The following is a 56,498-nucleotide window of genomic DNA, read 5'->3' as shown; positions in this document are numbered from 1 at the left end:
GGCCGCAAGACGGTGATGACGGGCGCGGTTCTGTTCTTCGGCATCTGGAGTCTCGGCTCGGCCTTCGCGAGCAACATCGGCGAACTCACGGTGCTGCGTTTTCTCACAGGTCTCGGTCTCGGCGCATCCATGCCCAACGCCGCCACGCTGATGGCCGAATACGCGCCGCAACGCTGCCGCGCGCTGATGGTGACGACGGTTTTCTGCGGCTTCACGCTCGGCGCGGCCGGCGGCGGGTTTGTGAGCGCATGGCTGATCGCGTCGCACGGCTGGCATTCGGTGCTCATCCTTGGTGGCGTGTTGCCGATTCTCTACGTGCCGCTGATGATCAAATGGTTGCCCGAATCCGCCCGCTTCCTCGCGCTCAAGGAAACGCGCCGCGCGCGGCTGGTGACGGTGATGAACCGCCTCGAACCCGGCAGCGCCAATCAGACCACGCGCTTCGTCGCGCATGAAACGCCGCAGCGCGAACGCAGCCCGGTCCGTTTGATCCTGTCGCGCGACTACGCATTCGGTACGGTGATGCTGTGGATCTGCTACTTCGCCGGCTTGCTGACCGTGTATCTGCTCGGCAGCTGGCTGCCGACGCTGATTCGCGGCGCGGGCTTCACGCTCGCCGAAGCGGCCGTGGTGGGCGCACTGTTTCAGGCGGGCGGCACGATCGGCTCGCTCGCGATCGGCTGGCAGATGGACCGCTTCAATCCGCATCGGGCGCTAGGCGCAACGGTGTTCATGGGCGGCGTGCTGGCCTGGTACATGGGCCTGCCTGGCCACGGCATCACCGCGATCAGCGTGCTGGCGTTCGGCATGGGTTACTGCATGAACGGCTCCAACACGGGATTCTGCGCGTTGGCGGCGGGTTCCTACCCGACCCGCATGCGCGCCACCGGGACGAGCTGGATGCTCGGCATCGGCCGCTTCGGCGGGATTGCGGGGGCGATGCTGGGCGCCGGCATGCTGCACGCGAATTGGGGCTTCGGCCAGGTGTTCACGTCGCTCGCGTTGCCGGCTGCGGTCGGCGCGGCAGCGGTGCTGCTCAAGGGCGCGCGTCATCGCGGACCGGTGCTGCAGGTCAGCGCGGGCATCGGACACTGAGTTCGGCGGAATTTCAACGGCGTCAGACGCGGCCGCCCTTGAGTTCCGATATGGAATCGTGTTCTCATTCGGTATCGAAATCGAATTGAGAGTGCAACATGGCGGGGAATCTGGAGCGGGCGCTGGCCATCATCGAATTGCTGGCGAAGCAGGGCGGCAGCATGCAGCTGGCCGCCATTGCCGATACGCTGAACATTCCGCGCAGCGGCACGCATCGCCTGCTGGCCGAGTTGAGCGAAGAGGGCTACGTGCGGCAGGACGAGCACGGCGAGTACGTGCTGGCGCTCAAACTGGTGTCGCTCGCGCTGATGTGGCTGTCCACCGGCGGCGTGCTGGATATTTCGCAGCCGGTGCTCGACCGGCTGGCGGCGGCGTCGGGCGAACTGGCGCGGCTGGGGGTGGTGGAGGACGATCACATCACCTTCGTCGGCAAGGCGCAGGGCGCCAAATCCGGCTTGCGCTACGACCCGGACATGGGCAGCCAGCCGCCGCTGCATTGCACCGCGAGCGGCCAGGCGTGGCTCGCCACCATGAGCGACGAGGAAGCGCTCGAACTCGTGTCGCGCCAGGGCGGTATCGGCAAGGCGGGGCCGCGCGGTCCGAAGGCACCGAAAACGATCCAGCAGTTCCTGCAGGACCTGGCGGGCGCGCGCAAGCGCGGCTACGGCGTCGCGAGCGAAACCTACGAGGCGGGCATGACCTCGATGGCGGCGGCGATCCGTCATCCGTTGACCGGGCTGGTGGTGGGGATCGTCAGTCTCGCGGGCCCGACCAGCCGCTTGCCGGAAGCGCGTCTGAAGGAGTTGGCGCCGGCCTTGCTCGAAGCCGCGTCGGACATGGGCGCGGCCACCATGAGTTCACCGTATTTCAAACGCAGTCTGCGCGTGGCGCCGGTGGCGGCCGTGGTGCAGCCGGTCGAGCCGAAGCGCAAAGGACGGCCGCGTGCCGCTTGAGCTTCGAGCGGCTCGCCACGGCGCGTGAGTCGGTGAAGGACCGTGGGCCCGGACACGTGCCCGCGCCGCGTCAAGTTGCACCGTGCCGTGCCGCCAAGCTGAATAACCGGCTCGCTTTTCTTCCATCACCTCCCTGAATACCTCGACGAATTCGTCGACCGCCACTCATGCACACTGCTGCCGGCAAAGCGGCCCCGCTGTCCCGCGCCGAACTCAGGCGTATCGTCGCCGCCATCGTGATCGGCAATGGTTTCGTCGCTTACGATTTCACCGTCTATAGCTTCTCCGCCGTCGTGATCGGCAATCTGTTCTTTCCGTTGCACGATCCGGCGTCGTCGCTGTTGCTGTCGCTCGCCACCTTCGGCGCGGGCTTCGTGATGCGTCCGCTCGGCGCGCTCATGATCGGCCACATTGCCGACAGCCGCGGCCGTAGAGCCGGACTTACCGTATCGCTCACATTGATGACGCTCGGCACATGGCTGATCGCATGCCTGCCAGGCTATGCGTCGATCGGTCCGGCGGCGCCCGTGCTGATGGTGCTCGCGCGCCTGATGCAAGGGCTCGCGGCGGGCGGTGAGATCGGCCCGGCGTCGGCGTCGCTGATGGAGTCGGCGGGCTACCGGCACCGCTGTTTCATGGTGAGCTGGCGCGGCGCCAGCCAGGGCGCGGCCGCTTTCGCCGCCGCGCTGGTCGGGGCGAGCACCACGGCGCTGCTGTCGCCCACCGCCATGCACGACTGGGGCTGGAGGATTCCGTTCGTGCTGGGCGGATTGATCGGCCCGGTCGGCTGGTACCTGCGCCGCCGCATGCCGGCGGCGGCGCCACAAGAGCGCATGCGGCTCAGCCCGCGGCGGCTATTCGCGGAGCACGCGCGCCCGCTCGTCTGCGGCATTCTGATGATGGCGGCGCCCTCGGTGAGCATCTACATCACCGTGTTCTACATGCCGGCCTATCTGGTGCGGACATTGCACCGGCCGCCGGCGATCAGCCTTTTGACGGCGTGCCTCTCGGGTGTCGTGATTCTCGTGGTGACGCCGCTGATCGCGCGCGCGGCCGACCGGCTCGCGAGCCGCAAGACGCTGCAATATGTATCGCTCATGGCGTCGCTGGCGGCGGCCTGGCCCGCTTTCTGGGCGTTGACCCACGGCGCGGGAGATCTCGCGGCGCTCGTCATCATCACGGCTTACGTGGCGCTTGCGGTGAACAACGCCGGTGCCGCTTCGGTGCTGATGATGGAAGCGTTTCCGGCGCACCGGCGCGCGGCCGGACTGTCGGTGATTTACAGCTTCGGCGTGGTCCTGTTCGGCGGATTTTCGCCGTTTCTGGTGACGTGGCTCATCAACCGGACGGGCGATCCGATGATCCCGGCGTGGTATCTGATGGGCGCCACCGCGCTCACGCTGATCGCGCTGAAGGCGTTCCCGGAAGCGGAACCGGAGGCGGGCGCTCGCACGGCAAGCGCGTCGCAGTCGGCTGCGTGAAGCGCTAGGCCGCGTTGCGCAACTGCCGCAGGTCGAAGGCGCGGGCGCGCATGTCCTGCGGGCTCATGTCGAAGGCGCGGCGAAACGCGCGGGTGAAGTCGGACGCGCTCTGAAAGCCGAGGCCAAAGGCGATTTCCGCCACCTGCAGATGCGGATAACGGGCTAGTTCGTCCGCCGCCTCGCGCAGACGGCGGTTGCGGATATAGGCGCCGAGACCGCCTTCGTGCTCGAACCAGCGATAGATCGTCGCGCGTTTCAGTTGCAGCGCCTGAACCACGCTGGACGGCGTGAGGTCGCACTGGTGCAGATTGGCTTCGATATAGCGGCGTACCCGGCCCATCACCGCGGCCTGCAGCGCGGCACGGCCCGCGCCGCTCAGGTGCGCCTCCTTGCGAAACGCGGCCACCAGCAGCTGCGCGCCCGCCTGCAGGGCATCGATGGCGCCGGCCGGATCGAGCCGCGCAATGTCGCGGGCGAGCGCCGTCATGTGATCCAGCACGACGCCGGTCAGCGGCGAGCCCTGCTGGACGATGCGGCCGTGAATCGCCGCGCCGTCGCGCAACGCCTCGTCCACCACCGCGGCCGGTACGAACAGGCTCAGAAGGCGGCTTTCGGGGCGCTCGGCGCGAAACGGCTGGTTCAGATCGAACGCGACGATGCCTGGCACCGAACCCGGCGCGCTACGTTTTTTGTGCATGCCGGTGACGTGGCCGACTTCCCCTTCCACGAACAGTTGAAACACGTAATCGCGCCGCGAGTCGGTGGATACGCGGGCCACCGAGCGCTCCAGCAGCATCGAATCGGTGCGGCAGTCCGTAAAAACCATGCCGCCGACCGCGTATAAATCGATTTCACCGCGAAATCCCCCAGCAACCTGCGCTTTCGACGGCGGCGCGTCGACCACATGGCCCACGCGCTGGCGCCAGGCGAGGAATTGTTCGGCGGGTGCCAGTCCGTGCGTGCTGAAGCGGCTCGTCGAAATGGCGGAGCGCGAATCGGCCGCGGCGGCCGCGGCCAGATGTTGCGGCAGGGTGCGCTGGTTCATCGGATCGGTTGTTGCAAGCGAGAAAGGCGTGTCGGCGAGGCCGCGGCGTGCATATGCGGGTATTTCACGCGCCGTCGTCCAATTTTGAGACGTACGGTCAAGCCTAACAAAAAAGCTGCATTAATGTCGCGTGATCAGATGCAGATCGTTTTCGCTGACGGCGCGGCAGGCAGTCGACCGCCGCCCTTATTGGAATCGCAACTGCGCGCAGAAACAGCGCCGATCCGTTACGCGCGGTGCAAGGGTGCGAGGTTCACGCTTTGCCGGCAGGCAATTCACGGGGTATCAAAGATGAGCGGCACGAACATGCAACCGACCGTGCAACGCGGCGCTCGGCGTCCGGCTAGTCTGGTAGACAGCCAGTTGCAACATCTCGAGAACGTGGTGGAACACCTGACGCGTGGGGACGCGTCCGGCGGGCTATATCCGCTCGACCACGAGTATTGGGAAAAACGGATCCGGGCGCTGGAAGAGACTTACGAACTGATTGCCAGCCAGCGGCACCGCCTGACGAGACTTCTCGACAGACTCGCGAGCGAAGCGCAGATGGCGCGCAATGCGCTGAAGCCGCGCACGGCCGCTTGAGTCTGTCGAGGCACAGGAACGCGAGGACCGAATTTAGTCGGGGAGAACCAGATCGATGCATGCCGGCATCGCTAATAAAAGCAGCAGAACCTGAGAGCAAGCGGCGATGGTGCGACGGGCCCGAAGAGGCCCGTCGCACATCCCCAATGCTCGAGTGTCAATGAACACCTGCGGCGCGAATCCGGGCCGCCGCGTCCACCGCCTCGTTCATGAGCCGGTCGATGACTTCCGCCACCGGCGCGCACCGCTCGACCAGCGCCGACGATTCCCCTGCGAACAACGCCATTTTTTCCAGATCGCCCACCGTGTCGCGTAGCGGCGAAATCGTGCTGAATTTGTAGATCGGCCCTTGATCGTCGTGCGCGATTTCTTCGCGCGGCAACACATGCGGATGATTGCCGAACAGATGATCGCCAGCCTCGCGCGTCACGCTGTTCGCCAGCACGCGCACCGGCGAGCCGGGTGGCCAGTTGATTGCGTAGATATCGGTGTGCACGGTGTCACCCGCTCGGGCATCGACGATCCGTTGCTTGTGATAGTCGTGCGCGAAAGACTCATGCGTAGCGACGAATAGCGTGCCGCAATGAATGCCCGCCGCGCCGAGCGCAAGCGCGGCAATCAGCCCGGCGCCGGTCGCGAAGCCGCCGGAGGCCACTACCGGCACGCGCAGACGCTGCGCGATTTCCGGCAGTAGCGCCATGATGCCGATGCGCCCACGCACGTGGCCGCCGGCTTCGACACCTTGCGCGATGACCGCGTCCGCGCCGGCCTGCTGCGCGGCGAGCGCCTCTTCGAGCGAGCCGACTTGCCAGAGGACCAGCGCGCCAGCATCTTTAGCCCGTTTTACCACGTCAGGCATGACGTCCCAGAAGAAGCACATGACCGGCACCTGCGCCGCGCGGCACACATCGAGTTGCGCATCGAGCAGCGCGGGCTCCGTCCGGAAAGGAATGAGATTGACGCCGAACGGCCGGTTCGTCGTCGCGCGCACGGCGGCGATCTCACACTCGATCACTTCCGGCGCTTCCCCAACCATGCCGAGCAGGCCAAATCCGCCGGCTTCAGACACGGCGACCGTCAACTCGGCGCGCGCCGGGCCGCCCATTCCGGCTGAAATCACGGGGTGCCGGCAACCGAGCAAACGGGTCAGCGCTGTATCGAACACCGGGGTGTCGTCGTGCATGGCAGTCCTCCCATCGTGTCGCGCGGCGCTCATGCACAGGATTGTGCGTCTCGCCGCATCGAACCTGCATCCACGGCAGTCTTTTTAGAGTAGATGCAGACGACTGCGGCGGCAGCGGGTATTTTTTTCGTCGGAGGATAGGCGAGCGCGGCGAGACGATATTCAGTAATTCTGACCGCTTTTAAATAGGGAGCGGTTAATAGTAGATATGTGGAATACGCAATGAATTTAGCGCTGATAAACTGTGCGCCGGAGCAGTCTGTTACCGCACTGCACACAGCGCTCGCTCCCCAAAATCCGGCGGCCCGAAAACGTCGGATAGACGGTAGAACTAGGCCTTTTCTGCGATTTGGAAGGCGCGGCGGCACGGCATATTGGCCGTGTGCACGTTGTTAAAAGGGACGTATGGTTGGGTGTCCTTTCTTCCGGTCATTGCATGGTGTCGCATCAGTCGATTCCCCTCCGCCAACCTCTGCCCATCTGAACTTTGACAAGTATCAGGGCTCGCTTTGGGCCCGTTTTTGGAAGTGACTCATGAAGCCGGGAAAAAACTCGCTTGGTAAAAGACGCACACGCAAGATCGCCATGTCGGTGGCGGCGGCGCTTATCGCAGTGTTGCTCGCATTTGGCGTGTGGCATTACCAGCAGCGCGCAGCGCAGGTCGCGCCGGCGCTGACCGGCGTCGCGAGCCAGATGCGTCACGATTCCTCGGCATGGACGCATGAGGAGAAAGACGCCTCGCAAATGTTGCGCGATATTCACGACGCCAAGGTTGCCGCGATCGGCGTGAGCCCCAACGCGATACTGATCTCGAAGCGCGACGGCACGAAATACTTCGTCACCGACCACAACGCGACGTTCTCGCATGCGCTGCTGCTCGGCGAACCCAAGGCCGACGAAGCCGCCACGTACCAGCTCGTCTGGCTTCCCGATGCGGATATTCAAACCGGCGGCTCGCGCTGGGTGCAGGTGTTCGACCAGGTGCGCGACGCCATCAGCGTGATGCTGCCGCTGTTGTTGATCGGCGGCATGGTGTGGTTCATGCGGCGCGAAATGCGCGGTGGCGCCACGCTGCTCGCCAAGGCGCCCGCCCTGCGTTTCGACGACGTGATCGGCGCGGGCGAAGCGAAGGCGGCGCTCGCGGACATTCGCGGCTATCTGTCCGACCCGAAGCAATTCACGTCGATGGGCGTGCGCGCGCCGTGCGGCATTCTGATGGTGGGCGGCCCCGGCGTCGGCAAGACGCGGCTTGCCCAGGCGCTGGCGGGCGAGTGCGGCGCGAACTTCATCTCGATCACGGGCAGCTATTTCAGCGCGAAGTACTACGGCGTCGGCATCCAGAAGGTCAAGCACCTGTTCGAACTGGCGCGCAAGAATGCGCCCACGGTGATTTTCATCGACGAAGCCGACGGGCTCGCCAAGCGCACGGATACGGGCAGCGGCCCGGTCGAAGCCGAGAGCAACCGCATCATCAATCAACTGCTGGCGGAAATGGATGGCTTCGCTTCGAACGAAGGCGTCATCATCGTCGCGGCGACCAATCATCCCGACAATCTGGACGAGGCGTTGCGCCGGCCGGGCCGATTCGACCGCACCGTGCAAGTCCGTTTGCCCGATCGCGAAGACCGCGCGAAGATTTTCCGTTTTTACGCGGAGAAGCTGAAATCGAAAGCCGCCGACATCGACTACGATCAGTTGGCGCGCCTAACCACGGGCCTGTCGCCGGCAACGGTCGCGATGGTAGTGAATCAGGCGGGGCTCGTCGCGCGCAAATCCGGCGACACCGAAATCACCTCAAAGCATTTCATGGAGGCGATCAAGATTGCGCGCATCGGCGACGTGAGCGGCGCCGAGCGCGCGCTGAGCGAGGACGAACGCACCCGTATCGCCGTGCACGAAGCGGGGCATGGTCTCGTCGCCGCGCTGCTGGGCACCGGCGTGCTCGAAGAGGTCACGATCCTGCCGCGCGGCGGCGCGCTGGGGGTTGCGCTCATCACGAAAGCGCAGGACAAGCATTTGTATCGCGAGACTGAGATTCGCAACGAAATCCAGGTTTTGCTCGGCGGCCGCAACGCGGAAATTCTCACGTTCTCCGAAGCGTCGAGCGGCGCCGCTTCGGATTTGCAGGAAGCGTCGCGCATCAGCCTCGATATGGTGTCGAAATTCGGCTTCAATAGCGATGGCAATTTGTTCAGCCTCGCGGCACTGCCGTCGCAGTACGCGGGTTTGCAAATGAAGAGCGCGATCGAGCATGCGAATGTGCTGCTCAAGGAGCTGAACGAGCTGTGCTACGGCTTGCTGCATGCGTACGAGCCGGTGCTGCGCGCGATTGCGGACGAACTGCTCGAGCAGGAGACCGTGCCCGGAGAAACCGTGTACCGGTTGATCAGGGAACACAAGAGCACACTGAAGATCGTTCACGAGGCGGAAGCGGCGTGAACCGATGATCGAGTGACTGCCTGGACGGCAATCGACGAGCGGCGCCAGTCACTGACGCCGCTTTTTTATCGCCCGGCGCTAATTACGCGAAATCGGACGGGCCGGGCTCCGGAACGCCCGGAGGCGTTTCGGTGTCGCCCAACGCCTCGCCATCGGCATCGGCGTTGTCAGCGGGCGGCGGCGTTTCGCCTTTCTTCGGCAGCGGTTGATCGAGACCCGGTTCGACCGGCGTGGGGATTGCATCGCCGATCGGCTTGGAAACCTTGGTGGGCGGGCCGCCGGGGTCTTCTTCGGGCTGGCGCTCGGGCTCGTGCTCTTGCTCGTTCGGTAAATTGGCCATGGTTGCCACGACGGGCTCTCCGGTTGATTAGAGTGACACCCGTTGAGCAGCAATGCGCGTACCACGGGCCGTTTCGCCTAAGCGCAAACGGTGCGAACCTTATAAAACCCCGGATTTCCAGATCATCTGCGCTGCGGCGGCCGCCACGAACACCAGCACCAGAATCCGGAATGCGGCGGGCGGCAAGCGGTCTCGCAAGGGCCGCACCAGCAGCATTCCCGCGATCACTGGCACACTCGCGCAGGCCGAGATGGCGAGGTCCGTCCAACTGGCATGCGCGCCGCCGCTGAATGTCGCGACGAGCGTGATGATCGACACCACCAGAATGATGGCGATCTGCTTCGTGAACGCTTTGCCCGTCGCGCCCGTGGCGATCAGATACATCGCGAGCAAGGGGCCCGGCACTGAAGCAATGCTCTCCATGAGCGCCGCGCCGAATCCCAACACGAACCCCGCGGGCTTGGCCCACGTTGGCGAGAGCGTTAGCCGTGGCGAAGCCAGCAACAGCAAGGCCGCAATCATCAGCAAGGCGCCGGCGGCCGCTTGCGCGCGATGCGGCGCAAGCGAAATCAATACCGTCACCCCGACGATATTGCCGATCACCGTGCCGATCAACGGCGCGGCGATGCGCCTGACCGTCGGCAAGAGTTCGCCGCCTTCCAACGCCTGCGGGATATTGCCGAGGATGATCGGCATCGACAGCAGAAGAACCGCTTCCTTGATCGGCAGGAAGTGGCTGAGGATCGGCATCGCCACCAGCGGCACGCCAATGCTGACCACGCCCTTGACCATTCCGCCCAGCAGGAGCGCGGCGACGATGCCAAGCAACGCGTAGAGGCTTAGCGCCTGCAGGCCTGCGCCTAGAACGCCGCCGGCGAAAGTGAAATGAGACATTGGTTGGAAAGCGCGTCTTGGAAACCGCGAGCCGGCCGCGCGGGCCGGATCGACCGGACAGCGCGCGGGCGGTGGCTTGTTGTTATGGTTCGGCCAGTTCGGTGCCCGCGTGTCACGCAGGATTGGAAGCAGCCGGCTAAGTGAGGCCGCATGATACCGTGCCCTCACTTGCGCCGCATGCAAGTGAAACGTAAGTCACACCTGGATTAGACCGCGTCGGACGCGGCGCTCTCATTCCTCGACGAATGCTCCGCTCGCTCACGACGCGAGGGCGACGCAGCCGGCGCACGCCGCGTCTTCAAGCGAAGGATCGGCTCTTCGATCAGCCGCCAGGACAGCATCGCCATCGCGAGCGAAATCACAAATGACCCGGCGATCCCCGCGACGTGCGCCCACACGGGCACCGTGCCGCCGAAGAGTGCTGCGGCGTGATGGTTGCGGGTCAGGTCGGGGATCAGGTTGTGATAGAGGTAGAAGCCATAGCTGATTCGCCCGAAGCTCACCAGCCAACTCGTTTCGAGCAGGCCGATCACGACGGTGTTGCGGCAGCAGGCAATCGAACACACCAGCGCCGCGATGCACACGCCGTACGAGGCACTGACCATGGTGAACAGCAGCGGGTTGTCCACCTCGCTCCAGATCGGTTCAGTGGCGCAAAAGCCCACGAGCCCGAGACTCAGCACGAAGAGCGTCGCGCCGTGCCCGAGCCGCGCCCGCAAGCGGCTCGCTTTCCCCACAATCATCAAGCCGCCGATGCCGCCCAACGCCAGCAGCCAGAAGTTCGTGAGCGGGTGGGTATAGATGGTGATCTCGGGCCAATGCGCCGCGCGCATGGCCAGCAGCGAACCGAGCCCGGCCGCGACGATCGCGAGACACACCGCGCGATGTCGACGCGCGGCAAGCAGCAACAGGAGCGGCGCGAACACGAGATAAAACTGTTCCTCGATCGCAAGGCTCCACAAATGCGAGTAGCGCCCCGGCCAATAGTGCAGCACGGAGCCGATCCAGATGTTCGACAGGTAGGCGAAATGAAACGGCATGCCGCTCGCCAGTTCGGGACTCGCCATGCCGAACGCCATCAGTACGCACATCACCACCAGCATCAGGTAGTAAATCGGAAAGATGCGCAGGGTCCGGCGAAACAGAAAGCGCTTCAATTCAGCGCCGAATCGACTGGCGCCGCTTTCAATGCGCGCGCGTTGCGCGGCGAGAATGCCGATGATCAGAAATCCGCTCAGCGCAAAGAAGATCCATACCCCGAGATGGCCGATCTCGCCGATGTCGCCGAACAGGCGGTGTTGAAAAAATACCATCAGGACTGCGATCGCGCGCAATCCGTCGAAGCCGGCAATTCTGTTGTTCATGTGGTCGTCTTCCAGGGCGAAGGTGGCGCGCGCAGCGCAGCCGTTCTGGGCGGTAATGGAAGGACCGGCGCGCATCGGTGACGCTCAGGTCGGCCGTGGCGTATGGAAAGGCGTCGCAAATGACGCTCGGCGTACCGGCCGATCGCGGATCGGCTGGCCGCGTGTCCGGTCCACATGAGTGGCCGCCGTCGAAGGTGGCATCGCGCGAAACGCGCGAGGGCCGACGGGCGTGCATGAAACCATCCTACGATGAAAAAAAGCGAAAAAAATCGCCCAGCGCTTTCGGCGATTTATTTTTCGCGCTGATTACCGGTTGCATTCTCGCCCGGCGAATTAAAGCCGCAAATCTTGCCGCGAACTGAACACGTAACGACTCAGTATTACCGCATGCCGACAACCGAATTTCAAATCACCACCACGTGATTTGAAATTAGAGGCAGGTTGTCAGCGCGCGCCGATGGACCGCGCAGCCTCGCTGGGAACGTTTTATTGTCATGGTGTTCCTACGAAAACGACGCGCGGCATGCGTGCGTCTATCCTGCGAGAACCTGAATGGAAACCCGTCGCGGCCGCCCCGGTGGAAGTCCCCTTGGAGGGCGCTCGATCGAAGTGGACTTCTTCCGCGGCGTCGTGCTGATCGTCATCGTGCTGGATCACATTCCCGGCAGCACGCTGTCGCATCTGATGCTGCACGCGTACGCCTTGTGCGATTCAGCGGAAGTGTTCGTGTTTCTCGGCGGCTATGCATCGGCGGCGGCGTACACGGCGGTGCTCGCGGGCCGCGGCGAGAACGCGGCGAAGATGCGCTTTGTCAGGCGCTGCTGGGAAATCTACCGCGCCTATCTGCTGACGGCGGTATTGACGCTGCTGTCCGGCGCCATCCTCGCGTCGCTGAATCTGAACCGGCCCATGGTCGACCTCACCGGCTGGCCGCCTTTCGCGGTTCAGCCGCTGCGCGAAGCCTTCGATATCATGCTGCTGCGGCGCCAGCCTTATCTGTCGAGCGTGTTGCCCATGTACGTGATCTTCGCGCTATGCGTGCCGTTCGCGGTGCCGCTGGCGCGGCGTTCGCCGCTCACGGCGCTCGGCTTGAGCTTGCTGATCTGGGCGCTGGCCCGGCCGCTGGCCGCATTATTCAGCATTGACGACGTGGCCGACTGGGCTTTTAATCCGTTTGCATGGCAACTGATGTTCGTACTCGGGATTCTCTGCCGGGTGCAGCCCATCAGCGAGCGCTTTCACGCAAGCCGTACCGCGCGCTGGTTCACGTGGGTCGCGGCGGTCGCGGTGCTGGCGTTCGCTATCGTCAGACTTTTCGTGCTGACGCAACCGTTGCCCGGCACGTTTAAACAGAATCTTTCTCCGGACCGCGTGATCAACTTCATCGTCATTGCCTGGCTCGCCGCGCAGTTCGTGCGCATGGGCAGCATCGCGTGGCTCGCGCGGCGGCTGCCTGTCGTGGTCACGGTCGGCCGCACGGGGCTCGTGTGTTTCGTTGCGGGCACACTGGTTTCGCTGATCGTCGATACGGCGACGCCGCATATGTTTCATGGCTTTCGCGGCGTGCTGATCGGACTGGGCGGCGACCTCGTCGCCATCGGCGCCGTGCTGATGATCGCGCGCGGCTGGCGCGGCTGGCGAGGGCAGCAGTCGGCCACGGCCGCCAATGGCGCGGGCTACGGATGAGGTCGCGTCGGCGCCGTGCGCGTGTCGCGCGGGACTCGCGCGCGGTCATCCACGTGGCAGGCGCCATGTTGTGGCTCGCCGCTCACCCGGCGCTCGCCGCTCTCAATGAAGCGCCGCTCGCCATGCGCTGTGCGGAATTGGCGGGCGCCGTTCTGCAGCCCGAACTCATTGCGTTGCCGACCGCCGGCGTGCAGATCGAAAGCGCGGCGATGGTGAGCGCCACCGCGCCCGGCAATCAGCAAGGCGGCGAATATTGCCGCATCACCGGCCGCATCAAAGGGTTCAAGGCCACTACACCTGATATCCGTTTCGATCTGAATTTGCCGCGCCGCTGGAACGGCCGCGCGCTGCAGATTGGCGGCGGCGGTTATAACGGCGTGGTGGTGAGCGGCACCGGCGTGATGCCGTTTTCGCCGAACCGCGCGCCGCTCGCGCAAGGCTACGCGACGTTCGGCGACGACTCGGGTCATGTTGGCGATTCATCGGTCGCGGTGTTCGGCCTCGTCGACGAGGCGGTCACGAACTTCGGCTTTGCGCATCTGAAAAAAACTCACGACGCCGCACTTGCCCTGATTGCACGCGCGTACGGCCGGCCGCCGCAACGGATGTATTTCGCCGGCGGCTCGACCGGCGGCCGTGAAGGCTACACCGTGATGCAGCGCTTTCCCGACGACTACGACGGCGTGATCGCCAATTCGCCCGCGCTCAATTTTTCGGGCGTGCGCCTGCTCGGCGTGAAACTCGGCCAGGCGGAATACAACACGCCCGGCGGCTTCATTCCGCCGTTGCTACTGGAACACGTTTATCAACGGACGCTTGCCACGTGCGACCGGCTCGACGGCGCGGCGGACGGCATTGTCAGCGACGTCGCCGCGTGCCACGACCACGAAACGGAGATCATCGACTCGTTGCGCTGCAGCGGGCGCACGCCTTCGCACGATGAATGCCTCACGAACACGCAACTCTCCACCTTGCTCGTGATGCGCGACGGGCTCTCCTTGCCTTATCGTCTGGCTTGGGACGTCGACGGCTATAGCGGCTACAACGTTTTTCAGGGCACGCATCTGACCGGCCTGCTCGGCCTCGCGCATCAACCGGAGCGCTTGCCGGTGCCGACGTTCTTCGCCAACGGCTACCTGTTCGCGCAAGGCGACGGCTATATCCGCTACTTCGTTACACGTGACGCCGGCTTCGACTCGCTCAGATTCGACCCGCAACATCCCGGCAAATATCTCGCGCAACTGGTCGCGCTGTCGCAGACGATCGGCGCGATGAACCCCGACCTCACGCGCTACATTGCGCGCGGCGGCAAGCTCATTACGCTGCAAGGCCTCGCCGACGAAGTCATCAGCCCGAACCAGACCATCGCCTATTACGACACGCTGGTCGACCGGTTCGGCATCGACCAGGTCAATAGTTTCATGCGCTTGTACATGGTGCCGGGATTCCAGCACGGCAGCGGCGCGTTCGTTCCATCGGTCGATCTGCTGGGCGCGCTCGATAACTGGGTGACGCGCGGGGCATCGCCCGAGACCTTGACGGCAACCGATATCGCGGCGGCGACCAATGGGCGCTCGCGTCCGTTGTGCCGCTATCCGCTGTTTCCGCGCTACATCGGCAAGGGCAATGTGAATTTCGCCAGCAGTTTTGTTTGTGCGGAGCCGTGAGCGGGTAGCTCTTGAAAAAAGTGCCTCGTAGGTGCAAGGACGCACATGTGCGATCAGCGGCCTCGCGAGCAAGCGCGCGATTTTCCGTTCCGGAAATAAAGGGCGGCGGCGCCTTGTATCGATGCCGCCGCCCCGGTTCGAACCGAGTGATTCAATGCACTGGTAGCCGTGCTTTACTGACCGTTTTGCATCGTGCCGCCGGTGCCGTTGTTCATGCCATTACCGGTGCCGCTACGCGTACCGTTGTTCATGCCTTTACCCATGCCACTGTTCGAACGGTTCATCGACGGGCTATTCGGTGTCGCGCCGGTGCCGGTGCCCAAACCGCCGCCGGTGCCGGTGACGCCCGGCGAGCCGTAGCCCGAATCGCTCGGGCTCTTCATCGATCCAGCGCCGACGCCCGGTGCTGCAGTCCCGCCCGCGCCGCCAGTCGTGCCGCCGCCCGCGCCCACGCCAGTGCCGCCGCCACCCGCACCGCCGCCGGCTCCTCCCGCGCCGCCGCCAGCCTGCGCATAAGCGCCGCCGGACAATGCCATCACGAGCGCCGAAGCAAAAATCGTCTTGGTAATGCGTTTCATGGTTCACCTCCATAGAGTCGGTTTGATGTCACGCAAGCGCTTGTCGCTCACATGCATGGACTGCCGCAAGCGGTGTGCCTCGTTCGTGTGTGCTGTTTGAACGACGCGGCCACGGCAGCATGCCAGGAATCGAGCATGGGGCGTTCCCGGTTTCGCGCGACCAAACCAATACGGAAACCGAACTATTTTGCACTGCAGCGAAACGGGCTGGCGCGCCGGTTATCCTGCGCCGTACGGCGTGCCTCTTTGCGCGGCCGGCCCTACGTATTCCCGATGCGCCGCGCGCGATGCGCTGCACGGTTTCGCACTTTCCATTACATTGCGGGTGCGGTGGCGCTTCAGCATCGCTCCCTCTAATCAAACAACGGTGTCTGCCATCGTCGATTCCATGCAGCCAATCGTCTCAGTCACGAACCTGTCGAAAACCTATGCCACCGGTTTTCATGCACTCAAAAACATCAATCTGGCGATCAACCGCGGGGAAATCTTCGCCTTGCTCGGCCCGAACGGCGCGGGCAAAACGACCCTCATCAGCATCATCTGCGGCATTGTCAACGCCAGCGTTGGCAGCGTGACCGTGGACGGACGCGACATCGCGACCGACTATCGCGGCGCGCGCTCGCTGATCGGCCTCGTGCCGCAGGAGTTGACCACCGACTCCTTCGAGACCGTCTGGGCGACCGTTTCGTTCAGCCGCGGACTGTTCGGCAAGCCGAAAAACCCGGCCTACGTCGAAAAGGTGTTGCGCGACCTGTCGCTGTGGGAAAAGCGCGATAGCAAGATCATCACGCTCTCGGGCGGCATGAAACGGCGCGTGCTGATCGCCAAGGCGCTCTCGCACGAACCGCGTGTGCTGTTCCTCGACGAACCGACCGCCGGCGTGGACGTGGAGTTGCGCCGCGACATGTGGAAGCTGGTGCGCTCGCTCGCCGAGAGCGGCGTGACGATCATCCTGACCACGCACTATATCGATGAAGCCGAGGAAATGGCCGACCGCATCGGCGTGATCAGCGCGGGTGAAATCATGCTGGTCGAAGAGAAAACGGAGCTGATGCGCAAGCTCGGCAAGAAGCAGTTGACGCTGCAACTGGAAAGCCCGCTCGCGCAAGTGCCGGCCTCGCTCGCCGGCTACGGACTCGACGTCGCGAAGGGCGGCAACGAGCTGATCTACACCTACGAAGGCGAGGGCGGGCGCACCGACATCATCGCGCTGCTCAAGGCGCTCGACGACGCCGGCATCCGCTTCAAGGACCTGCACACCACGCAAAGTTCGCTCGAAGACATCTTCGTCAGTCTGCTCCGAGGTGACCAATGAACATCTACGCAATTCGCGCGATCTACAAGTTCGAGATGGCGCGCACCTGGCGCACGCTGATGCAGAGCATCATCGCGCCGGTGATTTCGACATCGCTTTACTTCGTCGTGTTCGGCGCGGCGATCGGCTCGCGCATCAAGGAAGTGGACGGCATCAGTTACGGCGCGTTCATCGTGCCGGGTTTGATCATGCTGTCGCTGCTGTCGCAAAGCATTTCGAATGCGTCGTTCGGGATTTACTTTCCGCGCTTCACCGGCACGATCTATGAGTTGCTGTCGGCGCCGGTGTCGTATCTGGAAATCGTCGTGAGTTACGTGGGCGCGGCGGCCACCAAATCGATTCTGCTCGGGCTGATCATTCTCGCGACCGCGGGCTTGTTCGTGCCGCTGCAAGTGCAGCATCCGTTCTGGATGATCCTGTTTCTCGTGCTCACGGCGGTCACGTTCAGTCTGCTCGGTTTTATTATCGGCATCTGGGCCGATAGCTTCGAGAAGCTGCAGCTGGTGCCGCTCCTGATCATCACGCCGCTGACTTTTCTCGGCGGCAGTTTCTATGCGGTCAATATGCTGCCGCCGTTCTGGAAGGTCGTGACGCTGTTCAATCCGATCGTCTATCTGGTTAGCGGATTTCGCTGGAGCTTCTATGGTCTCGCCGATGTGAATGTCGAGGTCAGCCTCGGCATGACCGCGCTTTTTCTGGCGGTGTTCTTGCTGATCGTGGCGTGGATCTTCAAGACCGGTTACCGGCTCAAGACCTGATAGTCCGCGCGACATGCGAAACTCACGGACACCCCCCAATACGGAGCCGATAGCCATTATGTCCGTCGATCTGAGTCTGATTGAGCGAAGCGCGTGCGAAGTCGTCGATCTGTTGCGTGAGGAAGCGGTGAGTCCGCACGACCTGCTCGACACGCTCGCCGCGCAGGTGGCGCGCGTCGAACCGCAGGTCAATGCGCTGCCCACGCTCTGTTTCGAGCGTGCGCACGCGCATGCCGATGTGCTGCTGAAGAAGCCCGTGGCCGAGCGCGGCTTGCTATGCGGCCTGCCGGTGCCGATCAAGGATCTGACCGACGTGGCGGGCGTGCGCACCACGCGCGGTTCGCTGGTCTACCGCGACCGTGTGCCGGACACGTCGGATGCCGGCGTGACCTTGCTCGAAGCGCGCGGCGGCGTGGTCTACGCAAAATCCAACACGCCGGAGTTCGGCTCAGGCGGCCATACCTATAACAGCGTGTTTGGCGTGACGCGCAATCCGTGGGACCTGGCGCGTTCGGCGGGCGGGTCGTCCGGCGGCGCGGCGGCCGCGCTGGCGTCGGGCACCGCGTGGGTCGCGCAGGGCTCCGATCTGGCGGGATCGTTGCGCACGCCGTCGGCGTTCTGCGGCGTGGTCGGTCTGCGTCCGACGCCGGGCCGCGTCTCGTACGGCCCGGCCGCCAATCCCTACGACACGCTCGGCATTCACGGACCGATGGCGCGCAACGTGACCGACGCGGCGCTGCTGCTCGACGCGATGTGCGGCGAAGTCGACGGCGCGCCGTTGTCGTTGCGCGAGCCGGCGACCTCGTTTCTCGAGCATGCGCGCCGGCCGCAACGGCCAGCGCGTGTGGCATTCAGCGAAGGACTCGGCATCGCCACCGTCGAGCCCGAAATCCTGGCGATCTGCCGCAAGACAATGGACCGGCTCGCGGCGGCAGGCGTCAGTGTGGAGGAGAGCGATCTCGACCTGAGCGCGGCGACGCAGGCGTTTCACACGCTGCGCGGCATTGCTTACGCGACGAATTACGAAGACGTGCTGGCGCAGCACCGAGACGTGCTGAATCCCAACGTGATCTGGAACATCGAGTTCGGTCTGCAACTGGACAACCGCGCAGTGCGTTCGGCGCAGCGCACGCGGGCGGAACTCTTCTACAAGCTGAATGCGCTGCTGCAGCGCCATGACGTGCTGATCTGTCCGGCTTCGATCGTGCTGCCGTTCCCGGTTGAAGCACGCGATATCCGCGACGCGGCCGGCCGGCACTTCGAGACTTACATCGACTGGCTCGCGATTACTTATGCGCTGACGCTCACCGGCATGCCGGTCATGGCGATTCCTTGCGGGATGAGCGCGAGCGGCCTGCCTGTCGGTATTCAGATCGTCGGCAAGCCGCGCGGCGAGGCGGCGTTGCTCTCGGCGGCGCGCGCGATCGAAGAGATCATCGGCACGTGGGCCATGCGCAAGCCGCAAGTCTGCTGAACTCAGCTGCGCTGAACTGGCAGCCTCGATCCGGTGTGACGGCGCCCGCCGTCACACCGGCAATGCCTCATTCCCTCCGCAATCCCCCTTAGTCCGTCCGGACGATGCCCGCGCGCGCCGAATCACCGTCAATGGCGGTATGACCCGGCAAGCGGCGCAGCCTTGATCGTGGCGCTCGGTATTGCGGCAAGAGCGCCGCGCGGCTGGGTTCACGCCGCGAGCGTCGACAGGCACGGAGACAGGCATGAGGCAGGAGAGCGGCGAATGAAAGCGAGAATTCAGCGCGATGGACTGGTGGCCGGTTTGCTGGTGGCGATCGGCGTGATCGGCGTATCCGTGCGGCAACTGTATGCGTGCGCGTGGAGCGACGAGTTTCCGGGCATGGTGTGCACGGCGGGTTCATCGTTGTCGCTGTTTCTGGGGATCACCGGACTTGCCGCGCTGATGGGGCGAGTGTGGGCGCGCCGTTCGGGCGCCGACGAGCAATGCTTCACCTTCCTCGGCGCGGTGGGCGGCGCGGCGGTCGTGTTCGCGATGGTGGTGAGCGGTTTCTAGCCGGCGGCGTTTGGATTGACGTCAGGCGGAACGGAATAGGGCCCGACACGGCACCTGGATTGCCATATCGAGCCTTTCTGCAGGCGCGCTTCGCAGTGTATCAAGCGACGATAGCCGGATGCGCCTGCACCGGACCGCCCAATGCTTCGCGATGCGACAGTGGCCGCTTTCCGTCGAGGTCGGTGATGCCGTATTCGTGCGCGAGTTCCGCGCCGACCAGCACCATCCCGGACTTTCGCATCCGCTGCGGGTCGCGATGCAGCGCATCGATCAGACGTCCTGTGAATTGCGGCGTTTCCGCCTGTTCGCTGAACCCCGCATATTGCTCGGGATGCGCAGCGATCACGCGCGCGGTGCGCTCCGTTTGCAGCATACCCATCCAGATCGATACCGTGGCTACGCCAAACGGTTTCAGATCGACGGCCATGTCCTTGGCGAATTTATCGACGCCCGCTTTCTGCGCACCGTAGGCCGCGCCATGCATGTAGCAACTCGCGCCGAACGAAGAGGTGAACGCGATCAGACCGCTGCCTTGCGCGGCCATCATCCGCGCGGCGTGCCAGCTCGCCACGTACGCGGATCGCAAGCCGACGCCGAGAATGTCGACGAGTTCCAGCGGCTTCTCCCAGAACGGCGCGGGGCGGATCAATTCATCGTGCAACGTGGTGGCGTTGTTGACGAGAATATCCAGACGCCCACTGGCATGGCGAATGTGCTCGAAGACCTCCGCGACTTGCTGGTCGTCGGCGTGATCGCAGGTCAGGGCGATGCCTTTGCCGCCCAGTTTGTCGATTTCGATTGCCGTCGCGTGCACTGTGCCGGGTAGCGGCGCGTCGCCTTCACGTTGCGTGCGTCCCGTTACGTAGACGGTTGCGCCGGTTGCCGCAAGCGCGAGTGCGATGCCCTTGCCGGCGCCGCGCGAGGCGCCGGTGACGAGGGCGACATAGGGTTGTATACGTGCTGTCATGAAAGAATCAGCGGGAAGTAGTTTGGAGTTCGGACGAGGCGCTCCGAGCGCTTGCATGAATCGGCGCGAAAGCGTGACGCGCGCCGGCCTCGTGCGGCATGGATTCAAACGCATGCGGATTGTCGAGATCCGCTTCGCCGAGCGGAATGAACGCCATGATTTCCAGATCGTGACCGGAGAGCGCCGGCAGTCTGAATGGACTCGACAACACGTTCAATCTGCGCACGCCGAGATCGCGCAGAATCTGCGAACCGATGCCGGACAGGCGGCCGTCCTTGCGAGCGCTTGCGCCATGCGCAGCGCGGCTCGCGTCGCCCTGCATGTCGCAATCGAGCAGCACCGCCACGCCGCAGCCGGCCGCGTCGACCTTTTGCAATGCCGCGTGCAGCGGCCACGAATGCGCGGACGGCTCGGCATCGAGCAGATCGAGCAGCGAGAAACATTCATGCACGCGCGTCAGCACGGGCACTTCAGGCATGGGATTGCCGCGCACCAGCGCGAGATGCGTGGAAGCGCGCACGGTGTCGCGATACTGGATCGCGCGAAACGGTCCCCACGGCGTGTGCAACGGCCGCTCGCCGACACGTTCCACGAGTGATTCGTTGATGCTGCGATAGTGGATCAGATCGGCGATGGTGCCGATTTTCAGCCCGTGGCGTTCGGCGAATTCGATCAGTTGCGGCAGGCGCGCCATGGTGCCGTCGTCGTTCATGATTTCGCAAATGACCGCCGCGGGCGTCAGTCCGGCGAGCGCGGTGAGATCGCAACCGGCTTCGGTGTGTCCGGCACGCACCAGCACGCCGCCCGGACGCGCCGCGATCGGGAACACATGTCCCGGCTGCACCAGATGCTCGGCGCGCACGTCGGCGTGAGTCGCCGTGCGGATCGTATGCGCGCGGTCGGCCGCGGAGATGCCGGTGGTCACGCCTTGCGCGGCTTCGATGCTGATGGTGAATGCCGTACCGTACTGCGTGCCGTTGCGTTGCGCCATCGGCGCCAGCTTCAGGCGTGCGCAATGCTCGGCGCTCAGCGTCAGGCAGACGAGGCCGCGCCCGAAGCGCGCCATGAAATTGATCGCTTCGGGCGTGACGTGATCGGCGGCGATCAGCAGATCGCCTTCGTTCTCGCGATCTTCCTCGTCGACAAGGATGATCATGCGGCCGGCTTTCAGTTCGGCGACGATTTCGTCGGTAGTGGCCAGTTTCATCGGGGAAGTCCGTGCGGGGTGAGGGGAATGAACAGCGTCAACGCGCGCCGGAGCCGAAAACCGGCGCACGTTTGCCGAAAAACGCATCGATGCCTTCGCGGAAATCGTCTCCGGCCGCACAGTGCAGGAAGCTGCGTTGCTCCGCATACAGATGCTCGCCGAGGCTGCGCTGCGGCGCCTGCAGCAGCAAGTCCTTGGTCTGTGCGAACGCGTCCGGCGCGAGAGCGCCGATGCGTTTGAGCAGCGACCGCGTGGCCGCGGCGAGTTCATCATCCGGTACGACCCAGTTGACGAGGCCGGCACGCAGCGCTTCATCGGCGGTGTGCCGTTCGTCCAGATACAGCCATTGCGCGGCCTGCCTCGTGCCGAGCACGCGCGGCAAGGTATAGGTGGCGCCGCCGTCGGGTGAGGTGCCGATGCGTCCATAGGCCGACGTGAAGGTAGCGCGCTGCGCCGCGATCGCCAGATCGCAGGCTGCCACGAGACTCAGTCCGAAACCCGCCACCGCGCCGTTGATGCTGGCGATCACCGGCTTGCGCGAGCGCGTGACGCCTTCGATCACGGCTTGCGCGAGCCGCACGAGTTTGCCGATTGCGCGATCGCGGCCCACCGGTTTCGCGTCGATAGCGGCGCGCATGGCCTGCAAATCGCCGCCGGCCATGAAGGCGTCGCCCGCGCCGGTGAGCACGATGGCGCGGATTTCGTCGTGATGCGCGAGGCGCGTGAGCTTGGCGTGCAGTTCGGTTGCCATGGCTTCGTTCAGGGCATTCAACGCGTCGGGGCGGTCGAACGTGAGCGTCGCGATGCCGTCTTCGGCCGCGAGGCGGATCAATGCTGTCATGTCTGGTCGGATCAACGGAGTGCGGAAGGCTCGACGTGGAGCGTGTGATGCAGGGCGCGCGCGGCGGTCGTGAGTACCTGGTCGGCAGCGTCGAGCACGCCGAGCAGGCTGGCGAAGCCGTGCATCTGGCCTGGCCAGCGCAGATGCGTGGTCAACACGCCGGCTTGCGAGAGTCGCGCGGCGTAGTGTTCGGCCTCGTCGCGCAACGGGTCGTATTCGGCGCTGATGATCGTGGCGCTGGCCACGCCGCCGAGGTCGGCGGCGGCGAGCGGGCTGGCCAATGGATCCGCGCGATCGGCGCCGGCGTCGAAATACTGGTCCATGAACCAGCGCATCTGGTCCGCGCTCAGGAAGTAGCCGTGACCCATCGATTCATAAGACGAATGTTCCGTTGTGCAATCCACGACCGGATACAGCAGCAACTGATGCGCGATATTCACGCCGCCATGACGCAACTGTTGCGCGGCGACGGCGGCGAGATTGCCGCCCGCGCTATCGCCGGCGACAGCGAGTGCGCCGGGACGCACGCGCAGGTCGGCCGCGTTGGCGGCGGCCCAGCGCACGGCGTCGAGCGCATCGTGGGCGGCGGCCGGAAAGCGCGCTTCGGGGGCGAGCCGGTAATCGACCGAGAGCACCACGGTTTGCGCACGTTGCGCGAGGCAGCGGCACAGATTCGCATGCGTATCGAGTCCGCAGGCAACAAAACCACCGCCATGAAAGAACACCGTGAGCGGCAGCAATACGCTGGTATCGTCGCCGTCGGTCACGGGCCGATAAAGGCGCGCGGCAATCGCGCCGCTCGCCGTGGGAATCAGCAGATCTTCTTCCGCGGCGATTGCGTCGCCCGGTGCAAAACCACCGCCCGCGGCGATCATCGCGCGGTAAGCGGGCGCGGTGAGTTGCGTGAAGTCGAGCGCGGGCAGGCCGGCGAAAGCGGCGAGCATGGCCTGCGCCTGGGGATCGAGCGCCATCGGGTCTCCTGAGAAGGCTGTTATGGAAGCGGCTATACCGGGTATTGGAAGCGATCACGAGCCACGCGACGAGCGAACGGCCGCGCGTGCCAACACTGAATGCATTGAAGCGCGGCGCTCTGGTACGAGCATCGTCCGATTGGACGAGAGTTCATTCGCACGCACAGCGAAACTTCCTCCGGCTAAGTAGTTCCACCGATGCCAGCCGCCGGAGCGCCCCGTAAGCTTGGCGTCGCGATGCGAAGTCGCATGGAGGACGGAGCGTGTTGATGGAGACAAAATGGGCCCCTGAAGAGGGCCAGTCCGCGAGCGAACTCGCGGACATGAGCGTTGCGCAGTTCAGCGAGCTTGCCGCGCGGATTTATCAGGGACCGCTCGAGGCGACGCCGTGGGCCAGTGCGCTCGAGCTGATCCGCACCTCGCTCGGCGCGAGTTACGCGACGCTGATTCTGCGTTCGCCTTCGAGCGACCGGCGCGGCCTGATGGTGCATGCGTCGGAAACCGGGCCGGGCGTGCCGGGCGAAGCGTCGTACAACAACTACTACTATTCGCTCGATCCGTTCGTCGGCTTGCCCGCCGATCGCGTGGTGACGGTGGATGAAGTGTTCGGCGACACCGGCTGGCTCACCAGCGAGCTTTATAAGCAGTTCCTGAAACCAGCGGATATCCGCTACATCATGGGTGCGGATCTGCGCACCGAGTCCGGCGTGGAGTGCCGTTTTCGCGTGTGCCGCAGTCATGGCGCGACGCATTTCTCGGCACGCGACAAGGCGTTTTGCGCGCTATTGCTGCCGCATTTGCGGCGTGCGGTCGAACTGCATTCGCGGCTCGACATTGTCGAGTCGGAACGCACGCTGTATGCGAGCGCGATCGACCGCATGCTGGTGGGCACGGTCACGCTCGACGAAAGCGGCGCCATCATGCGCACCAACAGCGTGGCCGACGAAATCCTCGCGCAGGCCAACGGACTGCGTATCGTGCACGGCCACGTCGAAGCAACCGACGCTCAGGAGAACCGCAATCTGCAGCGGCTCGTGCGCCATGCGCTGATGGGTCACTTCGGCACCGCAGCGCCAATCGTCGAAGCGATGCCGATCACACGCGGCTGCGATAAGCCGAAGCTCGGCGTGCTGGTGCGCACGATTCCGCTCTCGGACTGGTCGGAGGACAACAAGCGCCGCCCGGCGACGGTATTGTTCCTGCGCGATCCCGACCGCAAGTCGCAAGGTTCGCAGGAGATCGTGCGCAAGCTGTTCGATCTCACGCCTGCGGAGACATCGCTTGCCTTGCTGTTGACCAATGGCTTGACGCTGGAAGAAGCGGCCGACGAACTGGGCATCAGCAAGAACACCGCGCGTGCGCATCTGCGGGCGATTTTCTCGAAGACCGGCGTGACGCGTCAGGCAACGCTCGTGCGGATACTGCTGGGAAGCGTGGTGCCGCTTGGCTGAGCGCAAGCGGCAGCGGCCCACTGCGCGTTTTCAACGCACAGTGGGCATTACAACGTATCGCGCGCGTTTCAAACCCCGCGCTTCTGCGACAACACCAGCAACGCGCCGTGCTTGTCCTCCAGCACCGCGCGCCATTCGTGCGGACCTTGCTGCACCGGCACTCTGACTGAAGCACCGGCCGCGACGACGCGCGCCATCGCCGCATACAGGTCGTCTTTTTCGTCCACCCGAAACACCAGCGCCGCGCGTTCGACGATCCGCTCCTCGCCCGCCAACAGCGCCACCGTCAGTCCGCCGCCATCGAGCGCGCAATAGCGCTCGCCGTCACGGAATTTCACCGCCAGTCCCAGCCCGTCGACAAAGAGCGGCAGCGCCGCGTCGATCGTATCGACTGGGTACAGCATCATCGAAGCCTTCATTGCATTGCACTCCCATCGGTTGAGCATCGCTGCAGCGTCGTCGCACAGCGGCTCGATCGTAGCGCCGCGCGTGCGCGCCGCACGAGGTCCGATCGGACTAGCCAGCGTGCAAAAAAATCACCCGCAGCACGGTCGAGCAGAGCTTCCATACCAAAGCACACGCCGTTAATCCAAATAGACGATGCCGGCAAGCACGCGCGATCTGAAACTCCATTCCGTGGACCGCCACGATCTTCGCGAGGTTCATCGCCGGGTTGCGGGCGGACCGCCCGTTTCAGCACAGTCCAAAATTCATGGAGACGCACGCAATGAAGTTTTCTCTGATTTACGAAGCCCAGACCACGGACGCTTCGCGGGAAGGCGATCACCGGGTATTCAAGGAGACCGTCGAGCAGGCGCTCCTCGCCGAACAGATGGGTTTCGATACCGTATGGTGCGTCGAACACACGTCGCTGACCAACTACGCGCACATGAGCGCGCCGGAAACCTTCCTCGCGTATCTGGCGGGGCGCACGACGCGCATCGGCCTCGGCCACGGCGTGATCTGCCTGCCGCCCGCGATGAACCATCCGATCAAGGTGGCGGAGCGCGTCGCGCTGCTCGACATCCTGTCGGGCGGCCGCGTGCATTTCGGCGTCGGCAAGGGCGGCAGCCAGCAGGAAGCCGGTGCGTTCGGCTACGACCTCGCCGAACTGCAGCCGATGATCGATGAGTCCATGTACCTCGTGCCGAAGATGTTCGTGCAGGACGAGATCGAGCACGACGGCAAATACATCAAGATTCCTAAGCGACCCATCCATCCGAAGCCGTTTCAGGACCCGCATCCGCCGATGTACATGGCGTGCACCAACAACGACGGCCTGCTACGCGCCGGACAACGCGGCCTCGGCGCACTCGTGCTCGGCTTCGGCGGTCCTGATGAAGTGGCGAAGAAGAACGCGATCTATCGCGAGGCATGGGCGACGCGCAGGCCGGAGGACCAGGTGGGCTTTCGTCCGACCCAGCATCTGGCGGCGCTGTGCCCGACCGTGGTCATGAACGACGGCCAGCAGGCGCGCAAGATCGGCATTCGCGGCCAGCGCTATTTCATGGAGTCGCTCGCGTACTGGTACACGGGCGGCGAGCGTCCCGATCCGTCGAACTGGGGCGACGATCTCGTGAAGGGCAATACCGGCGAAATGGTGATCCGTTCGCGCTTCGCCTCGGAAGAAGTGGTGGTCGATTTCAGCGACCCCGCGCTGTCGATGATGAACCCGAATCACGCGTATGGCACGGTGGACGATTGCATCGGCTACGTGGGCCGGCTGATGGAAGCGGGCGTCGACGAGGTGCTGTTCCTCTGCCAGATGGGCACCGTGCCGCAGGAAGCGCAGCTCGAAACGATCCGCAATATCGGCGAGCACGTGATTCCTTATTTCAACCGGATCAAGGCGGGCAAGCAAAAAGCGCCGGCCGTGGCGTAACGGCGCCATGGTCTGGGCCGCGCGACGCGCGTCGCTAGTCCCTTCAGACGATGCGACGCGGCCGCCGCGCCTCGAAGATGAACCCAACAGAACAAGCGCGAAACCTCTCGCGCCGACATAGGAGACAGCCGTGCATCGCGACAACGACTCGAATGCCCTTGCAGCCGAACTGATCGCACGCGCCGAAGCGCTCGCGCCGGTGCTAGCCGGACGCGCCGCGCAAGCCGAGGCGAACGGGCGCATTCCCGCCGAAACGGTGGCCGATTTTCAGGCAGCAGGTCTGTTCAAGGTGTTGCAGCCGAAACGCTATGGCGGCTACGAGCTCGACCCGCAAACCTTCTTCGACATCCAGATGGCCGTGGCGCGCGGTTGCATGTCGAGCGCGTGGGTGTACGGCGTGGTCGGCGTGCACAACTGGCAGCTCGCGCTGTTCGACGAACGCGCGCAAGAAGAGGTGTGGGGCAAGGATCAGAGCACGCTGATCGCATCGACGTATATGCCGGTCGGGCGCGTGACGCCGGTCGATGGCGGCTTCCAGCTGTCGGGCCACTGGAAGTTTTCGAGCGGCAGCGAACTGTGCGACTGGGTGTTTCTCGGCGCGCTGGTGCCGCCGGCCAAGGACGGCGAGCCGCCGGAATACCGCACCTTTCTGCTGCCGAAGAGCGATTACACGATCCAGCAGGACTGGGACGTGCTGGGCCTGCGCGCGACCGGCAGCCACGACATCGTGGTGAACGACGTATTCGTGCCGGACTACCGCACGCACAAGGCCATCGACGGCATGATGGGCACGAGCCCGGGCCTCGCGGTCAATAACGCGCCGCTGTTCCATCTGCCGTTCGCGCAGATTTTCGTGCGCGCGGTCTGCACGGCCTGCATCGGCGCATTGCAAGGCGCGCTCGACGATTTCACCTCGTACGCCGCCACACGCGTGAGCGCCAACAGCGGCGCGAAGACGACCGATGACACCGGCGCGCAAACCGCTTGCGCCAATGCATCGGTGGCGCTCGACGAAATGAAGCTGCTGCTCAAGCGCAACTTCGCCGAACTGATGACGGCCGCCAACGGCGGCCCTGAAGTATCGATCGAACGGCGCGTGCTGTTTCGCTACCAGTCGGCGCAGGTGGCGGAGCGTTGCGCCCAGGCCGCCAACGCGCTGTTGCGCTACGCGGGCGGCAACGGCATCTACAACCGCAATCCGCTGGTGCGGCGTTTTCTCGACCTGCATGCGGCGCGCGCGCACTACGCGAATAACGTCGACCGCTTCGGTCAGAATCTCGGCGCTGTGATGCTGGGACGCCCGAACACCGATTTCTTCATCTGACGGATGCGGCCATGAGCGAACAGCAATCGCAGCAGACACAGATGTTCGACGTGGTGGTGGTCGGCGCCGGCGCGGGTGGCATGCTGGCCGCGTGCCGCGCCGCCGACCGTGGCCTCAGCGTGGTGGTGATCGAAAAAAGCGAGGTGTACGGCGGCACCTCGGCGGTGTCGGGCGGCGGCATCTGGATTCCGTGCAACCACCATATCGCGGAACTCGGCGCGACCGATACGCGCGAAGCGGCGCGTACCTATCTCGACGCCTGCACGAAGGGCGTCACGGCGACGGATCGCATCGACGCCTACCTCGATACCGCGCCGGAAATGCTGCGCTATGTCGAAGCGAATACGCCGGTGCGTTACGAATCGCTGCCGAAATACGCGGACTACTTCCAGCATCTGCCGGGCTCGATGCCAGGTTATCGCGCGCTCGATCCGCTGCCGGTGGACGGCGCGTCGCTCGGTGCCGAATTCGCGCGGCTGCGTTTGCCGTCGCCGGGCACGCTGATCGGCGGCCGCGTGGCGGTGACGTCGAAGGAGGCGCATCTGCTGTTGTCGAAGGCGCCCGGTTATATCGGCCTCGCGTTGAAGCAGTTCGGCCGCTACTGGTTCGATTGGCGTGCGCGGGTTCACTCGCGGCGCGATCGCCGGCTCACGCTAGGCAATGCGCTCGCGGGCGGCTTGCGCCGCGCGTTGCTCGAGCGCGACGTGCCGCTGTGGCTCGAAGCGCCGCTGCGCGAACTTATCGAAACCGAAAGACGCGTAACGGGTGTCGTGATCGAACGCGGCGGCCAATGCATGCGTGTGCTGGCAAAACGCGGCGTGATCCTCGCAGCAGGCGGCTTCGAGAGGAATCAGGCGATGCGCGAGCGTTTTCTACCGCGTCCGACGCAAGCGCAATGGAGCGCCACGCCGCCGCACAACACGGGCGATGCGATCGCCGCCGGCATGCAGCTCGGCGCGCGCGTCGCGTTGATGGAGCACGTGTGGGGTGCGCCGACCGTGCATGTGGATCATGAGGAAAAGCAGCGCGCCTTGTTCGTGGAGCGCAATCTGCCTGGCTGCGTGGTCGTCAACGGACGTGGCAAGCGTTTCGTCAACGAGGCGGCGCCGTATTCGGAGTTCGTTCCCGCGATGTATCGCGACCATGCGCAAACGGGCGCCGGCGTGCCGGCATGGATGGTGTTCGACGCGCGGTTTCGCCACAACTATCCGTGCGGGCCGATCATGCCCGGCGCGATGATGCCCGACTCACGCATTCCCGCGCCGTTCCGCCCATTGCTTTACAAGGCCGATTCGCTGGATGCGCTGGCCGCGCAAATTGGCGTGGACGCGCAAGGCCTGCGCGACACGGTGGCGAAGATGAACCGCTATGCCGCGAGCGGCGTGGACGAAGAATTCGGCAAGGGCGGCAACGCGTTCGACACCTACTACGGCGACCCGAACGTCAAACCGAATCCCTGTCTTGCGCCGCTAGACACCGGTCCGTTCTACGCGGTGCGGATCGACGCGGGCGACATCGGCACAAAGGGCGGGCTGCTGACGGATGCGTTGGCCCGTGTGCTGCGCGAGGACGGCTCGCCGATTGCCGGCCTGTACGCGATCGGCAACACCAGCGCCTCGATGATGGGCGCGAGCTATCCGGGCGCGGGCTCGACGCTCGGCCCGGCCATGACCTTCGGCTACATCGCCGCCAACCATCTCGCCGACGGCGAGGCCGATGCTTCCAATCCGGCCCAGGCTTCAACCAGCGAACTTCGCGGAGTCACACCATGACCGATCTCAACTCTCATCCGCTACGCGCCGACATGTTGCTGGCCATGCGCCGTCTCGCGCGCTCGGTCGCCGTCATCAGTTGCAGCGACGGCGGGCGGCGCTATTCGATGTCGGCCACCGCGGTCGATTCGCTGTCGACCGAGCCGCCGTCGCTGCTGATCTGCATCAACCGCAATTCGTCGATCTTTCCGCCGCTCGATCAGGGCGTGCCGTTTTGCGTGAACGTGCTGTCGGCGCAGCATCAGCATATCGCGATCGATTGCAGCGGCCGTCTGAAAGGCGAGGAGCGCTTCACCACCGGCGACTGGCAAAGCTCGGCGCACGGCGTGCCGTTCCTGCTCGATGCGCAGGCCAGTCTGATCTGCACGCAGGACGGCCGCTTCGACTATGGCACGCATGCGGTTTTTATCGGCCGCGTCGGGCAGGTGCTGATCAGCGGCGAGGTCGATCCGCTGGTGTACGTGGATGGCGTCTATACGACCGCCACGGCGCCCACGCGCTGCGTGACGGCTTGAGCGAGGCGCGCCGCGAGATGCACGGCTCATCGTCCGCACAGCAAGACTTCACGACGCCGGTCGACGCGCCGCTCGTCGTCGACGATCCCGCACGCGTACGCTGGGACGACGTGTGCGATGTGCTGGTCGCGGGTTTCGGTGCGGCGGGCGCGTGCGCCGCGCTCGAAGCGGCGTCGGCGGGCGCGAAGGTGCGTATTGTCGAACGTTTCGAAGGCGGCGGCGCGAGCGCGAAAAGCGGCGGCGTGGTGTATGCGGGCGGCGGCACACGCTATCAGAGCGAAGCGGGCTACAGCGACACCCCGGAAGCGATGTTCGCCTACCTGCAGCAGGAAGTCGGCGACGCGGTATCCGCCGCGACGCTCGCGCGCTTCTGCGCGGGCAGCGTCGATATGCTGCGCTGGCTCGAACGGCTCGGTGTGCGCTTTGCCGCATCGGTGCCGCCGCGCAAGACGTCATATCCGCAGAATCGTTATTACCTGTACTACTCCGGCAACGAAGCCGTGGGTGATGCCGTGCGCGGCCATGCACCGGCGCCGCGCGGGCATCGGGTAGTGGGCGACGGCATGTCGGGGCGCGTGCTGTACGACACGCTGCGCCGGGCCGTCGAAGCGCAGCCGTTCATCGACACTTTGTGCCATGCCAGTGTGCGCCGTCTCGTGACCGATCGCAGCGGGCGCGTGATCGGCGCGCAAGTCTGGCAAGTCGCGCCGGGCCGTGCGCAGCGCGCGCATCGGCGGCTCGCGCGATGGGCCGAACGTCTGCATAACGGCATGCCCGCGTGGGCGGACCGCTTGCGCGCCGCGCTGCATCGCATCGAATTGCGCGAGAGCCGCCTCGTCACCATCAAGGCCGGCGCGGTCGTGCTGAGCACCGGCGGCTTTATCTTCAACCGTTCGATGCTGGCGCAGCACGCGCCGCGTTATCTGCCGAACTGGCGTCTCGGCACCACCGGCTGCGACGGCGCGGGCGTCCGGCTCGGCGTGTCGGCGGGCGGCGAGGCCGCGCGGCTCGAACGCGTGTCCGCGTGGCGCTTCATCAATCCGCCGTACGCATGGGCGCAAGGCTGCGTCGTGGACCGTCACGGCGAGCGCTTCTGCAACGAGGAAGTCTATGGCGCCGCGCTCGGCCATGCGATGTGCGAAACACGCGAAGGCCGCGCGTGGCTGATTCTCGACGCGCGGCTCGTCAAGCAGGCGCTTCGCGAGTGTGTGCGCGGCAAGCTGTGGGCCTTTCAAAGCGTGCCCGCGCTGCTGTTGATGCTTGCGGGCCGCAAGCGCGGCAACTCGGTGACGGAGTTGGCGAGCCGCATCGGCTGCGATTCCGCCGTGCTTGCGCGAACCGTCGTCAGATACAACACCGCGGCTTTGCACGGCAGCGACGGCGAATTCGGCAAATCCGCCGCGATGTTGCAACCGCTCACATACGGCCCGTATTACGCAATCGATATCTCGGCCAACAGCCGCGTGTTCCCGTGTCCGTCGATCACGCTCGGCGGCTTGCGGGTCGATGAAACCAGCAACGCCGTGCTGTCCGCCGATGGCGAGCCGGTCGAAGGTTTGTTCGCCGCCGGCCGCGCCGCGTGCGGGCTCGCATCGAATCATTACGTGAGCGGTCTCTCGCTCGCGGACTGTATCTGGTCCGGCCGCCAGGCGGGCCGGGCCGCAGCGGGCGTGGTTCTCGCGAACGCCGCCCATTCCCTGACTGAAACTGACTGACACTGACAAGAGAGAACGAAGATGGGAGACAGACTCAAAGGCAAGATCGCCGTCGTGACGGGCGCCGCGAGCGGCGTCGGTAAACAGGACGCACTGCTGTTCGCCCGTGAAGGCGCGCGTGTCGTGCTGACAGACGTCAACGAAGAAGCGGGCCGCGAAGTCGCGGCGCAAATCGGCGACGCGGCGCGCTTCGTGCGTCACGACATTACGTCCGAAGCAGGCTGGAACGATGTGTTCGGCGCGGCGCTGAGCCACTTCGGTACGCCCGACGTGCTCGTCAACAACGCGGCCGTGCTGCTGCTCGGCAATATCGAGGACACCACGCTCGAACAATGGCAGCGTGTGCTGCGCATCAACGCGGAAGGTTATTTTCTCGGCTGCCGCGCGGCGGTGAAGGCCATGAAGGAGAAGGGCGGGTCGATCGTGAATATGTCGTCGGTCGCCGCATTGGGTGGCCTCGGCGCGTTCTGCGCGTATTCGGCGAGCAAGGGCGCGGTGACGGCGCTGACGCGCGCGATCGCCGCGCATTGCAAGCAGCAGGGCTACAAGGTGCGTTGTAACAGTATTCACCCCGACGGCATTCTCACGCCGATGACCGCGCCGTTCTTCGGCGCCGCGGAGGAGACGCGCGAGGCGCTCACGCAATCGGTCGATCCGCATGCGCGTATGTGCTTGCCGGAAGACATCGCGAATCTGGTGCTGTTCCTTGCGTCCGACGAAGCGCGCTTCATCAACGGCAGCGAGTATCGGATCGATAACGCGCAACTGATCATGGGCGTGGCCTGAGTTCGCGCGCCATGGCCGACTCGCGTTTTCACCGGCTCAAAGTGGCGGACGTGATCGCGGAGAGCGCCGACGCGCGCTCCTTCGTGTTCGATCTGCCGCAGGCGCTGCGCGATGCGTTCAGCTATCGCCCGGGGCAGTTTCTCACGCTCAAGGTGCCGTGCGCCGAGGCGGCCGTGCAGCGTTGCTATTCGCTCTCCAGCGCGCCGGGCATCGACCCAGCGCCGAAGATCACCATCAAGCGGGTGCGCGACGGACGCGCGTCGAACTGGATGTGCGACAGCGTGCAGCCCGGCGACGAACTCGACGTGATGGCGCCGGCAGGCGTCTTCACGCCGCGTTCGCTCGACGGCGATCTGCTTCTCTTTGCCGGCGGCAGCGGCATCACCCCGGTACTGTCGATCCTGAAGTCGGCGCTGGTGAACGGGCGCGGCACGCTGACGCTCATCTATGCGAACCGCGACGCGCAGTCGGTGATTTTCGCCGATGAACTGCGGCAACTCGGGCAGCGGCACGCGGGCCGCTTGCGGGTGATTCACTGGCTCGATAGCGTGCAGGGCATTCCGCAGCAGCGTCATCTGGAAGAATTGGCGCGGCCGTGGAGCATGCAGGAGTGCTTTGTCTGCGGACCCGCGCTGTTCATGGAGAACGCGTTGGCCGCGATGCTGGCGCTGGGCTTGCCGCGCGCGAGAGTGCATGTGGAGCGGTTCGCTTCGCTGCCCGATTTGCCGGCAACGGTGGCGAAGCCGGCCGTGCAGGAAACGCAGGCGGCAACGGAATCGGCCGGGACCGAGGCGGAAGTCGACACCGCTGCAAGGATCGAAACCCTACTCGACGGCAGCACGTTCCATGTGGTGAGCGAACCGGGCGAGACCCTGCTCGACGCGATGCTGCGCGCCGATGTGCCTGCTCCCAACTCCTGCCGCGGCGGCCTGTGTGGCGCCTGCATGTGCCGGGTCGTCGACGGCAGCGTGAAGCTGAACGCCAACCATGTGCTCGACGCGGCCGATCTTGCCGAAGGCTGGACGCTCGCCTGCAGTGCCACACCCGCCAGCGCGACGTTGCGCGTGGCGTTCCCCGACTAGGTTCGCGGCGCGCACACGCGGCGTTCGCGTGTCGCGCGTGCCGCGAACCCTCTTCATCGAACTCATCATGACGCTGAACCACATTCTGACGACGCCCGCGTTGATCGCGCGGGGCGCCGCGCGCTACGGCACGCGCATCGCGATCGAAACGGCGCACGGCAATCTCAGCTACGCGCAACTCGACAGCGCGCGGATCACGGCGGCGCGCGCGTTGATCAGTTGCGGCATCCAGCCGGGTGAGCGCGTCGCGATCTGGGCGCCGAACGTCGCGCTGTGGATCGTCGCGGCGCTGGCCATTCATAGCGCGGGCGCGGCGCTCGTGCCGATCAATACGCGCATGAAGGGACTCGAAGCGGGCGCGATTCTCGAGGACAGCGGCGCGCGCCTGCTGTTCTGCTGCGGGACGTTTCTCGGCGACTCGTATCCGGCGATGCTGGCCGCGCATCGTCCGGCGTCGCTGGAGCGCATCGTCGTGTTCGACAGCGACCCGGAACCCGCCGCGGCCGCCACGGCGGACACGCGCGGCCGCGACGAAAGCTGGGACGCGTTCCTGCTGCGAGCAGCGGGCACCTCGATGGATGCGGTCCGCAGCCGTGAAGCGGCGGTGCGTCCCGATACGCTGATGGACATCATGTTCACGTCCGGCACGACAGGCCGTCCGAAAGGCGTGATGACCACGCACGGCCAGAATCTGCGCGCCGTCCACGACTGGGCGCAGATCGCGACGCTGCGCGATTGCGACCGCTACCTGATCGTCAATCCGTTCTTCCATGCGTTCGGTTACAAGGCCGGCTGGCTCGCCGCGCTGGCGAGCGGCGCGACGGTGCTGCCGCATCTGGTGTTCAATCCGGAGCGCGTGCTCGAGCGGATCGTGCGCGACCGCGTCTCCGTGTTGCCGGGGCCGCCGACGCTGTATCACGCGTTGCTCGATATGCCGGGCCTCGCTGAACGCGATCTGTCGTCGCTGCGCGTGGCCGTTACGGGGGCGGCGGCCATTGCGCCGAGTCTCATCGAACGAATGCGCGCGCAACTCGGCTTCGAGACGGTGCTGACCGGCTACGGCCTCACTGAATCGTGCGGCTTCGCCGCGCTCTGCCGACGTGGTGACGACGCCGAAACCATCGCGCACACGTCGGGCCGCGCGATGCCCGGTGTCGAGATACGAATCGCCGACAGCGACGGCGCCGCGCTCGCGTCGGGCAAAACGGGTGAAGTGCTGATTCGCGGCTACAACGTGATGCAGGGCTATTTCGGCCAGCAGGAGACGGCGCTCGACACCATCGACGCCGACGGCTGGCTGCATACCGGCGACCTCGGCACGCTCGACGAACGCGGCTATCTGCGCATCACCGACCGTATCAAGGACATGTTCATTGTCGGTGGCTTCAATTGCTATCCGGCGGAGATCGAACGGCTCTTCAGCGGTCATCCGGCCATCGCGCAGGTGGCGCTGGTCGGCGTGCCCGATGCGCGGCTCGGCGAAGTGGGGCACGCCTATGTCGTGTTGCGCTCGGGCGAGCAGGCAAGCGTGGAGGAGCTGACCGGGTGGGCCCGCCAGAACATGGCGAATTACAAGGTGCCGCGCCATATCACGCTGGTCGATCAACTGCCTGTCAGCGCGGCTGGCAAGGTGCTCAAGTATCGTCTGCGCGAGGGTGCCGCCAGCACTGCTGCGAGCAGCGAAAAAACCGCTGAAAACACCGCTGCAAGCTAGTCCCAACAGACGATGTTGCGCGCGCTGCGCACCGCCAGAATAAGCCTGACAACAACAGCTTCTGGAGGAGTCGGAGATGATCGATGTGCGGGCTTTAGGCTACGTCGTCGTGCAGTCGGCCAACGTCGACGCATGGCGCGCTTACGCTGAAAACGTGCTGGGCATGCAGGCGCAGGATGCGACGAACGGCGCGCTGTATCTGAAGATGGACGAGCGCGATTTCCGCTACCTGATCGTGCCCGGCGAGGCCGACTGTTACTTCGCGTCGGGCTGGGAACTGGCCGACGCCGCCGCGTTCGATAACGCGATTCGCACGCTCGAATCGAACGGTGTGGAAGCGGTCCGTGCGAGCGCCGAGCAGGCTGCGCTGCGCCGCGTGCAAGCGATGGCGTGGTGCGTCGATCCTTCCGGCAACCGTCACGAGTTGTTCTGGGGCGTGCGCGCGGATTTCCGGCGCTTTGCTTCGCCGCTCGGCGTGCCCGGTTTCGTCACCGGCGCGATGGGCCTCGGTCATGCGGTGCTGCCCGCGCCGCACTTCGACGCCACCGATGCGTTCCTGCGCAACGTGCTGGGCTTCGAGCTTTCCGACATCTTCCGCGTCCGTTTTACCGACGACCCCGCCGAGCCCGCAAAGCGCATCCACTTCCTGCATTGCAAGAACGCCCGTCACCACAGTCTCGCGATCATGGATCTGGCGGTGCCATCGGGCTGCATTCACGTGATGGCCGAAGTCGACTCGATGGATGAAGTGGGCCGCGCGCTCGACCGTGTCACGGCGCAAGGCGTGAAGCTCTCCGCGACGCTCGGGCGCCACTGCAACGACCACATGGTCTCGTTCTACATGAAGACGCCGGGCGGCTTCGATATGGAATACGGCTACGGCGGGCTGACGGTCGACTGGGCGCGGCACAGCGTCTACGAAGCGACGCGCGTGAGCCTGTGGGGACATGACTTCAGCGTGGGATTTCGCTAGGCCGATATGAAAACACTCGACAAACAACTCAGTGCGCGCGACGTGGTCGCGCAACTCGCCGACGGCATGACGATCGGCATCGGCGGCTGGGGTCCGCGCCGCAAGCCGATGGCGCTGGTGCGCGAAATCGTCCGCTCGGATCTGAAGGATCTCACGGTGGTCGCGTACGGTGGCCCGGATGTCGGCCTGCTGTGCGCGGCGGGCAAGGTCCGCAAGGTGGTGTTCGGCTTCGTCTCGCTCGACGTGATTCCGCTCGAGCCGCATTTTCGCCGGGCGCGCGAAGCCGGCGCGCTCGACGTATGGGAACTCGACGAGGGCATGTTGCAACTCGGCTTGCGTGCCGCAGCCGCGCGCTTGCCGTTTCTGCCCACGCGTGTCGGCCTCGGCACCGATCTGCTCAAGCACGCGCCACATTTGCGCACGGTCGAGTCGCCTTACGGCGGCGAGACGCTGCTCGCGATGCCCGCCATCGAACTCGACGCCGCGCTGCTGCACGTGAACGCGGCGGACCGGATGGGCAACACGCGCATCGACGGTCCCGATCCGTTCTTCGATGCCTGGTTCGCGCGTGCGGCGGCGAAGTGTTTCGTCAGCAGCGAGACGATTGTCGACTCGCTCGCCAGCAGCGACCTCGATCTCGCGCGCCGCAATACCTTCGAACGCTCGCTCGTGACCGGCGTGGTCCATGCGCCGTGCGGCGCGCATCCGACATCGTGCGCGCCGGCTTATGGCTGGGATCTGCCGCACCTGAAGGCGTATTGCGCGAGCGCCGAGGGCGAGGCGCAAACATCGGCTTATCTGCACGACATGGTAGGCACCGACGAAGCCGGCTACCTGCAACGCGCAGGCGGCCGGTCCCATGTGGCGGCGTTGCCGTTGCCGATTCTGTAATGGAGCGCAGATGAGCGACTCTCTCGATTATTCTCTCGCCGAACTCATGATCACCGCCGCGGCGCGCGTCTGGCGCGACGACGGCGAAGTGCTGGCGACCGGCATCGGCACCGGTCCGCGCCTCGCCGCGGGTCTCGCACGCCTTGCCTATAACGCCGGTTTGATGCTCACCGACGGCGAGGCCTATCTGGTCGAAAGCCCGGTGCCGCTCGGGCCGCGCGAAGCGGGCTACCGCGTCGAGGCGTCGGGCCTGATGACCTACGAGCGCGTGTTCGATTGCGTCTGGCACGGCAAACGCCACGCGCTGGTGATGCCGACGCAGATAGACCGTTTCGGCCAGGCCAACATTTCGTGGCTCGGCGATGACTACGCAAAGCCGAAGACACAACTGCTCGGCGCGCGCGGCTTTCCGGGCAACAGCATCAATCACGCGAATTCGTTTTTCGTGAGCGGCCATGGCAAGCGGACGTTCGTGGCCGACGAAGTGGATATGGTGTGCAGCGTGGGCTACAACCCGGCCCGCGAGATTCCAGGCATGCGCGCTTTCACGGATCTGCGCAGCATCGTCACCGATCTGTGCGTGATGGACTTCGGCGGCCCGGATCATGCGGTACGGGTGCGCTCGCTGCATCCGGGCGTGAGTTTCGATGAAGTGCAGGACGCCACCGGTTTTGCTCTGTTCGCGCATCCGGAGATACAAGTCACGCCGCCGCCGACAGAAGACGATCTGCGCATCGTACGCGCGCTCGATCCGCACAATCTGCGCGCGAGCGTCGTGCGCAACAACCCGGCGCCGCGCCGCGTGTGAGGGACGTCATGTCGAATCAAGCATCCACGGCCGGAATGGAAGCCGATGAGCGGGTCGTCGAGTATCGCGTGCGCGACGGCATCGCGACCATCACGATGAACCGCCCCGAGTATCACAACGCGCAGAACTCGAAAATGACTTACGCGCTCGACGCGGCGTTCAAACGCGCATCGAACGACGACGCCGTGAAGGTCATCGTACTGGGCGGCGCGGGCAAGCACTTCTCGGCGGGTCACGACATCGGCACGCCGGGCCGCGACATCGATCAATCGTTCGAGCGGGCCTCGCTCTGGTACGACCATGTCGGCAAGGAAGGCGGCGAGTTTCTCTACGCCCGCGAGCAGGAGGTCTATCTCGGCATGTGTCGCCGCTGGCGCGATCTGCCAAAGCCGACCATTGCGATGGTGCAGGGCGCTTGCGTGGCCGGTGGTTTGATGCTGGCGTGGGTGTGCGATCTGATCGTCGCTGCGGACGACGCGTTCTTCTCCGATCCGGTCGTGCGAATGGGGATTCCCGGCGTCGAATATTTCGCGCATGCGTACGAGTTGAATCCGCGCATCGCCAAGGAGTTTCTGTTTCTCGGCGAACGCATGGATGCCGCGCGCGCCTATCAGATGGGCATGGTGAACCGTGTCGTGCCGCGCGAGCGCTTGCAGGACACCGTCACGGAGATCGCCGCGAAGATCGCGCGCATGCCGAGGCTCGGCTTGACGCTGACCAAGCAGGCCGTGAATCACGTCGAAGAACTGCAAGGCAAGCGCGCGGCGATGGACGCGGCATTCGCATGGCATCACTTCGCCCACGCGCACAACGAATTGATCAGCGGCGACCGGCTCGGCGGTTACGATGCCCGCAAGATGGCCGACTCGCAACGCGCAACGCCCGCCAACGCCGGCAACGCCGCGGCAACAGGAGAGGCTGCATGAGCGCGGCCCTGCATACGCCGCTGTGCGATCTGCTCGGTTGCCGCTACCCGATCGTGCAGACGGCGATGGGTTGGGTCGCCGATGCCCGCCTGGTGGCGGCCACCTGCAATGCGGGCGGTTTCGGTTTTCTCGCCGGCGCGACGCTCGAAGCCGGCCGCGTGGAAGCGGAGATTCTGCGCGTGAAGGAACTGACGGACCGGCCCTTTGGCATCAACTTCCATATGTTCCAGCCGAACGCGGCGCAGGTCGTCGATCTGGCGATTCGTCACAAGCTGCGCGCCGTGAGTTACGGGCGCGGTCCCGACGCGAAGACCATCCGCCGTTTCAAGGACGCGGGCGTGATGTGCATTCCGACCGTAGGCGCGCCGAAGCATGCGCAGAAAGCCGTCGAACTCGGCGCCGATGCGGTCACGGTGCAGGGCGCGGAAGGCGGCGGCCACACCGGCTCGATGCCGACCACATTGCTATTGCCGCGCGTGCTGGATGCGGTGAACGTGCCGGTGATCGCCGCAGGCGGCTTCTTCGACGGACGCGGCCTTGCCGCCGCGCTCGGCTATGGCGCGGCGGGCATCGCAATGGGCACGCGCTTTCTGATGACCGAAGAGTCGCCCGTGCCGCGCGCGACGCTCGAACGCTACGTCGCGGTCGACGACCCGTCGCATATCCGCGTCTCGGCCGCGCTCGACGGCTTGCCGCAACGCATGATCGACAACCCGTATCTATTGCGACTCGAAGCCTTCGGTCCGTTGCGCCGCACGCTCTTCGCTTTAAAGACCGCTGAAGCGTGGCGCCGCCAGAGCGGCATGAGTCTCACGCAGATGGCGTCGCTCGGTCTCAAGGCCTTGCGCGATCACAACTACACCGCGAGCCAGACGCTAATGGCGGCCAACGCGCCGTTTCTGATCCAGCGCGCGATCGTCGACGGTGCGCCGGACGAAGGCGTCTTGCCGAGCGGCCAGGTGGCCGCCGTGATCGGCGCGCTCGAACCGTGCGAGAGCCTGATTGCGCGCATCGTCGGCGAAGCGGTGGCGCGGCTCGATGCACTGGCCGCGATGCGCGGTATCCCGGTTCACGCGTGAGCCGATGAAGCACATCCACAACATTCATCAGGGACGACAGACATGACACAAGCCCTCGACAGCGTCCGCTCGCTGCCGTTCAGGATCGAACGCGAAGGCGGCATCGGCGAGTTGGTGATCGATCAGCCGCCGGTCAATGCACTCGATGCGCACGGCTGGCAAGCGCTCGCCGACGCGATCGAGGCGCTCGGCCGCGACGACAGCGTGCACGTGATCGTGCTGCGCGCCGCGGGGCGCGGTTTTTGTGCGGGCGTCGACATCAAGGAATTGGCCGCGCATCCGGAGCGGATCGTCGCGGTCAACGCCGGCAACTACGCGACCTTTCGCGCCGTGCACCGCAATCCGAAGCCGGTGATCGTCGCCGTGCACGGTTTCGTGCTGGGCGGTGGGATCGGCATCTGCGGCGCGGCGGACGTGATCGTCGCGGCGGAATGCGCGCGTTTCGGCGTACCCGAGATCGACCGGGGTGCGATGGGCGGCGGCGCGCATTTGCACCGCATGTTCGGCGTGCAGAAAGTGCGCGCGATGTATTTCACCGGCGACATGGTCGACGCCGCCGAGGCCTATCGTCTCGGCGCGGTCGAACGCGTGGTGCCACGCGAGCAGTTGCGTGACGCGGCGTTGGAACTGGCCCACAAGATCGCTGCCAAAAGCCCGGCCATGTTGCAACTCGCCAAGGAAGCGCTGAACGGCGTGGAAGACGGCGACCTCGAAGACAAATATCGCTGGGAGCAGGGCTTCACGCTGCAGGCGTATTTGACGAACGACTCGGCCGAAGCGCGCTCGGCGTTCGTCGAGAAACGCGATGCGCAGTTCGACGCCGCGCAACGCCAGGCCGGAGCGCGCGCATGAAGCTCGACTACACACCCGCGCAGCGCGCGTTTCGCGCGGAGATTCGCGGCTGGCTGGCCGAGCACGTGCCGCGCGAAACGCTGCCGAGTTTCGATACCGCCGAGGGTTTCGCCGCGCATCGCGCGTGGGAGCGCACGCTGCATTCGGGCCGCTGGAGCATGGTGACGTGGCCGCGCGAGCTAGGCGGACGCGGTTGCGATCTGATCGAGTGGCTGATCTTCGAAGAAGAATACTGGCGCGCCGATGCGCCGATGCGAGTGAACCAGAACGGCATCTTCCTGCTCGGCCCGACCTTGATGGACTTCGGCACCGAAGAGCAGAAGGCGCGTTTTCTGCCCGCGATGGCGGCCGGCGAACATGTGTGGGCGCAAGGCTGGTCCGAGCCGAACGCGGGCTCGGATATGGCCGCGATCCGCGCGAGCGCGATTCGCAGCGACGGCGGCACGGGCGGCGAGTACATCCTCAACGGCCAGAAGATCTGGTCGACGCGCGCCGTCTGGGCCGACTGGCTGTTCGGTCTTTTTCGCAGCGATCCGCAATCCACGCGTCATCACGGCCTGACCTTCCTGATGGTGCCGCTCGACACGCCCAGCATCACCGTGCGGCCGATCCGTCAGTTGAACGGCCACACCGGTTTCGCGGAGATTTTCTTCGACGACGTGCGTGTGCCGCTCGACCACCGTCTCGCCGGCGAAGGCATGGGCTGGCAGGTCGCGATGGCGACGGCCGGTTTCGAGCGCGGCCTGATGCTGCGCTCGCCGGCACGCTTTCAACGCACGGCCGAGGCGCTGCGCGATCTCTATCTGGCCCATCGCGCCGAAGCCGATCGCGACCCGGCCTTGCGCGAGCGCGTGATCGACGCATGGATGGATGCGCAGGCCTACGCGCTCTCGACCTACGCGAGCGCCAGCCGCTTGCAGAAGGGCGGCCATATCGGCGCGGAGTCGAGCACCAACAAGGTGTTCTGGTCCGAACTCGATCTGCGCATGCATCAGACCGCACTCGATATTCTCGGCGCGCGCGGCGAGGTGGTGCCGCGCACGCGCGAGCAACACGCCGCGCTCGGCAACTGGCTCGACGGCTTTCTGTTCGCGCAGGCCGGGCCGATCTATGCGGGCACTAACGAGATCCAGCGCAACATCGTCGCGGAACGGATGCTGGGCATGCCGCGCTCGTGATGCGGTTGTTACACGCCGCAGCGAGCCTGCGTGCAGACGCTTAAACGATTGAGCGAGGAACTATGGATTTCGTATTCAACGAGGATCAGGAAGCGCTGGTGAGTAGCGTCAGGCGTTTCCTCATGACGGAGATGACGCCCGAGCTGATCCGCGAGTTGTGGAGCACGCCGACGGGCCGCTCGGACAGCATCTGGAAACTGTTCGCCGCGCAAGGACTGACGGCGCTCTCGGTGCCGGAAAGTCACGACGGCATGGGTCTGGGCGAAGTGGAGTGGGCGCTGCTCGCGCAGACCTATGGATATTTCGCCGCGCCCGAGCCGTTGCTCGATACCGCGCTGGTGGCCGTGGGCATGCTCGAAGCGTTGCCGGCGAGCGAGCGCCGTGACGCGCTGTTGCGCGATATCGCGGCGGGGTCGGCGCGTGTGGCGATCGCGCATCCGGTGAACCCGTATGTCAGCGACGCGCATGTCGCGCAGGTGTTGCTTGCTGAGCGCGACGGCGAACTGCACTGGCTCACGCCGCACACGTGCCACCTGAATGCGGTGGAGAGCGTCGATCCGTCGCGGCGTCTGTTCGAAGTCGATTGGCACGCTTCGGCGGACACGCGTGTGGCATCTCGCGAGCGAGCGGCGCCGCTTCTGGACGGCGCGCTGGATCGTGGCGCGTTCGCCGTCGCCGCACAACTGCTCGGCCTGACTCAACGCGTGCTGGACATGGCGATCGATTACAGCGCGCAGCGCAAGCAGTTCGGCAAGCCGATCGGCTCGTATCAGGCGCTCAAGCATCTGCTCGCCGACGTCGCAATCCGTTATGAGTTCGCGCGGCCGGTGGTGTATCGCGCGGCGCGGGCCATCGCCGATAACGATCCACAGCGCGCGCTGTACGTCTCTCACGCGAAGCTCGCCGCCACCGCAGCAGCGCAGCTCGCCGCACGCCACGCGATGCAGGTGCACGGCGCGATCGGCTATACGTGGGAACTGGATCTGCAGATTTTCATGAAGCGCATCTGGGCGCTCGCAAGCAGTTGGGGCGACACGACGTTTCACAAGGCCCGCGTCGCCGCCGCGCTGATCGATGCGCGTGTGCCGATCGGCCCGGCCCATACTTTCGAACTGGAATCCTGATGAAACAGGCTTATATCGTGGACGCGTTGCGTACGCCGACCGGACGCCGCAAAGGCGGACTCGCGCAGGTGCACGCGGCGGACCTGGGCGGCTTCGTCCTGAAGGAACTGGTCGCGCGCAACGCGATTCCCGCCGATGAATACGACGACGTGGTGTTCGGCTGCGTCGATACGATCGGCCCGCTGGCGGGCAATATCGCCCGCACCTGCTGGCTCGCCGCAGGCTTGCCGCTGACGGTGCCGGGCGTAACCGTGGACCGTCAGTGCGGTTCATCGCAACAGGCTGTGCATTTCGCCGCCCAGGCAGTGATGAGCGGCACCCAGGACGTGGTGGTTGCCGGTGGCGTACAGACCATGACGCAGATTCCGATTTCGTCGGCGATGACGGCGGCTGTGCCGCTCGGCTTTACGGATCCGTTCTCGGGCAGCATCGGCTGGCGCGCGCGTTTCGGCGATGCGCCGGTATCGCAGTTTCATGCGGCGCAGCGGATCGCGGATCACTGGAACCTGTCGCGTGAAGCCATGGAGCAGTACGCGCTCGAAAGTCACCGGCGCGCGTTGGCTGCGATCGAGAGCGGCTATTTTGCGCGCGAGATCGTGCCGTTCGCGGGCGTTGTCCATGATGAAACGCCGCGCAAGGACACCACGCTCGCGAAGATGGCGTCGCTCGAACCGTTGATGCCGGGCGGCGCGCTGACGGCCGCCGTATCCAGCCAGACCTGCGATGCGGCAGCGGCCTTGCTGATCGTCTCCGAAGACGCGCTCAAACGCTACGGTCTCACGCCGCGTGCGCGCATCCATCACCTGAGCGTGCTCGGCGACGATCCGCTGTGGATGCTCACCGCGCCGATTCCCGCGACCCGTCACGCGTTGCGCAAGGCCGGCCTGACGCTGGACGACATCGACGCCGTCGAACTCAACGAGGCGTTCGCGTCGGTCGCGTTGGCGTGGCTCGCCGAAACGCGCTATCCGCACGAGCGCACCAACCCGAACGGCGGCGCGATCGCGCTGGGTCATCCGCTCGGCGCCACCGGCGCGCGGCTGATGACCAGCCTGCTGCACGAACTCGAACGCACGCGAGGCCGTTACGGCTTGCAAACGATGTGCGAAGGCGGCGGCCTCGCCAACGTCACGATCATCGAGCGCCTGTAAGCGCAACACTGTCTACGAGGATCAAGCATGGGAATCTGCAATGACCGCACCGTGATCATCACCGGCGCGGGAGGTGGACTGGGCCGCGAATACGCGTTGGCGTTCGCCGCCGAAGGCGCGGCCGTGGTGGTCAACGATATTCGCCGCGACGCCGCGCAAGCGGTGTGCGACGAGATCGCGCGAGCGGGCGGACGCGCGCTCGCCAACGCGGACGACATTACGCGCATGGATACCGCGCAACGTATCGTCGACGCCGCGCATGAGGCGTTCGGGGCCATTCACGTGCTGGTGAACAACGCGGGCATCTGCCGCGACCGGATGTTCGCCAGCCTGACCGAGGACGATTGGGACGACGTGATGCGCGTGCATCTGCGTGGTCACTTCTGTCTCGCGCAACTGCTCGCGCGCGAATGGCGCGACGCGTCCAAGGCGGGCGCCGCCGTGGACGCCCGAATCGTCAACACGAGCTCCGGCGCCGGTCTGCAAGGCTCGATTGGCCAGGCGAATTATGGCGCGGCGAAGGCGGCCATCGCGGCGCTCACGTTGATGCAGGCCGCGGAGTTGCAACGCTACGGCATTCGCGTGAATGCGCTGGCGCCCGCCGCGCGCACGTCGATGACTGAGGGCGTGTTCGCCGACATGATGAAAAAACCCGCCGACGGATTCGACTACTTCGACCCCGCCAATGTCGCGCCGCTCGTGGTGTGGCTCGGCAGCGAGCAGTCACGCGATGTCACCGGGCAGGTGTTCGAGGCCGCCGGCGGCATGATCGCGGTCGCCGAAGGCTGGCGCACGGGGCCGCGAATCGATCAGGGCGCACGTTGGGATGTCGCCGGGATCGGCGGCGCGGTCGCGGCGCTTGTCGCACAGCGCGAACCGGCGCAACGGGTCTACGGAAGCTGACGCGATGAATCTCGCTCTTTCCGAAGAACAGATCATGATCCGCGACGCGGCGGCCGGGGTGCTGGCCGAGCGCAGCGCGTCGGCGGCGGTGCGGCATGCGATCGAACAGTGCGCGGGCCATGACGATGCGTTGTGGCGCACGCTCGCGGGCGAACTGGGCTGGTGTGCGCTCACGGTGCCGGAAGCGTCGGGCGGCGCGGGTCTCGGTGCGACCGAGCTGGTGCTGATGATGGAACAGATGGGCCGGCGGCTGGCCTGCGTGCCTTACTTCGGCACCGTCTGTCTGGCGGCGACGGCACTCGCGCAGTGCGATACCGAAGCGGCGCGCGAGCGGCTTGCGCGAATCGCTTGCGGCGAATCGTGCGCGACGCTTGCGCTGCCGCTTTCCGCGGGCTTCGATTTCGGCGACGCACGGAGCGCGTTGCCATACGCCGAAGAAACCGCTGGTGGCTACCGTCTGTCGGGCACTTTGGAGCAGGTGGTCGACGGCGCGAGCGCCGATCTGCTGCTGGTGCCGGCACGCATCGCGAATGAAGCACAGACGGTCGCGCTGTTCGAGTTGCGGGGCGCGGACATCGCGGGCCTGACGCGCACGCCGTTGGTCACGCTCGATGCAACGCATCCGTTAGCGCGGCTCGATCTGCGTGCCGTCGAAGTGCCGCGCTCGGCCCTGCTCGCACGTGGCAGGCACGCTGAACGCGCGCTTTCGCGGACCGCCTGGTTCGCGGCACTATCGCTCGCGGCCGAACAGGTGGGCGGCGCGCAGCAATGCCTGGACCTCACGCTCGCCTACACGGCGGAACGCGTGCAATTCGGCCGCGCGATCGCCTCGTTCCAGGCCGTTAAACACCGCTGCGCGCAAATGATGGTCGAGATCGAAGCGAGCCGCTCGGTGGTGCTCGGCGCGGCGCAGGCGTGGGATCGAGCGGCTGCCGCTTCGGTTGAGCACGACGACACGCTCGCCGACATCGCCGCCGCAAAAGCCGCCGCCAACGACGCTTTCCGTTTCTGCGCGCAGGAAGCGATTCAACTGCACGGCGGCGTGGGCTTTACCTGGGAATACGACCCGCAACTGTATTTCAAGCGGGCGCAGGCAGCGGGCGCGATGTTCGGTACGACCTCGCAGATGCTTTCGTTTATCGCGCAACACGTGATGGATCGCGGCGAGCGCGCTTCGAACGCGGCGGTGCGTGCGCACGCCGATCACGCGCAAAACGTGCTCGCAGGAGTCCTTTGATGAGCAGCGAAATGCAATACCAGCGCTTACGTGTCGAAGTCGCTGACTGGATGCGCACGCATTTGGGCGGCGAGTTTGCCTGTCTGAAGTACCGGGGCGGTCCCGGCGACGAAGAAGCCTACCCGGCACTGCGCAAGCAATGGGAGCGCGAGTTGGCAACGGGCAAGTGGACGGGCTTGGGCTGGGCAGCCAGCGAAGGTGGCCGCGCGTTCACGGTGGCCGAGCAGGTGATCTTCCACGAGGAATATGCGCGCGCCGGCGGTCCGGGCCGAATGGGTCATATCGGCGAAGGCTTACTCGGACCCACCTTGATCGCCTGCGGCACCGAAGATCAGCGTAAGCGCTTCCTGCCCGGCATTCTGAACGGCACGCAGTTCTGGTGTCAGGGTTACTCGGAACCGGGCGCAGGCTCCGACCTCGCGAACATCCGCACGCGCGCCGTCCGTGATGACCAGGGAAACTGGCGTGTGTACGGCCAGAAGGTGTGGACATCGCTGGCGCACGACTCCGACTGGATCTTCGTTGTCGCGCGAACCGATCCGGAGTCGCGCGGCAATCGCGGACTCTCGTTCCTGCTTATGCCGCTCGATCAACCGGGCATCGAGATTCGTCCGATCCGGCAGATGAACGGCAGCGCCGAATTCAATGAAGTGTTTTTCGACGGCGCACTCGCCGCCGCCGACGACCTCGTCGGTGCGCCCGGCGACGGCTGGCGCATCGCGATGACCCTGCTCGGTTTCGAACGGGGCATGTCCACGCTCGGCCAGCAGATGCAGTTCATCCGCGAACTGGAATGGGTGATCGACGCCGCTCGCGAAGCGGGCGTGGCGCACGACGCGGTGATTCGGCAACGCATTGCCCGGGCGTGGGCCGGATTGCGTGTGATGCGCTACAACGCGCTGCGCATGCTGGCCGGCGGCGGCGAATCGTCCGGCGGCGCATTGGGCCGTGAAGCGCTGATCTACAAGTACTACTGGTCGAACTGGCACCGCGAGCTGGGCCAACTGGCGATGGACGTACTTGGACCCAACGCCAACCTGATCGCCGCCGACGACGAAAAGCGCACCCGTCTGCAAGGCGTTTTCCTGTTCTCGCGTGCCGACACGATCTACGCGGGCAGCAACGAAATCCAGCTCAACATCATGGCCGAGCGCGGGCTCGGCATGCCGAAGGAACCCAGAGGAACGCTATGAACGAGTCTCAAACGGTGCGCAGTGCGCCGGCGTATGTGCCGGGCCATCGGTTGCTGGCGGGCAAGTCCGTGCTGATCACCGCCGCTGCCGGCGTGGGGATCGGCTTTGCCGCCGCGAAGCGGTGCGCGGAAGAAGGCTGCCGCGCGCTCTTTATCTCCGACATCCACGAGAGACGGCTTGGGCAGGCGGTCGAAACCTTGCGTGCCGAGACCGGCTTGCAGGCGATCCACGGGCGTCTGAGCAACGTTTCCGTCGAAGACGACGTGCGCGCGTTAGTGGCCGACGCCGAGGAGAAACTGCAAGGCGTCGATGTGCTGATCAACAACGCCGGATTGGGCGGCGCGCGCCGCATCGTCGAAATGGACGATGCGGAATGGTCGCGGGTGATCGACATTAGCCTCACGGGCACTTTCCGCATGACGCGGGCGATGTTGCCGCACATGCAGCAGCGCGGGCACGGCGTGATCGTCAACAACGCGTCGGTGCTCGGCTGGCGGGCGCAGGCCGAACAGGCGCACTACGCCGCGGCGAAAGCCGGCGTGATGGCGCTCACGCGCTGCGCCGCGCTGGAAGCCGCGCCGTACGGCGTACGCATCAACGCCGTGGCGCCGAGTATCGCGCTGCACGATTTTCTGAAGAAGTCGGCTTCGGCCGATCTGCTCGATCAACTGGCGTCGCGTGAAGCATTCGGACGCGCCGCCGAAGTGTGGGAGGTGGCGAACGTGATGGTCTTCCTGGCGAGCGACTACGCGTCGTATATGACCGGCGAAGTGCTGTCGGTCAGCAGTCAGCATGCGTGATGGAGCGTGACGTGGCTGAAATGAATGCCTTGGGGCGTGGAGCACGTGTTTTTGCGCATCCGCAGGAGTTGATCTCGGCTGCCGGCGAACAACTCGGTGCAAGCGCATGGCTGCAGGTCGATCAAACCCGCATCGACCAGTTCGCCGACGCGACGCTGGATCATCAATGGGTCCATGTCGACGCCGAACGCGCAAAGGACGGTCCATTCGGTGCGTGCATCGCGCACGGCTTCCTCACGCTCTCGCTGGTCAATTTCTTTTTGCCGCAGATCGTTTGCATCGACGGCGCGCGGCTCGGCGTCAATTACGGCTGCGACAGAATCCGTTTTCCCGCGCCGGTGCCGGTGGGCGCGCGCCTTCGCGGCGTCGGTGAGTTATTGCGCGCCGAAGCGTTCGAAGGCGGCGTGCAAGCGTGGATTCGCGTGAGCGTCGAAATCGAGGGTGAGTCCAAGCCGGGTTGCGTGGCCGACACGATCAGCCGTTACTACCTGTAGAAAGCATTAAACCCGTAGAGGAAATAGCTCATGAACGAAGCGGTCATCGTGTCGGTTGCACGCACACCGATCGGCAAAGCGTATCGCGGCGTGTTCAACGATACCGAAGCGCCCGCGTTAGGCGGCCACGTGGTGCGGGCAGCGATGGAGCGCGCACAGCTCGACGGCGCCGAGATCGACGACGTGCTGATGGGCTGCGCCGCGCAGCAGGGCACCCAGGGCTACAACATCGGCCGGCTCTCGGCCGCGGCGGCGCGGTTGCCCGCTTCGGTGCCGGGCATGGCGATGGACCGCATGTGCTCATCGGGCCTGATGACGATCGCGACCGCGGCGCAGAACATCCTGTGCGGCGACGCGCGGATCGTGATCGCGGGCGGCGTCGAATCGATCACGCTCACGCAGAACAAACACAAGAACGCCTATCGGGCCCGCTCGAACGCCGTGCTGGCGAATCAGCCCGCCGCGTACATGGCGATGATCGAAACGGCGGAGATCGTGTCGCGCCGTTACCGGATTGCGCGCGCGGCCCAGGATGAGTACGCGTTGACGAGTCAGCAGCGCACGGCGGCGGCCCAGGCGGCGGGCCGTTTCGACGAAGAAATCGTGCCGCTGGACGTGCAGCGCGCGCTGTTCGACAAGGAAGGCAGGCAGACGGGCAGTGAAAACGTACGCGCCACGCGCGACGAATGCAATCGCGCCGACACCACGGCGGAGAGCCTCGCTGCACTGAAGCCGGTGTGGAGCGGCGGCGAAGCGGTCGCACAGGGCGAGTTCATCACGGCCGGCAACGCGTCGCAATTGTCCGACGGCGCGGCAGCCGTGGTGATGATGAGCGCGGCGCAAGCGCAGCGGCGCGGCCTCGTGCCGCTCGGCATCTACCGTGGGCTGGCGGTGGCCGGCTGCGAGGCCGACGAAATGGGCATTGGCCCGGCGCTCGCGGTGCCGAAGCTGTTGGCGCGACATCGGCTGACGGTGAACGACATCGGCCTCTGGGAAATGAACGAGGCGTTCGCCTGCCAGGTGATCTACTGCCGCGATCAATTGGGCATTCCTTCCGGGCGGCTGAATGTGAATGGCGGCGCGATCGCAGTCGGCCATCCGTTCGGCATGTCGGGCACACGCATGACCATGCACGGTCTGCTCGAAGCGCGGCGGCGCGGGGTGCGCTACGTGGTCGTGACCATGTGCATCGGCGGCGGCATGGGTGCCGCGGCACTCTTCGAAACAGCGGCATAGATCGCGCTCGGAGCTTTGCATGGGACCAGAGTAAGGCGCTAAAGCGCCAACTCTGGTCGACCGCGACTGCATGGGACCAGAGTAAGGCGCTAAAGCGCCAACTCTGGTCGACCGCGGCTGCATGGGACCAGAGTAAGGCGCTAAAGCGCCAACTCTGGTCGACAGGAGACAACATGAAATCGACACTACCTGGTTTGCTGCTCTCGGCGGCCGTGCTGGGCGCGGCGTTGTTCGCGTTCTCGCCGCGGCCCGTGCCGGCGTTCGCGGCCACGGCCATCGAAGCCAATCATCTGCAGATCAATGGGCTTGCCAAAGCCGGGACGGGACTCGTCGCGGTGGGCGAACGCGGCGTGATCCTGCTGAGCGGCGACGCGGGCGCGTCGTGGCGGCAAGCCGCCGTGATGCCTGATGAGGCGTCGGCGCTCACGCAGGTGTTTTTCATCTCGCCACGCATCGGCATCGCGGTTGGCCACGACGGCTGGATCGTGCGCACCGTCGACGGCGGCGCGCACTGGAACGAGGTGCGCTTCGATCGCAAACATTCGGATCCGCTGCTGTCGGTGTGGGGCAACGCGGACGGCCTCGTGTTCGTCACCGGCAGTTTCGGCCAACTGTTCGTGTCCCATGATGCCGGCATGACCTGGACCCAGCAGAAGACACCCGCCGACGACCGTCACCTGAACGCGGTTGCCGGTGACGCCAGCGGCTGTCTGATGATCGCCGGCGAAACCGGCACGCTGCTGCGCTCCACCGATTACGGTGCGACCTGGGAGAAACGTCCCGTGCCGTATCAAGGCTCGCTGTTCGGCGTGCTGAAGCTGGCCGACGGCACCTGGCTCGCGTACGGCATGCGCGGCAACGTGCTGCGCAGCACCGATCAGGGCGACACGTGGACGCATGTGGACAGCCGTGTCGGCACCTCATACTTCGGCGCGGTGCAACTGGCCGACGGCGAACTGGTGCTGGTCGGGCAGGGCGGCGCGATCGTCACCTCGCGCGACGGCGGTCTGACCTATACGGTGCGCAAGGTCGGCGGCGTGCAGAGTCTCGCCGCAGTGGTCGATGCCGGACATGGTGAACTGGCGTTAGGCGGTGAGGCGGGCGTCGCACTATTGCCGGTGTCGGCGCCGCCGCGAGCCGTTCAGGCCGCAAACGGCGCGCCGTCTTCCTGACCCTGCGGCTTGAATCACCTCTCATCGTTCGCCGATCTTTTGCCGCGCGTTCGCTGGCCGTTCGTTAGCCGCGTTCGCGGGCTTCCCGTAGTCCTGCCGCGAGACGCATCATGAACGCTCCGTCCCATCCTTCTTCGTCCCGCTCGTCGTCGCGTTTGTCACGCTTCGTCGAACGTTGTGCCGACGCCATCATGCGTCACCGGCGCATCCTGCTCGTGCTCTGTCTCGCGCTGACCGTCGCGTTGGGCTGTTCCGCGACGCGTTTGCGGCTCGACCCCGGGTTCAACAAGATGATCCCGATGCAGCATCCGTACATGCAGGTGTTCAATCGCTACGCGAGCGCTTTTCCCGGTGCGAACACGATACTCGTGAGCCTGCGCTGGAAGGGCCACGGCGACATCTACAACCAGGCGTTCATGGATGACCTGCGCGACGCTACCGACGACGTGTTCTTCATCCCCGGCGTGAATCGCTCGCGCGTGTTCTCGCTGTTCACGCCGAATGTGCGCTACACCGAAGTGACCGAAGCCGGTTTTCGCGGCGACGTGGTCGTGCCCGGCCAGTTCAGCAGCGTGAATCCCGCCGATCTCGCCACCGTGCGCCGCAACGTCGCGCGTTCCGGGCAAATCGGCCGGCTGGTCGGCAACGATCTGCATTCCGCGCTGATCCGCGCGGAGTTGCGCGAGACCGATCCGGCGACCGGCAAGCATCTGGACTACAGCGCGGTGGCGCGGCAACTCGACGAGATTCGCGCGCGTTACTCGAAGCAGGATGTCGAGGTCGACATCATCGGCTTTGCGAAGCTTGTCGGCGATGTGGAGGCGGGCATTAGCGGCGTGATCGGTTTCTTCGCGCTGGCGTTTCTGATCACCGCTGCGTTGCTGCTGCTCTACACGCGCTCCGCGAAAACCACGGCACTCGCGCTCTTCGTTGCGTTGCTGCCGGTGGTGTGGCTGCTCGGCGCGCTGCCGATTCTCGGGCTCGGTATCGATCCGATGTCGATACTCGTGCCGTTCCTGATCTTCTCGATCGGCGTGTCACACGCCGTGCAGATGACGAACGCGTGGAAGCAGGCGCTGGTGGCGGGCATGCCGCCCGTCGACGCCGCGCGCGACGCGTTCCGCAAACTGTTCGTGCCGGGCACCGTGGCCTTGCTGACGAATGCGCTGGGCTTCATGGTGATCATGCGCATCCAGATCGAGATCGTGCGCGAGCTGGGCGTCACGGCATGCCTTGGCGTGCTGCTGATGATCGTCACCAACAAGGTGTTTCTGCCGATTCTGCTGTCGTATACGCGGCTCGAAACGGCCACGCTGGCGCGCGCGCAGCGCCGCGCGGCGGCGGGCGGCAGCCGGCTGTGGACGCGTTTCGCGGTGTTTGCGCGGCCCGTGCCGGCGCTCGGCGTATTCATCGTCGCGCTGGTGTTGCTCGCCTTCGGCGCGAAGGCGTCGCGTGATCTGCAGATCGGCGATATCGGTTCCGGCGCGCCCGAGCTGCGCGCCACTTCGCGCTACAACCTCGACAACGCGCGAATCACGAGCGAGTACAACATCGGCGTCGACGCACTCTCGGTGATCGTCGAGACCACGGGTTTCGACGACGCCTGTTTGCACTATCCGGTGATGAGCGCGATCGAGCGCTTCGAAATGCAGATGCGCGGCGTGGCGGGTGTGCAATCGGTGGTGAGCGTGCCTTCGCTCGCAAAGATTTCGATTGCCGCGTTCAACGAAGGCAATCCGCGCTGGGGCGCGCTGCCACGTTCCAGCGAAGGTCTCACGCAAGGCGCCAACGCCTTCGATCCCGACAACGGCATGAACACCGAAAACTGCCTGGTCATCCAGGTCTTGATCTACACGACGAATCACGAGGGCAGGACCATTGCGCATATCGTCGATGAGATCAAACGCCTGGCCGCGCAGGATCACACGCCGAACGTGGCGTTCCGGCTCGCGGGCGGCAACGTCGGCGTGATGGCGGCGACCAACGAGGCGGTCGGCGATGCCGAAGTGGCCATGCTGCTGTCGATCTTCGGCGCGATCGCGCTGCTGTGCGTCGTGACGTTCCGTTCGTGGCGCGCGGTGTTGTGCATCGTCGTGCCGCTGACGGTGGTGTCGATTCTGTGCAATGCGGTGATGGCGTGGCTCGGCATCGGTCTGAAGGTGGCGACCTTGCCTGTGATTACGCTTGGCGTCGGCGTCGGGGTCGATTACGGCATCTATCTGTACGAACGCTTGCAGCACGAACTGCGCGGCGGCGCGAGCCTGCCCGACGCATTCGCGGCCGCCATGCGTCAGCGCGGCACGGCGGCCTTGTTCACGGCGGTGACGATGTTCATCGGCGTGGGAACGTGGGCGTTTTCCGCGCTGAAGTTCCAGGTGGATATGGGCGTGTTGCTCGCCTTCATGTTCCTCGTGAACCTCTTCGGTGCGGTATTTCTGCTGCCGGCGCTCGCGGCGTGGCTCGGTGTCGAACGCGTGGAACGGCGTGCTGGCGGCGTGAGCGCCGCGCCGCCTGCTGTCGTGCCGGCGGCCGCGGCGCTGCACGGCGCTGCCATGTCCACAAAAACCGCGCAGCCGGCCACGCTGGAACACGGTAATTCGGCGCGTTAGGACTAGCTGCGATACCTAGTCCGTCGAGACGATGAACGAAGCGTGGGCGGCGTCTATCGTCAGGTGTGAGCGCGCAAATTCGCGCGCTTTTCCAACCATACCTATGACGGCGGCGGCCTGGCAGCGCCGCCCTTTTTCATCGGAGGAGAGAAGAGATGTCCGCACGTCCCTACAAAATTGAAGCGCAGCCGCTCGTGCAGCGCTATGCGCGCGGCTGGCATTGCCTCGGTCTCGCAAGCGAATACAAGGACGGCCAGCCGCACACGCTGAATATCTTCGGCCAGCGTCTCGCCGCCTTCATGGACTCGCATGGTCGCGTCAATGTGGTCGACGGCTTTTGCCCGCATATGGGCGCCGATCTGAGCACCGGCCGCGTCGACGGCGACACGCTGGTCTGTCCGTTTCACGGCTGGCAATGGGGCGGCGATGGCAATTGCCAGTCGATTCCCTATTGCAAGAGGATTCCACCGAAGGCAAAGATCGGCACCTGGCAGACGTGCGAGCAGAACCAGTTGCTGTTCATCTGGCACGACCCTGAAGGCAACCCGCCGGGCGAGGAAGTAGCGATTCCGCGAATCGACGCCTGCTTCTCCGACGAGTGGTCGGACTGGGTGATCGACCGCATGGTGATTGGCGCGAATTGCCGCGAACTGGTCGACAACATCTCCGACATGGCGCACTTCGCGACCGTGCATGGCGCGCCGATCGATTACTTCGCGAATCTGTTCGAGGGACACAAGGCGACGCAACTGCTGGTCGGCCGCAGCGAGCGTCTCGGCGATGATGAACTGATCGCGCTGTCCACGTACTTCGGGCCCGCGTATCACATCACGGAGATGACCGGGAAGAGCGGAGGCCATCCAATTCATTCGATCCTGCTGAACTGTCACGTGCCGATCGACATGCACAGCTTCGAGTTGCGTTACGGCGTGATGGTGAAGAAGGTGCCGGGCTTGTCGGAGGAACAGAACATGGAGATTGCGCGCGCGTATTCGAAGCAGGCGCAGGCCGCGTTCTACGAGGACGTCGCGATCTGGGACACCAAGACGCGGATCGACAATCCTCTGCTGTGCGAATGCGATGGCCCGTTGTATCAGATGCGCGACTGGTATTCGCAGTTCTATCTCGACGCCGCGGACGTGCGTCCGTCGAGCACCGCGAGGAAGGTGGTGGAGATCAAGGTGCGCGAGAGCGGGAAGCCGCCGCCGTTACGGCATGTATTCGAAGGCTGAGCGATGTTTCGAGGGCGGTGCGTGCACCGCCCTTGTTTTTTATGGCGTGGCCAGATGATTCACGATGGCTGTTCAGGCGCGCCGAGATAGTTCGCGCGGATCTTTCCGACGTTGACGTGCAGGATATCGACGAGGTAATGCTGCATGCCGCCGTATTGCTGATCGATGACTTGCATGGCCGCGCCGATGTAGTCCGGATCGACGGCGAGCAACGGTGCCAATACGTCGGGCGCGACGCCGATCTTTTGCAATTGTGCGGTGGCTTGCGCGTTGGCGGCGGCGTTGTAGTGGTTCGATTCCAGATAGTTGGCGATGGTGGTGGCGCGGTCGACGCCAAGCGCGGACAGCAGCAGGACGGTGGCGAATCCGGTGCGGTCTTTACCTGCGGTGCAGTGGTAGAGGATGGTGCGGTTGTCTTCGGCGAGCTTCAGGAAGCGGGTGAATTGGGGTTGGTATTTTTCTGGGAATTGGCGGTAGAGGGAGATCATGAAGGTGCGCATCTGCGCGGGTGTTGATTGTTTCAACATCGGGATGATGGATTCTGGTGCGAGGTTGCCGGCTAGTACCGGGTCGGCTTGCCAGGGGAATTGGGCTGCGAAAGCCTGTTCTGCTGGTTTCTTTTCGCTCGCTGAGCGGAAGTCGATTATTACGTCCAGGTGCATGGCTTTCAGATTGGCGATGTCTGCTGCACTGGCGGAGGAGGGGTTGCCGCTGCGGTATAAGCGGTTTGGGGTTATGCGACGGTTGTCGAAGGTTTTTATTCCGCCCAGGTCGCGGGTGTTTTGGACTTTTTCTAGTGGGATGTAGTGGTCTGTTGTCCAGAGGGTTTGTGCGTTTGATGAGATTGATGATGCTATTAGTAGTGTGGTTAGGGTTATCGATTTCAGCATTTTTTTTGCCTTGTTTGAAGGTTGTTTGAAGGTTGTTTGATTGGTTGCGGCCGGTGGGGTGTTGGCCTTTCCTTGAATTCATGGTGGTCTATTGGCGTTGCCCCTGTGCGG

51 protein-coding genes (1 of these 51 running past the window's edge) are annotated in these 56,498 nt (G+C 65.0%); 39 read left to right on the top strand and 12 right to left on the bottom strand.

The window, feature by feature from the left end:
- From PQR42_RS38065 to PQR42_RS38055, 3 genes are all read left to right on the top strand, one after another.
- Window positions 1–1,095, top strand: the 3' portion of a protein-coding gene (locus PQR42_RS38065; RefSeq protein ID WP_408390998.1) for an MFS transporter. 291 nt of this gene lie to the left of the window's left edge; only the last 1,095 of its 1,386 coding nucleotides appear in the window; its start codon lies off the left edge, out of view; its stop codon occupies window positions 1,093–1,095.
- Between the two features lie 98 nt (window positions 1,096–1,193).
- The gene (locus PQR42_RS38060) at window positions 1,194–2,048 is read left to right on the top strand and encodes an IclR family transcriptional regulator (RefSeq protein ID WP_132381976.1); all 855 of its coding nucleotides are present in this window, start codon (window positions 1,194–1,196) and stop codon (window positions 2,046–2,048) included.
- Window positions 2,049–2,215: 167 nt separating this feature from the next.
- On the top strand, window positions 2,216–3,529 hold the full coding sequence (locus tag PQR42_RS38055; protein ID WP_408390995.1) for an MFS transporter: 1,314 nt from the start codon (window positions 2,216–2,218) through the stop codon (window positions 3,527–3,529).
- Between the two features lie 4 nt (window positions 3,530–3,533).
- On the opposite strand, the gene PQR42_RS38050 is transcribed toward PQR42_RS38055, so the two are convergent.
- Complete coding sequence (locus PQR42_RS38050; protein WP_408390992.1) at window positions 3,534–4,574, bottom strand: AraC family transcriptional regulator; 1,041 nt, start codon at window positions 4,572–4,574, stop codon at window positions 3,534–3,536.
- Window positions 4,575–4,865: 291 nt separating this feature from the next.
- Here PQR42_RS38050 and PQR42_RS38045 point away from each other — a divergent pair, with 291 nt between their 5' ends.
- Window positions 4,866–5,159 (top strand): hypothetical protein, encoded by a 294-nt coding sequence (locus PQR42_RS38045; RefSeq protein ID WP_408212877.1) that lies wholly within the window; start codon window positions 4,866–4,868, stop codon window positions 5,157–5,159.
- 157 nt (window positions 5,160–5,316) lie between these two features.
- Here the strand turns inward: PQR42_RS38045 and PQR42_RS38040 are convergent, their stop codons facing one another.
- The gene (locus PQR42_RS38040) at window positions 5,317–6,342 is read right to left on the bottom strand and encodes an NAD(P)H-dependent flavin oxidoreductase (RefSeq protein WP_408390989.1); all 1,026 of its coding nucleotides are present in this window, start codon (window positions 6,340–6,342) and stop codon (window positions 5,317–5,319) included.
- A gap of 534 nt (window positions 6,343–6,876) precedes the next feature.
- Between PQR42_RS38040 and PQR42_RS38035 the strand changes: the two genes are divergently transcribed.
- Window positions 6,877–8,781, top strand: coding sequence for an ATP-dependent metallopeptidase FtsH/Yme1/Tma family protein (locus tag PQR42_RS38035; RefSeq protein WP_408495168.1), 1,905 nt, complete (start codon window positions 6,877–6,879; stop codon window positions 8,779–8,781).
- Window positions 8,782–8,863: 82 nt separating this feature from the next.
- Here PQR42_RS38035 and PQR42_RS38030 read toward each other — a convergent pair whose 3' ends face one another.
- From PQR42_RS38030 to PQR42_RS38020, 3 genes are all read right to left on the bottom strand, one after another.
- Window positions 8,864–9,130 (bottom strand): hypothetical protein, encoded by a 267-nt coding sequence (locus tag PQR42_RS38030; RefSeq protein WP_408390984.1) that lies wholly within the window; start codon window positions 9,128–9,130, stop codon window positions 8,864–8,866.
- A gap of 90 nt (window positions 9,131–9,220) precedes the next feature.
- On the bottom strand, window positions 9,221–10,015 hold the full coding sequence (locus PQR42_RS38025) for a TSUP family transporter (RefSeq protein WP_408212889.1): 795 nt from the start codon (window positions 10,013–10,015) through the stop codon (window positions 9,221–9,223).
- Window positions 10,016–10,221: 206 nt separating this feature from the next.
- Window positions 10,222–11,379: an acyltransferase family protein gene (locus PQR42_RS38020; RefSeq protein ID WP_408390982.1), complete on the bottom strand. Its 1,158-nt coding sequence runs from the start codon at window positions 11,377–11,379 to the stop codon at window positions 10,222–10,224.
- A gap of 119 nt (window positions 11,380–11,498) precedes the next feature.
- On the opposite strand from PQR42_RS38020, the gene PQR42_RS38015 reads away from it, so the two are divergent.
- The 3 genes from PQR42_RS38015 to PQR42_RS38005 all read left to right on the top strand — a co-directional run bounded on the left by PQR42_RS38015 (window position 11,499) and on the right by PQR42_RS38005 (window position 14,732).
- Window positions 11,499–11,741 (top strand): hypothetical protein, encoded by a 243-nt coding sequence (locus PQR42_RS38015; protein WP_408212895.1) that lies wholly within the window; start codon window positions 11,499–11,501, stop codon window positions 11,739–11,741.
- Between the two features lie 190 nt (window positions 11,742–11,931).
- On the top strand, window positions 11,932–13,065 hold the full coding sequence (locus PQR42_RS38010) for an OpgC domain-containing protein (RefSeq protein WP_408390980.1): 1,134 nt from the start codon (window positions 11,932–11,934) through the stop codon (window positions 13,063–13,065).
- Window positions 13,062–14,732 (top strand): tannase/feruloyl esterase family alpha/beta hydrolase, encoded by a 1,671-nt coding sequence (locus tag PQR42_RS38005; RefSeq protein ID WP_408390978.1) that lies wholly within the window; start codon window positions 13,062–13,064, stop codon window positions 14,730–14,732. Before PQR42_RS38010 ends, PQR42_RS38005 begins: the two co-directional genes overlap by 4 nt.
- Window positions 14,733–14,905: 173 nt before the next feature.
- On the opposite strand, the gene PQR42_RS38000 is transcribed toward PQR42_RS38005, so the two are convergent.
- Window positions 14,906–15,310, bottom strand: coding sequence for a hypothetical protein (locus tag PQR42_RS38000; RefSeq protein WP_408390976.1), 405 nt, complete (start codon window positions 15,308–15,310; stop codon window positions 14,906–14,908).
- A gap of 388 nt (window positions 15,311–15,698) precedes the next feature.
- On the opposite strand from PQR42_RS38000, the gene PQR42_RS37995 reads away from it, so the two are divergent.
- The 4 genes from PQR42_RS37995 to PQR42_RS37980 all read left to right on the top strand — a co-directional run bounded on the left by PQR42_RS37995 (window position 15,699) and on the right by PQR42_RS37980 (window position 19,412).
- Window positions 15,699–16,625, top strand: a complete 927-nt coding sequence (locus PQR42_RS37995) for an ABC transporter ATP-binding protein (RefSeq protein ID WP_408391045.1) — start codon at window positions 15,699–15,701, stop codon at window positions 16,623–16,625.
- Entirely contained in the window at window positions 16,622–17,383 is a 762-nt protein-coding gene (locus PQR42_RS37990) for an ABC transporter permease (protein ID WP_106282490.1), read from the top strand. The genes PQR42_RS37995 and PQR42_RS37990 overlap by 4 nt, the downstream gene beginning before the upstream one ends.
- Before the next feature lie 58 nt (window positions 17,384–17,441).
- Window positions 17,442–18,857: an amidase gene (locus PQR42_RS37985; protein WP_408390974.1), complete on the top strand. Its 1,416-nt coding sequence runs from the start codon at window positions 17,442–17,444 to the stop codon at window positions 18,855–18,857.
- Window positions 18,858–19,121: 264 nt separating this feature from the next.
- Window positions 19,122–19,412 carry a hypothetical protein gene (locus PQR42_RS37980; RefSeq protein ID WP_408390972.1) on the top strand — a complete coding sequence of 97 codons (291 nt, stop codon included), beginning with the start codon at window positions 19,122–19,124 and terminating at the stop codon, window positions 19,410–19,412.
- 100 nt (window positions 19,413–19,512) lie between these two features.
- Here PQR42_RS37980 and PQR42_RS37975 read toward each other — a convergent pair whose 3' ends face one another.
- The 4 genes from PQR42_RS37975 to PQR42_RS37960 are packed head-to-tail and all read right to left on the bottom strand — an operon-like array spanning window position 19,513 to window position 23,398.
- Entirely contained in the window at window positions 19,513–20,379 is an 867-nt protein-coding gene (locus PQR42_RS37975) for an SDR family NAD(P)-dependent oxidoreductase (protein WP_408390970.1), read from the bottom strand.
- A gap of 7 nt (window positions 20,380–20,386) precedes the next feature.
- Complete coding sequence (gene ribBA / locus PQR42_RS37970; protein ID WP_408390968.1) at window positions 20,387–21,586, bottom strand: bifunctional 3,4-dihydroxy-2-butanone-4-phosphate synthase/GTP cyclohydrolase II; 1,200 nt, start codon at window positions 21,584–21,586, stop codon at window positions 20,387–20,389.
- A gap of 37 nt (window positions 21,587–21,623) precedes the next feature.
- A complete protein-coding gene (locus PQR42_RS37965; RefSeq protein WP_408390966.1) occupies window positions 21,624–22,427 on the bottom strand; it encodes an enoyl-CoA hydratase/isomerase family protein in 804 nt (267 codons plus the stop codon).
- A gap of 11 nt (window positions 22,428–22,438) precedes the next feature.
- Window positions 22,439–23,398, bottom strand: a complete 960-nt coding sequence (locus PQR42_RS37960; protein WP_408390963.1) for an alpha/beta hydrolase — start codon at window positions 23,396–23,398, stop codon at window positions 22,439–22,441.
- A gap of 269 nt (window positions 23,399–23,667) precedes the next feature.
- On the opposite strand from PQR42_RS37960, the gene PQR42_RS37955 reads away from it, so the two are divergent.
- Window positions 23,668–24,849, top strand: a complete 1,182-nt coding sequence (locus PQR42_RS37955) for a helix-turn-helix transcriptional regulator (RefSeq protein WP_408212916.1) — start codon at window positions 23,668–23,670, stop codon at window positions 24,847–24,849.
- Between the two features lie 68 nt (window positions 24,850–24,917).
- On the opposite strand, the gene PQR42_RS37950 is transcribed toward PQR42_RS37955, so the two are convergent.
- Complete coding sequence (locus PQR42_RS37950; protein ID WP_408212919.1) at window positions 24,918–25,268, bottom strand: VOC family protein; 351 nt, start codon at window positions 25,266–25,268, stop codon at window positions 24,918–24,920.
- A gap of 308 nt (window positions 25,269–25,576) precedes the next feature.
- Between PQR42_RS37950 and PQR42_RS37945 the strand changes: the two genes are divergently transcribed.
- The 26 genes from PQR42_RS37945 (at window position 25,577) to PQR42_RS37820 (ending at window position 55,497) form a co-directional block, all read left to right on the top strand.
- Complete coding sequence (locus PQR42_RS37945; protein WP_408390961.1) at window positions 25,577–26,731, top strand: LLM class flavin-dependent oxidoreductase; 1,155 nt, start codon at window positions 25,577–25,579, stop codon at window positions 26,729–26,731.
- Between the two features lie 130 nt (window positions 26,732–26,861).
- Window positions 26,862–28,055, top strand: coding sequence for a flavin-dependent monooxygenase (locus PQR42_RS37940; RefSeq protein ID WP_408212925.1), 1,194 nt, complete (start codon window positions 26,862–26,864; stop codon window positions 28,053–28,055).
- A gap of 11 nt (window positions 28,056–28,066) precedes the next feature.
- Window positions 28,067–29,827 carry an FAD-dependent oxidoreductase gene (locus PQR42_RS37935; RefSeq protein ID WP_408390959.1) on the top strand — a complete coding sequence of 587 codons (1,761 nt, stop codon included), beginning with the start codon at window positions 28,067–28,069 and terminating at the stop codon, window positions 29,825–29,827.
- The gene (locus PQR42_RS37930) at window positions 29,824–30,342 is read left to right on the top strand and encodes a flavin reductase family protein (protein ID WP_408390957.1); all 519 of its coding nucleotides are present in this window, start codon (window positions 29,824–29,826) and stop codon (window positions 30,340–30,342) included. The genes PQR42_RS37935 and PQR42_RS37930 overlap by 4 nt, the downstream gene beginning before the upstream one ends.
- A gap of 17 nt (window positions 30,343–30,359) precedes the next feature.
- Window positions 30,360–32,057 carry an FAD-binding protein gene (locus PQR42_RS37925; protein ID WP_408495162.1) on the top strand — a complete coding sequence of 566 codons (1,698 nt, stop codon included), beginning with the start codon at window positions 30,360–30,362 and terminating at the stop codon, window positions 32,055–32,057.
- Window positions 32,058–32,078: 21 nt separating this feature from the next.
- The gene (locus PQR42_RS37920) at window positions 32,079–32,843 is read left to right on the top strand and encodes a glucose 1-dehydrogenase (protein ID WP_408390952.1); all 765 of its coding nucleotides are present in this window, start codon (window positions 32,079–32,081) and stop codon (window positions 32,841–32,843) included.
- An 11-nt stretch (window positions 32,844–32,854) separates the two neighbouring features.
- Window positions 32,855–33,925 (top strand): 2Fe-2S iron-sulfur cluster-binding protein, encoded by a 1,071-nt coding sequence (locus tag PQR42_RS37915; protein ID WP_408390950.1) that lies wholly within the window; start codon window positions 32,855–32,857, stop codon window positions 33,923–33,925.
- Window positions 33,926–33,992: 67 nt separating this feature from the next.
- Window positions 33,993–35,639 (top strand): FadD3 family acyl-CoA ligase, encoded by a 1,647-nt coding sequence (locus PQR42_RS37910; RefSeq protein WP_408390948.1) that lies wholly within the window; start codon window positions 33,993–33,995, stop codon window positions 35,637–35,639.
- A 76-nt stretch (window positions 35,640–35,715) separates the two neighbouring features.
- Complete coding sequence (locus PQR42_RS37905; protein ID WP_408390945.1) at window positions 35,716–36,612, top strand: VOC family protein; 897 nt, start codon at window positions 35,716–35,718, stop codon at window positions 36,610–36,612.
- 6 nt (window positions 36,613–36,618) lie between these two features.
- Window positions 36,619–37,503 (top strand): CoA transferase subunit A, encoded by an 885-nt coding sequence (locus tag PQR42_RS37900; protein ID WP_408390943.1) that lies wholly within the window; start codon window positions 36,619–36,621, stop codon window positions 37,501–37,503.
- Window positions 37,504–37,513: 10 nt separating this feature from the next.
- Window positions 37,514–38,311 carry a CoA-transferase subunit beta gene (locus tag PQR42_RS37895; RefSeq protein ID WP_408212947.1) on the top strand — a complete coding sequence of 266 codons (798 nt, stop codon included), beginning with the start codon at window positions 37,514–37,516 and terminating at the stop codon, window positions 38,309–38,311.
- An 8-nt stretch (window positions 38,312–38,319) separates the two neighbouring features.
- Complete coding sequence (locus tag PQR42_RS37890; RefSeq protein ID WP_408390941.1) at window positions 38,320–39,237, top strand: enoyl-CoA hydratase; 918 nt, start codon at window positions 38,320–38,322, stop codon at window positions 39,235–39,237.
- A complete protein-coding gene (locus PQR42_RS37885; protein ID WP_408390939.1) occupies window positions 39,234–40,316 on the top strand; it encodes an NAD(P)H-dependent flavin oxidoreductase in 1,083 nt (360 codons plus the stop codon). The genes PQR42_RS37890 and PQR42_RS37885 overlap by 4 nt, the downstream gene beginning before the upstream one ends.
- A gap of 42 nt (window positions 40,317–40,358) precedes the next feature.
- Entirely contained in the window at window positions 40,359–41,168 is an 810-nt protein-coding gene (locus PQR42_RS37880; RefSeq protein ID WP_408390937.1) for an enoyl-CoA hydratase family protein, read from the top strand.
- Window positions 41,165–42,346, top strand: a complete 1,182-nt coding sequence (locus PQR42_RS37875) for an acyl-CoA dehydrogenase family protein (RefSeq protein ID WP_408390935.1) — start codon at window positions 41,165–41,167, stop codon at window positions 42,344–42,346. Before PQR42_RS37880 ends, PQR42_RS37875 begins: the two co-directional genes overlap by 4 nt.
- 62 nt (window positions 42,347–42,408) lie before the next feature.
- Window positions 42,409–43,470, top strand: coding sequence for an acyl-CoA dehydrogenase family protein (locus PQR42_RS37870; protein ID WP_408390933.1), 1,062 nt, complete (start codon window positions 42,409–42,411; stop codon window positions 43,468–43,470).
- The gene (locus PQR42_RS37865; protein ID WP_408390931.1) at window positions 43,470–44,621 is read left to right on the top strand and encodes an acetyl-CoA C-acetyltransferase; all 1,152 of its coding nucleotides are present in this window, start codon (window positions 43,470–43,472) and stop codon (window positions 44,619–44,621) included. The genes PQR42_RS37870 and PQR42_RS37865 overlap by 1 nt, the downstream gene beginning before the upstream one ends.
- Window positions 44,622–44,648: 27 nt before the next feature.
- Complete coding sequence (locus PQR42_RS37860) at window positions 44,649–45,524, top strand: SDR family oxidoreductase (RefSeq protein ID WP_408390929.1); 876 nt, start codon at window positions 44,649–44,651, stop codon at window positions 45,522–45,524.
- Between the two features lie 4 nt (window positions 45,525–45,528).
- Entirely contained in the window at window positions 45,529–46,761 is a 1,233-nt protein-coding gene (locus PQR42_RS37855; protein WP_408390927.1) for an acyl-CoA dehydrogenase family protein, read from the top strand.
- Window positions 46,761–47,954 carry an acyl-CoA dehydrogenase family protein gene (locus tag PQR42_RS37850; protein WP_408390925.1) on the top strand — a complete coding sequence of 398 codons (1,194 nt, stop codon included), beginning with the start codon at window positions 46,761–46,763 and terminating at the stop codon, window positions 47,952–47,954. Before PQR42_RS37855 ends, PQR42_RS37850 begins: the two co-directional genes overlap by 1 nt.
- Window positions 47,951–48,754, top strand: a complete 804-nt coding sequence (locus tag PQR42_RS37845; RefSeq protein WP_408390922.1) for an SDR family oxidoreductase — start codon at window positions 47,951–47,953, stop codon at window positions 48,752–48,754. Before PQR42_RS37850 ends, PQR42_RS37845 begins: the two co-directional genes overlap by 4 nt.
- Before the next feature lie 20 nt (window positions 48,755–48,774).
- Entirely contained in the window at window positions 48,775–49,248 is a 474-nt protein-coding gene (locus tag PQR42_RS37840; RefSeq protein ID WP_408213119.1) for a MaoC family dehydratase, read from the top strand.
- Window positions 49,249–49,278: 30 nt separating this feature from the next.
- On the top strand, window positions 49,279–50,484 hold the full coding sequence (locus PQR42_RS37835) for an acetyl-CoA C-acyltransferase (protein ID WP_408390920.1): 1,206 nt from the start codon (window positions 49,279–49,281) through the stop codon (window positions 50,482–50,484).
- A gap of 173 nt (window positions 50,485–50,657) precedes the next feature.
- Entirely contained in the window at window positions 50,658–51,656 is a 999-nt protein-coding gene (locus tag PQR42_RS37830; RefSeq protein ID WP_408390917.1) for a WD40/YVTN/BNR-like repeat-containing protein, read from the top strand.
- Window positions 51,657–51,766: 110 nt separating this feature from the next.
- On the top strand, window positions 51,767–54,265 hold the full coding sequence (locus PQR42_RS37825) for an efflux RND transporter permease subunit (RefSeq protein WP_408390915.1): 2,499 nt from the start codon (window positions 51,767–51,769) through the stop codon (window positions 54,263–54,265).
- Between the two features lie 155 nt (window positions 54,266–54,420).
- A complete protein-coding gene (locus PQR42_RS37820; RefSeq protein ID WP_408390913.1) occupies window positions 54,421–55,497 on the top strand; it encodes a 3-ketosteroid-9-alpha-monooxygenase, oxygenase component in 1,077 nt (358 codons plus the stop codon).
- Window positions 55,498–55,556: 59 nt separating this feature from the next.
- Here PQR42_RS37820 and PQR42_RS37815 read toward each other — a convergent pair whose 3' ends face one another.
- Entirely contained in the window at window positions 55,557–56,387 is an 831-nt protein-coding gene (locus PQR42_RS37815) for a tyrosine-protein phosphatase (RefSeq protein WP_408390911.1), read from the bottom strand.
- Window positions 56,388–56,498 lie beyond the last annotated feature (111 nt).

It is taken from the genome of Paraburkholderia sediminicola (genome assembly GCF_046027355.1).
GTDB classification, from domain to species: domain Bacteria; phylum Pseudomonadota; class Gammaproteobacteria; order Burkholderiales; family Burkholderiaceae; genus Paraburkholderia; species Paraburkholderia sediminicola_B.
Note: the sequence above shows the minus strand (reverse complement) of the source record. Positions and strands in the feature narration are given on the sequence as shown.

What these genes read in the sequence shown, in the direction of transcription:
- PQR42_RS37880 (WP_408390937.1), top strand. Translation starts at nt 40,359, where the DNA reads ATGACACAAGCCCTCGACAGCGTCCGCTCGCTGCCGTTCAGGATCGAA.
- PQR42_RS37990 (WP_106282490.1), top strand. Translation starts at nt 16,622, where the DNA reads ATGAACATCTACGCAATTCGCGCGATCTACAAGTTCGAGATGGCGCGC.
- PQR42_RS37895 (WP_408212947.1), top strand. Translation starts at nt 37,514, where the DNA reads ATGAGCGACTCTCTCGATTATTCTCTCGCCGAACTCATGATCACCGCC.
- PQR42_RS37915 (WP_408390950.1), top strand. Translation starts at nt 32,855, where the DNA reads ATGGCCGACTCGCGTTTTCACCGGCTCAAAGTGGCGGACGTGATCGCG.
- PQR42_RS37965 (WP_408390966.1), bottom strand. Translation starts at nt 22,427, where the DNA reads ATGACAGCATTGATCCGCCTCGCGGCCGAAGACGGCATCGCGACGCTC.
- PQR42_RS37920 (WP_408390952.1), top strand. Translation starts at nt 32,079, where the DNA reads ATGGGAGACAGACTCAAAGGCAAGATCGCCGTCGTGACGGGCGCCGCG.
- PQR42_RS37860 (WP_408390929.1), top strand. Translation starts at nt 44,649, where the DNA reads ATGGGAATCTGCAATGACCGCACCGTGATCATCACCGGCGCGGGAGGT.
- PQR42_RS37830 (WP_408390917.1), top strand. Translation starts at nt 50,658, where the DNA reads ATGAAATCGACACTACCTGGTTTGCTGCTCTCGGCGGCCGTGCTGGGC.
- PQR42_RS38000 (WP_408390976.1), bottom strand. Translation starts at nt 15,310, where the DNA reads ATGAAACGCATTACCAAGACGATTTTTGCTTCGGCGCTCGTGATGGCA.
- PQR42_RS38060 (WP_132381976.1), top strand. Translation starts at nt 1,194, where the DNA reads ATGGCGGGGAATCTGGAGCGGGCGCTGGCCATCATCGAATTGCTGGCG.
- PQR42_RS38015 (WP_408212895.1), top strand. Translation starts at nt 11,499, where the DNA reads ATGACGCTCGGCGTACCGGCCGATCGCGGATCGGCTGGCCGCGTGTCC.
- PQR42_RS37825 (WP_408390915.1), top strand. Translation starts at nt 51,767, where the DNA reads ATGAACGCTCCGTCCCATCCTTCTTCGTCCCGCTCGTCGTCGCGTTTG.
- PQR42_RS38040 (WP_408390989.1), bottom strand. Translation starts at nt 6,342, where the DNA reads ATGCACGACGACACCCCGGTGTTCGATACAGCGCTGACCCGTTTGCTC.
- PQR42_RS37820 (WP_408390913.1), top strand. Translation starts at nt 54,421, where the DNA reads ATGTCCGCACGTCCCTACAAAATTGAAGCGCAGCCGCTCGTGCAGCGC.
- PQR42_RS38005 (WP_408390978.1), top strand. Translation starts at nt 13,062, where the DNA reads ATGAGGTCGCGTCGGCGCCGTGCGCGTGTCGCGCGGGACTCGCGCGCG.
- PQR42_RS38035 (WP_408495168.1), top strand. Translation starts at nt 6,877, where the DNA reads ATGAAGCCGGGAAAAAACTCGCTTGGTAAAAGACGCACACGCAAGATC.
- PQR42_RS37905 (WP_408390945.1), top strand. Translation starts at nt 35,716, where the DNA reads ATGATCGATGTGCGGGCTTTAGGCTACGTCGTCGTGCAGTCGGCCAAC.
- PQR42_RS37845 (WP_408390922.1), top strand. Translation starts at nt 47,951, where the DNA reads ATGAACGAGTCTCAAACGGTGCGCAGTGCGCCGGCGTATGTGCCGGGC.
- ribBA (WP_408390968.1), bottom strand. Translation starts at nt 21,586, where the DNA reads ATGAAACTGGCCACTACCGACGAAATCGTCGCCGAACTGAAAGCCGGC.
- PQR42_RS37890 (WP_408390941.1), top strand. Translation starts at nt 38,320, where the DNA reads ATGTCGAATCAAGCATCCACGGCCGGAATGGAAGCCGATGAGCGGGTC.
- PQR42_RS37835 (WP_408390920.1), top strand. Translation starts at nt 49,279, where the DNA reads ATGAACGAAGCGGTCATCGTGTCGGTTGCACGCACACCGATCGGCAAA.
- PQR42_RS37855 (WP_408390927.1), top strand. Translation starts at nt 45,529, where the DNA reads ATGAATCTCGCTCTTTCCGAAGAACAGATCATGATCCGCGACGCGGCG.
- PQR42_RS37995 (WP_408391045.1), top strand. Translation starts at nt 15,699, where the DNA reads ATGCAGCCAATCGTCTCAGTCACGAACCTGTCGAAAACCTATGCCACC.
- PQR42_RS38055 (WP_408390995.1), top strand. Translation starts at nt 2,216, where the DNA reads ATGCACACTGCTGCCGGCAAAGCGGCCCCGCTGTCCCGCGCCGAACTC.
- PQR42_RS37985 (WP_408390974.1), top strand. Translation starts at nt 17,442, where the DNA reads ATGTCCGTCGATCTGAGTCTGATTGAGCGAAGCGCGTGCGAAGTCGTC.
- PQR42_RS37950 (WP_408212919.1), bottom strand. Translation starts at nt 25,268, where the DNA reads ATGAAGGCTTCGATGATGCTGTACCCAGTCGATACGATCGACGCGGCG.
- PQR42_RS37900 (WP_408390943.1), top strand. Translation starts at nt 36,619, where the DNA reads ATGAAAACACTCGACAAACAACTCAGTGCGCGCGACGTGGTCGCGCAA.
- PQR42_RS37955 (WP_408212916.1), top strand. Translation starts at nt 23,668, where the DNA reads ATGGAGACAAAATGGGCCCCTGAAGAGGGCCAGTCCGCGAGCGAACTC.
- PQR42_RS38020 (WP_408390982.1), bottom strand. Translation starts at nt 11,379, where the DNA reads ATGAACAACAGAATTGCCGGCTTCGACGGATTGCGCGCGATCGCAGTC.
- PQR42_RS37840 (WP_408213119.1), top strand. Translation starts at nt 48,775, where the DNA reads ATGAATGCCTTGGGGCGTGGAGCACGTGTTTTTGCGCATCCGCAGGAG.
- PQR42_RS37930 (WP_408390957.1), top strand. Translation starts at nt 29,824, where the DNA reads ATGACCGATCTCAACTCTCATCCGCTACGCGCCGACATGTTGCTGGCC.
- PQR42_RS37870 (WP_408390933.1), top strand. Translation starts at nt 42,409, where the DNA reads ATGGATTTCGTATTCAACGAGGATCAGGAAGCGCTGGTGAGTAGCGTC.
- PQR42_RS37935 (WP_408390959.1), top strand. Translation starts at nt 28,067, where the DNA reads ATGAGCGAACAGCAATCGCAGCAGACACAGATGTTCGACGTGGTGGTG.
- PQR42_RS37925 (WP_408495162.1), top strand. Translation starts at nt 30,360, where the DNA reads ATGCACGGCTCATCGTCCGCACAGCAAGACTTCACGACGCCGGTCGAC.
- PQR42_RS37960 (WP_408390963.1), bottom strand. Translation starts at nt 23,398, where the DNA reads ATGGCGCTCGATCCCCAGGCGCAGGCCATGCTCGCCGCTTTCGCCGGC.
- PQR42_RS37875 (WP_408390935.1), top strand. Translation starts at nt 41,165, where the DNA reads ATGAAGCTCGACTACACACCCGCGCAGCGCGCGTTTCGCGCGGAGATT.
- PQR42_RS37815 (WP_408390911.1), bottom strand. Translation starts at nt 56,387, where the DNA reads ATGCTGAAATCGATAACCCTAACCACACTACTAATAGCATCATCAATC.
- PQR42_RS37885 (WP_408390939.1), top strand. Translation starts at nt 39,234, where the DNA reads ATGAGCGCGGCCCTGCATACGCCGCTGTGCGATCTGCTCGGTTGCCGC.
- PQR42_RS37975 (WP_408390970.1), bottom strand. Translation starts at nt 20,379, where the DNA reads ATGACAGCACGTATACAACCCTATGTCGCCCTCGTCACCGGCGCCTCG.
- PQR42_RS38010 (WP_408390980.1), top strand. Translation starts at nt 11,932, where the DNA reads ATGGAAACCCGTCGCGGCCGCCCCGGTGGAAGTCCCCTTGGAGGGCGC.
- PQR42_RS38050 (WP_408390992.1), bottom strand. Translation starts at nt 4,574, where the DNA reads ATGAACCAGCGCACCCTGCCGCAACATCTGGCCGCGGCCGCCGCGGCC.
- PQR42_RS37980 (WP_408390972.1), top strand. Translation starts at nt 19,122, where the DNA reads ATGAAAGCGAGAATTCAGCGCGATGGACTGGTGGCCGGTTTGCTGGTG.
- PQR42_RS38045 (WP_408212877.1), top strand. Translation starts at nt 4,866, where the DNA reads ATGAGCGGCACGAACATGCAACCGACCGTGCAACGCGGCGCTCGGCGT.
- PQR42_RS38025 (WP_408212889.1), bottom strand. Translation starts at nt 10,015, where the DNA reads ATGTCTCATTTCACTTTCGCCGGCGGCGTTCTAGGCGCAGGCCTGCAG.
- PQR42_RS37850 (WP_408390925.1), top strand. Translation starts at nt 46,761, where the DNA reads ATGAGCAGCGAAATGCAATACCAGCGCTTACGTGTCGAAGTCGCTGAC.
- PQR42_RS37910 (WP_408390948.1), top strand. Translation starts at nt 33,993, where the DNA reads ATGACGCTGAACCACATTCTGACGACGCCCGCGTTGATCGCGCGGGGC.
- PQR42_RS37945 (WP_408390961.1), top strand. Translation starts at nt 25,577, where the DNA reads ATGAAGTTTTCTCTGATTTACGAAGCCCAGACCACGGACGCTTCGCGG.
- PQR42_RS37865 (WP_408390931.1), top strand. Translation starts at nt 43,470, where the DNA reads ATGAAACAGGCTTATATCGTGGACGCGTTGCGTACGCCGACCGGACGC.